This is a genomic window from Methylobacterium sp. Leaf85 (assembly GCF_001422125.1).
Taxonomy (GTDB): domain Bacteria; phylum Pseudomonadota; class Alphaproteobacteria; order Rhizobiales; family Beijerinckiaceae; genus Methylobacterium; species Methylobacterium bullatum.
The window spans coordinates 168560-222416 of sequence record NZ_LMME01000033.1; the positions used below are offsets into that span (position 1 = coordinate 168560).

The 53857-nt window shown below is 67.4% G+C and carries 66 protein-coding genes, 1 tRNA gene and 1 pseudogene (2 of these 68 cut by a window edge); 22 read left to right on the plus strand and 46 right to left on the minus strand.

The features are described 5' to 3' along the window. Positions 1–472: the 5' portion of a MauE/DoxX family redox-associated membrane protein gene (locus ASF08_RS20465; protein WP_055958985.1), read on the minus strand. Its footprint begins 278 nt before the window's first position; the window shows 472 of its 750 coding nt (coding positions 1–472); the start codon lies at positions 470–472; its stop codon lies off the left edge, out of view. Positions 473–609: 137 nt separating this feature from the next. Here ASF08_RS20465 and cueR point away from each other — a divergent pair, with 137 nt between their 5' ends. Beyond that, positions 610–1083, plus strand: coding sequence for a Cu(I)-responsive transcriptional regulator (gene cueR / locus ASF08_RS20470; RefSeq protein ID WP_055958989.1), 474 nt, complete (start codon positions 610–612; stop codon positions 1081–1083). Between the two features lie 28 nt (positions 1084–1111). Here the strand turns inward: cueR and ASF08_RS20475 are convergent, their stop codons facing one another. From ASF08_RS20475 to ASF08_RS20505, 7 genes are all read right to left on the minus strand, one after another. Next, entirely contained in the window at positions 1112–1444 is a 333-nt protein-coding gene (locus ASF08_RS20475; protein ID WP_055958992.1) for a four-helix bundle copper-binding protein, read from the minus strand. Positions 1445–1604: 160 nt separating this feature from the next. Next, entirely contained in the window at positions 1605–4781 is a 3177-nt protein-coding gene (locus ASF08_RS20480) for an efflux RND transporter permease subunit (RefSeq protein ID WP_055958995.1), read from the minus strand. Further along, positions 4778–6304, minus strand: a complete 1527-nt coding sequence (locus tag ASF08_RS20485; RefSeq protein WP_055958997.1) for an efflux RND transporter periplasmic adaptor subunit — start codon at positions 6302–6304, stop codon at positions 4778–4780. The genes ASF08_RS20480 and ASF08_RS20485 overlap by 4 nt, the downstream gene beginning before the upstream one ends. Then, positions 6301–6705 (minus strand): FixH family protein, encoded by a 405-nt coding sequence (locus ASF08_RS20490; protein ID WP_055959001.1) that lies wholly within the window; start codon positions 6703–6705, stop codon positions 6301–6303. The genes ASF08_RS20485 and ASF08_RS20490 overlap by 4 nt, the downstream gene beginning before the upstream one ends. An 81-nt stretch (positions 6706–6786) precedes the next feature. Then, positions 6787–7182: a hypothetical protein gene (locus ASF08_RS20495; RefSeq protein WP_055959004.1), complete on the minus strand. Its 396-nt coding sequence runs from the start codon at positions 7180–7182 to the stop codon at positions 6787–6789. A 286-nt stretch (positions 7183–7468) separates the two neighbouring features. Then, positions 7469–7699 (minus strand): GDCCVxC domain-containing (seleno)protein, encoded by a 231-nt coding sequence (locus ASF08_RS20500; protein WP_055959007.1) that lies wholly within the window; start codon positions 7697–7699, stop codon positions 7469–7471. 8 nt (positions 7700–7707) lie between these two features. Next, a complete protein-coding gene (locus ASF08_RS20505) occupies positions 7708–8145 on the minus strand; it encodes a mercury transporter MerT (RefSeq protein WP_162238978.1) in 438 nt (145 codons plus the stop codon). Between the two features lie 44 nt (positions 8146–8189). Here ASF08_RS20505 and ASF08_RS20510 point away from each other — a divergent pair, with 44 nt between their 5' ends. Next, positions 8190–8603: a MerR family transcriptional regulator gene (locus ASF08_RS20510; RefSeq protein ID WP_055959010.1), complete on the plus strand. Its 414-nt coding sequence runs from the start codon at positions 8190–8192 to the stop codon at positions 8601–8603. A gap of 127 nt (positions 8604–8730) precedes the next feature. On the opposite strand, the gene ASF08_RS20515 is transcribed toward ASF08_RS20510, so the two are convergent. From ASF08_RS20515 to ASF08_RS20540, 6 genes are all read right to left on the minus strand, one after another. Continuing rightward, on the minus strand, positions 8731–9708 hold the full coding sequence (locus ASF08_RS20515) for an arsenic resistance protein (RefSeq protein ID WP_055959013.1): 978 nt from the start codon (positions 9706–9708) through the stop codon (positions 8731–8733). After that, a complete protein-coding gene (locus tag ASF08_RS20520; RefSeq protein WP_055959016.1) occupies positions 9705–10091 on the minus strand; it encodes an ArsR/SmtB family transcription factor in 387 nt (128 codons plus the stop codon). Before ASF08_RS20520 ends, ASF08_RS20515 begins: the two co-directional genes overlap by 4 nt. A 113-nt stretch (positions 10092–10204) precedes the next feature. Then, positions 10205–11377, minus strand: coding sequence for an MFS transporter (locus ASF08_RS20525; RefSeq protein WP_055959019.1), 1173 nt, complete (start codon positions 11375–11377; stop codon positions 10205–10207). A gap of 7 nt (positions 11378–11384) precedes the next feature. Further along, complete coding sequence (locus ASF08_RS20530) at positions 11385–12680, minus strand: arsenic transporter (protein WP_055959020.1); 1296 nt, start codon at positions 12678–12680, stop codon at positions 11385–11387. A gap of 36 nt (positions 12681–12716) precedes the next feature. After that, positions 12717–13142: an arsenate reductase (glutaredoxin) gene (gene arsC, locus ASF08_RS20535; RefSeq protein WP_055959023.1), complete on the minus strand. Its 426-nt coding sequence runs from the start codon at positions 13140–13142 to the stop codon at positions 12717–12719. Continuing rightward, the gene (locus ASF08_RS20540; RefSeq protein WP_055959026.1) at positions 13142–13489 is read right to left on the minus strand and encodes an ArsR/SmtB family transcription factor; all 348 of its coding nucleotides are present in this window, start codon (positions 13487–13489) and stop codon (positions 13142–13144) included. Before ASF08_RS20540 ends, arsC begins: the two co-directional genes overlap by 1 nt. Positions 13490–13536: 47 nt before the next feature. On the opposite strand from ASF08_RS20540, the gene arsH reads away from it, so the two are divergent. Beyond that, positions 13537–14289 carry an arsenical resistance protein ArsH gene (gene arsH, locus ASF08_RS20545; RefSeq protein ID WP_055959029.1) on the plus strand — a complete coding sequence of 251 codons (753 nt, stop codon included), beginning with the start codon at positions 13537–13539 and terminating at the stop codon, positions 14287–14289. Between the two features lie 517 nt (positions 14290–14806). On the opposite strand, the gene ASF08_RS26250 is transcribed toward arsH, so the two are convergent. The 3 genes from ASF08_RS26250 to ASF08_RS20555 all read right to left on the minus strand — a co-directional run bounded on the left by ASF08_RS26250 (position 14807) and on the right by ASF08_RS20555 (position 18064). Beyond that, a complete protein-coding gene (locus ASF08_RS26250; protein WP_056251355.1) occupies positions 14807–15160 on the minus strand; it encodes a DUF4376 domain-containing protein in 354 nt (117 codons plus the stop codon). A 599-nt stretch (positions 15161–15759) separates the two neighbouring features. Continuing rightward, entirely contained in the window at positions 15760–16998 is a 1239-nt protein-coding gene (locus ASF08_RS20550; RefSeq protein WP_055959032.1) for a hypothetical protein, read from the minus strand. Between the two features lie 802 nt (positions 16999–17800). Then, on the minus strand, positions 17801–18064 hold the full coding sequence (locus ASF08_RS20555) for a helix-turn-helix transcriptional regulator (RefSeq protein ID WP_146180523.1): 264 nt from the start codon (positions 18062–18064) through the stop codon (positions 17801–17803). A gap of 205 nt (positions 18065–18269) precedes the next feature. Here ASF08_RS20555 and ASF08_RS25220 point away from each other — a divergent pair, with 205 nt between their 5' ends. Together ASF08_RS25220 and ASF08_RS20565 are read left to right on the plus strand one after the other, a co-directional pair. Continuing rightward, positions 18270–18902, plus strand: coding sequence for a hypothetical protein (locus tag ASF08_RS25220; RefSeq protein ID WP_162238979.1), 633 nt, complete (start codon positions 18270–18272; stop codon positions 18900–18902). Beyond that, positions 18899–19765: a phage antirepressor gene (locus ASF08_RS20565; RefSeq protein WP_055959042.1), complete on the plus strand. Its 867-nt coding sequence runs from the start codon at positions 18899–18901 to the stop codon at positions 19763–19765. The genes ASF08_RS25220 and ASF08_RS20565 overlap by 4 nt, the downstream gene beginning before the upstream one ends. Before the next feature lie 263 nt (positions 19766–20028). Here ASF08_RS20565 and ASF08_RS20570 read toward each other — a convergent pair whose 3' ends face one another. The 7 genes from ASF08_RS20570 to ASF08_RS20600 form a co-directional block, all read right to left on the minus strand. After that, a complete protein-coding gene (locus ASF08_RS20570) occupies positions 20029–20349 on the minus strand; it encodes a hypothetical protein (protein ID WP_055959045.1) in 321 nt (106 codons plus the stop codon). 2 nt (positions 20350–20351) lie between these two features. Then, positions 20352–21143, minus strand: coding sequence for a metallophosphoesterase (locus ASF08_RS20575; protein WP_055959048.1), 792 nt, complete (start codon positions 21141–21143; stop codon positions 20352–20354). Then, positions 21118–21555, minus strand: coding sequence for a hypothetical protein (locus tag ASF08_RS26255; protein WP_443136829.1), 438 nt, complete (start codon positions 21553–21555; stop codon positions 21118–21120). The genes ASF08_RS20575 and ASF08_RS26255 overlap by 26 nt, the downstream gene beginning before the upstream one ends. Further along, positions 21464–22063 carry a hypothetical protein gene (locus ASF08_RS20585; protein ID WP_055959056.1) on the minus strand — a complete coding sequence of 200 codons (600 nt, stop codon included), beginning with the start codon at positions 22061–22063 and terminating at the stop codon, positions 21464–21466. The genes ASF08_RS26255 and ASF08_RS20585 overlap by 92 nt, the downstream gene beginning before the upstream one ends. A gap of 52 nt (positions 22064–22115) precedes the next feature. Beyond that, the gene (locus tag ASF08_RS20590) at positions 22116–22382 is read right to left on the minus strand and encodes a hypothetical protein (protein ID WP_056149081.1); all 267 of its coding nucleotides are present in this window, start codon (positions 22380–22382) and stop codon (positions 22116–22118) included. 27 nt (positions 22383–22409) lie between these two features. After that, positions 22410–24098 carry an AAA family ATPase gene (locus ASF08_RS20595; protein WP_055959062.1) on the minus strand — a complete coding sequence of 563 codons (1689 nt, stop codon included), beginning with the start codon at positions 24096–24098 and terminating at the stop codon, positions 22410–22412. Positions 24099–24283: 185 nt separating this feature from the next. After that, a complete protein-coding gene (locus ASF08_RS20600) occupies positions 24284–24577 on the minus strand; it encodes a helix-turn-helix domain-containing protein (RefSeq protein ID WP_055959065.1) in 294 nt (97 codons plus the stop codon). A gap of 362 nt (positions 24578–24939) precedes the next feature. Here ASF08_RS20600 and ASF08_RS20605 point away from each other — a divergent pair, with 362 nt between their 5' ends. Then, positions 24940–25272: a hypothetical protein gene (locus ASF08_RS20605; protein ID WP_055959066.1), complete on the plus strand. Its 333-nt coding sequence runs from the start codon at positions 24940–24942 to the stop codon at positions 25270–25272. After that, complete coding sequence (locus tag ASF08_RS25035; protein ID WP_156375894.1) at positions 25272–25442, plus strand: hypothetical protein; 171 nt, start codon at positions 25272–25274, stop codon at positions 25440–25442. The genes ASF08_RS20605 and ASF08_RS25035 overlap by 1 nt, the downstream gene beginning before the upstream one ends. Positions 25443–25453: 11 nt before the next feature. Here ASF08_RS25035 and ASF08_RS25040 read toward each other — a convergent pair whose 3' ends face one another. Further along, positions 25454–25753 (minus strand): hypothetical protein, encoded by a 300-nt coding sequence (locus ASF08_RS25040; RefSeq protein WP_055959069.1) that lies wholly within the window; start codon positions 25751–25753, stop codon positions 25454–25456. A gap of 110 nt (positions 25754–25863) precedes the next feature. Here ASF08_RS25040 and ASF08_RS25045 point away from each other — a divergent pair, with 110 nt between their 5' ends. The 10 genes from ASF08_RS25045 (at position 25864) to ASF08_RS20660 (ending at position 29613) form a co-directional block, all read left to right on the plus strand. Further along, positions 25864–26058 carry a hypothetical protein gene (locus tag ASF08_RS25045; RefSeq protein WP_146180522.1) on the plus strand — a complete coding sequence of 65 codons (195 nt, stop codon included), beginning with the start codon at positions 25864–25866 and terminating at the stop codon, positions 26056–26058. Positions 26059–26067: 9 nt separating this feature from the next. Then, a complete protein-coding gene (locus tag ASF08_RS20620; RefSeq protein WP_146180521.1) occupies positions 26068–26346 on the plus strand; it encodes a hypothetical protein in 279 nt (92 codons plus the stop codon). Between the two features lie 2 nt (positions 26347–26348). Continuing rightward, positions 26349–26729, plus strand: a complete 381-nt coding sequence (locus ASF08_RS20625; RefSeq protein WP_055959078.1) for a hypothetical protein — start codon at positions 26349–26351, stop codon at positions 26727–26729. 2 nt (positions 26730–26731) lie between these two features. After that, positions 26732–27091, plus strand: a complete 360-nt coding sequence (locus ASF08_RS20630) for a hypothetical protein (protein ID WP_146180520.1) — start codon at positions 26732–26734, stop codon at positions 27089–27091. Further along, positions 27088–27318 (plus strand): hypothetical protein, encoded by a 231-nt coding sequence (locus ASF08_RS20635; RefSeq protein ID WP_055959084.1) that lies wholly within the window; start codon positions 27088–27090, stop codon positions 27316–27318. The genes ASF08_RS20630 and ASF08_RS20635 overlap by 4 nt, the downstream gene beginning before the upstream one ends. Then, positions 27315–27770: a hypothetical protein gene (locus ASF08_RS20640; RefSeq protein ID WP_055959087.1), complete on the plus strand. Its 456-nt coding sequence runs from the start codon at positions 27315–27317 to the stop codon at positions 27768–27770. The genes ASF08_RS20635 and ASF08_RS20640 overlap by 4 nt, the downstream gene beginning before the upstream one ends. After that, entirely contained in the window at positions 27767–27961 is a 195-nt protein-coding gene (locus tag ASF08_RS20645) for a hypothetical protein (RefSeq protein ID WP_055959090.1), read from the plus strand. The genes ASF08_RS20640 and ASF08_RS20645 overlap by 4 nt, the downstream gene beginning before the upstream one ends. Positions 27962–28022: 61 nt before the next feature. After that, positions 28023–28814, plus strand: a complete 792-nt coding sequence (locus tag ASF08_RS20650) for a hypothetical protein (RefSeq protein ID WP_055959093.1) — start codon at positions 28023–28025, stop codon at positions 28812–28814. A 75-nt stretch (positions 28815–28889) separates the two neighbouring features. Next, positions 28890–29111, plus strand: a complete 222-nt coding sequence (locus tag ASF08_RS20655) for a hypothetical protein (RefSeq protein WP_243214760.1) — start codon at positions 28890–28892, stop codon at positions 29109–29111. 34 nt (positions 29112–29145) lie between these two features. Further along, the gene (locus tag ASF08_RS20660; RefSeq protein ID WP_055959100.1) at positions 29146–29613 is read left to right on the plus strand and encodes a hypothetical protein; all 468 of its coding nucleotides are present in this window, start codon (positions 29146–29148) and stop codon (positions 29611–29613) included. Between the two features lie 199 nt (positions 29614–29812). On the opposite strand, the gene ASF08_RS20665 is transcribed toward ASF08_RS20660, so the two are convergent. From ASF08_RS20665 to xseA, 14 genes are all read right to left on the minus strand, one after another. Continuing rightward, positions 29813–30031 (minus strand): hypothetical protein, encoded by a 219-nt coding sequence (locus ASF08_RS20665; RefSeq protein WP_156375895.1) that lies wholly within the window; start codon positions 30029–30031, stop codon positions 29813–29815. Between the two features lie 245 nt (positions 30032–30276). Continuing rightward, a tRNA-Met gene (locus ASF08_RS20670) sits at positions 30277–30353 on the minus strand. Positions 30354–30469: 116 nt separating this feature from the next. Beyond that, positions 30470–31711: a tryptophan synthase subunit beta gene (gene trpB / locus ASF08_RS20675; protein WP_056149083.1), complete on the minus strand. Its 1242-nt coding sequence runs from the start codon at positions 31709–31711 to the stop codon at positions 30470–30472. A gap of 135 nt (positions 31712–31846) precedes the next feature. Next, a complete protein-coding gene (locus ASF08_RS20680) occupies positions 31847–32491 on the minus strand; it encodes a phosphoribosylanthranilate isomerase (protein WP_056149085.1) in 645 nt (214 codons plus the stop codon). A 7-nt stretch (positions 32492–32498) separates the two neighbouring features. Beyond that, entirely contained in the window at positions 32499–32870 is a 372-nt protein-coding gene (locus ASF08_RS20685) for a lipopolysaccharide assembly protein LapA domain-containing protein (protein WP_018043162.1), read from the minus strand. A 40-nt stretch (positions 32871–32910) separates the two neighbouring features. Then, positions 32911–33231 carry an integration host factor subunit beta gene (gene ihfB / locus ASF08_RS20690; protein ID WP_018043161.1) on the minus strand — a complete coding sequence of 107 codons (321 nt, stop codon included), beginning with the start codon at positions 33229–33231 and terminating at the stop codon, positions 32911–32913. Between the two features lie 78 nt (positions 33232–33309). Further along, positions 33310–34290, minus strand: a complete 981-nt coding sequence (sppA, locus tag ASF08_RS20695) for a signal peptide peptidase SppA (RefSeq protein WP_056149086.1) — start codon at positions 34288–34290, stop codon at positions 33310–33312. Between the two features lie 380 nt (positions 34291–34670). After that, positions 34671–36401 (minus strand): malate dehydrogenase (quinone), encoded by a 1731-nt coding sequence (mqo, locus tag ASF08_RS20700; RefSeq protein ID WP_238253942.1) that lies wholly within the window; start codon positions 36399–36401, stop codon positions 34671–34673. 730 nt (positions 36402–37131) lie between these two features. After that, positions 37132–38862 (minus strand): 30S ribosomal protein S1, encoded by a 1731-nt coding sequence (rpsA, locus tag ASF08_RS20705; RefSeq protein ID WP_018043158.1) that lies wholly within the window; start codon positions 38860–38862, stop codon positions 37132–37134. 284 nt (positions 38863–39146) lie between these two features. Beyond that, positions 39147–39725 carry a hypothetical protein gene (locus ASF08_RS20710; protein WP_056149091.1) on the minus strand — a complete coding sequence of 193 codons (579 nt, stop codon included), beginning with the start codon at positions 39723–39725 and terminating at the stop codon, positions 39147–39149. 155 nt (positions 39726–39880) lie between these two features. Then, a complete protein-coding gene (locus ASF08_RS20715; protein WP_018043156.1) occupies positions 39881–40591 on the minus strand; it encodes a DUF1013 domain-containing protein in 711 nt (236 codons plus the stop codon). A 225-nt stretch (positions 40592–40816) separates the two neighbouring features. Then, positions 40817–41761: a ribose-phosphate pyrophosphokinase gene (locus tag ASF08_RS20720; protein ID WP_018043155.1), complete on the minus strand. Its 945-nt coding sequence runs from the start codon at positions 41759–41761 to the stop codon at positions 40817–40819. A gap of 126 nt (positions 41762–41887) precedes the next feature. After that, positions 41888–42115, minus strand: coding sequence for a DUF4170 domain-containing protein (locus tag ASF08_RS20725; RefSeq protein WP_018043154.1), 228 nt, complete (start codon positions 42113–42115; stop codon positions 41888–41890). Between the two features lie 171 nt (positions 42116–42286). Then, positions 42287–43927 (minus strand): exodeoxyribonuclease VII large subunit, encoded by a 1641-nt coding sequence (gene xseA, locus ASF08_RS20730; RefSeq protein WP_056149094.1) that lies wholly within the window; start codon positions 43925–43927, stop codon positions 42287–42289. A 565-nt stretch (positions 43928–44492) separates the two neighbouring features. Between xseA and purD the strand changes: the two genes are divergently transcribed. Together purD and ASF08_RS25425 are read left to right on the plus strand one after the other, a co-directional pair. After that, the gene (gene purD / locus ASF08_RS20740; protein ID WP_056149096.1) at positions 44493–45776 is read left to right on the plus strand and encodes a phosphoribosylamine--glycine ligase; all 1284 of its coding nucleotides are present in this window, start codon (positions 44493–44495) and stop codon (positions 45774–45776) included. A gap of 84 nt (positions 45777–45860) precedes the next feature. Next, a complete protein-coding gene (locus ASF08_RS25425; protein WP_018043150.1) occupies positions 45861–46031 on the plus strand; it encodes a hypothetical protein in 171 nt (56 codons plus the stop codon). 9 nt (positions 46032–46040) lie between these two features. Here the strand turns inward: ASF08_RS25425 and ASF08_RS20745 are convergent, their stop codons facing one another. After that, complete coding sequence (locus ASF08_RS20745) at positions 46041–47051, minus strand: glucokinase (RefSeq protein ID WP_056149098.1); 1011 nt, start codon at positions 47049–47051, stop codon at positions 46041–46043. Positions 47052–47177: 126 nt separating this feature from the next. After that, positions 47178–47924 (minus strand): trehalose-phosphatase, encoded by a 747-nt coding sequence (gene otsB / locus ASF08_RS20750; RefSeq protein ID WP_056149100.1) that lies wholly within the window; start codon positions 47922–47924, stop codon positions 47178–47180. Positions 47925–48165: 241 nt separating this feature from the next. On the opposite strand from otsB, the gene ASF08_RS20755 reads away from it, so the two are divergent. The 3 genes from ASF08_RS20755 to ASF08_RS24340 all read left to right on the plus strand — a co-directional run bounded on the left by ASF08_RS20755 (position 48166) and on the right by ASF08_RS24340 (position 50789). Continuing rightward, complete coding sequence (locus tag ASF08_RS20755) at positions 48166–48660, plus strand: DUF427 domain-containing protein (protein ID WP_056149243.1); 495 nt, start codon at positions 48166–48168, stop codon at positions 48658–48660. 183 nt (positions 48661–48843) lie between these two features. Further along, positions 48844–50085 (plus strand): serine hydrolase domain-containing protein, encoded by a 1242-nt coding sequence (locus ASF08_RS20760; protein ID WP_244474593.1) that lies wholly within the window; start codon positions 48844–48846, stop codon positions 50083–50085. A 164-nt stretch (positions 50086–50249) separates the two neighbouring features. Next, positions 50250–50789 carry a hypothetical protein gene (locus tag ASF08_RS24340; protein ID WP_082473299.1) on the plus strand — a complete coding sequence of 180 codons (540 nt, stop codon included), beginning with the start codon at positions 50250–50252 and terminating at the stop codon, positions 50787–50789. 19 nt (positions 50790–50808) lie between these two features. Here ASF08_RS24340 and ASF08_RS25050 read toward each other — a convergent pair. From ASF08_RS25050 to ASF08_RS20775, 5 genes and pseudogenes are all read right to left on the minus strand, one after another. Further along, positions 50809–51117 (minus strand): annotated as a pseudogene (locus ASF08_RS25050) (IS1 family transposase); the annotation flags it as partial. A 65-nt stretch (positions 51118–51182) separates the two neighbouring features. After that, complete coding sequence (locus tag ASF08_RS25055) at positions 51183–51368, minus strand: hypothetical protein (RefSeq protein WP_156629668.1); 186 nt, start codon at positions 51366–51368, stop codon at positions 51183–51185. 1 nt (position 51369) lies between these two features. Beyond that, positions 51370–52617, minus strand: coding sequence for a hypothetical protein (locus ASF08_RS25060; protein WP_156629669.1), 1248 nt, complete (start codon positions 52615–52617; stop codon positions 51370–51372). A gap of 245 nt (positions 52618–52862) precedes the next feature. After that, positions 52863–53117 carry a hypothetical protein gene (locus ASF08_RS25065; RefSeq protein WP_156629670.1) on the minus strand — a complete coding sequence of 85 codons (255 nt, stop codon included), beginning with the start codon at positions 53115–53117 and terminating at the stop codon, positions 52863–52865. Between the two features lie 137 nt (positions 53118–53254). Next, positions 53255–53857: the end of a hypothetical protein gene (locus ASF08_RS20775; RefSeq protein ID WP_244474594.1), read on the minus strand. The gene runs 1467 nt beyond the window's last position; 603 of the gene's 2070 nt are visible here — the last part of the coding sequence; its start codon lies beyond the right edge, outside the window — the gene reads right to left on this strand; it ends in the stop codon at positions 53255–53257.

Genomic DNA, 53857 nt, shown 5'->3' on the forward strand with positions numbered 1-53857 from the left:
TGGCCAGCAGGTCGTAGCCGAGGAACATCGACGAGAAGGTCTCGACGTCCTGCAGCTTGAGGAGGGCGAGGACGCACATGCTGAAGGCGATGTACCACTCGCCCGCCCGGACCGTCAGGGGCGTGCCGTACACGGCGTAGCTCGCCGCGAGCGCCATCAGCGCGGTCATCGAGAACACCGCCACCACCGGCGTGTAGGTCGTCGCGTTCGGGTCGTTGGCGGCCTGGCCGAAATGCCGCCTGAGGTCGTCGAAACCCCCGACGCGCTCGCCGTTGATGAAGGTCTGGGGCGTCGACTTGACCGCATGCTCGGCCTTGAAGCGGTCGGTCTCCTCGCGGGTGGTCAGCCAATGGTCCTCCACCTGGAAGCCCTGGCGTTCGAGGAGGTCCTTCGCCTTGAGGCCGTAGGGGCACGTGTGCTGCGGCATCATCATGCGGTACAGGACGGCCTTGCGGGACGCGGTGGCTTGCATCGGAAACTCCGTGGGTTGTCGGGGCGCGATGCCGTCCGGGCCTCGAAGTGGAAGCAGGGTGCGGGCAGCGGCCGATTGGGCTTGCGGACCTTCCTGCACCTTCCCATCATAGGAAGGTCAACGGAGGGACTCTCACGATGAACATTGGCGAGGCGAGCCGGGCCTCCGGGGTCTCGGCCAAGATGATCCGGCACTACGAGAGCATCGGGCTCGTGCCCCCGGCGGACCGGCGCGACAGCGGCTATCGCGATTATGGCACCGCCGACCTGCACCGGCTCGGCTTCATCCGGCACGCCCGGGACCTGGGCTTCTCGCTGGACCGCATCCGGGTGCTGCTCGGGCTCTGGAGCGACCCTGCCCGCAGCAACGCCGAGGTGAAGGCCATCGCGAGGGCCCACGTGAAGGAGCTCGAACAGCGGGCCCGCCAACTCAACGAGATGGCGAACGCCCTCCGGTCCCTGGCCGACGCCTGCGATGGCGACGGCCGGCCGGACTGCCCGATCATCGCCAGCCTGGAGACCGGGGCGAACGTCCCGCCCTGCCATCCGGGCGCCTCCCCGGGGGCGATGCCGCCCCCCGCACCGCGCCGGAAGGCCGTGGCCGGTCGCTGAGTCCGAACCGGCCCCGGCGGCGCTTCGGTCAGGCAGCCATCTTCCGGCAGCTCTCGGCGCAGCGGCGGCACTGCTCGACGCAATGCTGCATGTCGCCGACCTGCTCGCAGCTTCGGGCACAATCCTCGCAGACGTCGGCGCACTCGGCGCAGGTGTGCTTGTGATGCCTCGTCCCGATCAGCATGAAGTGCGCCGACGTCCGGCACATCTCGGCGCAGGCCAGCATCAGGCGGAAGTGCTCGGGCTCGACGTGCTTGCCGCCGGCCGGCAGGCAGCGGTTCGAGGCCATGCCGAGGCAGGTCTGGTAGCAGCGAAGACATTCGTCGATGCAGGACTGCATCTCGCTCGACATATTGCTCATGTGAAGCTCCTTGATGTTAGACAAAAAGAAACGAGCGTCAGCACTGGATGACAGTACCCCTCCAGTATTGCCTTGCTCATTCTGTCAACTCAGACGGCTATAGTTCGTTCTAATAAATTCCTTCTCTCATGCCCGGGATACTCAATCCGTCCGCAAGCGCCTACTCCGCCGCCTCGCGGTAAGCGGGTCGTTCGGCCGGGGCGACGCTCGCCGGCGTCTCGGCGGCCGCGGACAGACCCCATCCCTTCACGAGGGCGTAGACCGCCGGGATGACGACCAGCGTCAGCACGGTCGAGGACACCATCCCGCCGATCATCGGCACGGCGATGCGCTGCATCACTTCGGAGCCGGCGCCCGTGCTCCACAGGATCGGGATCAGGCCGGCCATGATGGCGGTCACGGTCATCATCTTCGGGCGAACCCGCTCGACCGCACCGACCATGATCGCCCGCCGCAGGTCCTCGCGGTTCAGGGGCCGCCCCTCGCGTGCGCAGGCGGCCCGGACCTCGTCGAGCGCGTGGTCGAGGTAGACCAGCATGATCACCCCTGTCTCGGCGGCGACGCCGGCGAGCGCGATGAAGCCCACCGCCACGGCCACCGACATGTTGAAGCCCATCCACCACATCAGCCAGATGCCGCCGACCAGGGCGAACGGCAGCGACAGCATGACGATGAGCGTCTCGGTCAGGCGCCGGAAGTTGATGAACAGCAGCAGGAACACGACGAGCAGCGTCAGCGGCACCACGACCTTCAGGCGCGCCTCGGCCCGCTCCAGGTATTCGTACTGCCCGCTCCACTGCAGGGTCGTGCCCTGTGGGAGCTTGACCTCGTCCACCACGGCCTTGCGCGCCTCGGCCACGTAGCCGCCGAGGTCGCGCCCATTGATGTCGACGAAGATGTAGACCGCAAGCTGTCCGTTCTCCGTGCGGATCGAGGTCGGGCCCCGGGTGAGTTCGACCTTGGCGACCTCGCGCAACGGCACCGTGCCCCCAGCCGGGAGTGGCACCTGCACCTCGTCGGCGATGGCCCGCGGATCGGACCGGAAGGCCCGGGGGTAGCGGACGTTGACGGTGTAGCGTTCGCGTCCCTCGACGGTGTTCGTCACGCTCTGGCCGCCAAGCGCCGTCGCGATGACGTCCTGCACGTCCCCGACCATCAGCCCGTAGCGCCCGAGCGCCTCCCGGTCCGGCGTGATGTCGAGGAAGTAGCCGCCGATGACCCGCTCGGCGTAGGCGCTCGACGTGCCCGGCACGTTGCGCACCACCGCCTCGACCTGGCGAGCGACCCCTTCCATCTCCTTAAGGTCGGTGCCCAGCACCTTGATGCCGACGGGCGTGCGAATGCCGGTCGAGAGCATGTCGATGCGGGCGCGGATCGGCTGCGTCCATGCATTCGACACGCCCGGGAACTGCAGGGCCTTGTCCATCTCGGCCTTGAGGCTCGCCAGCGTCACGCCGGGGCGCCACTCGGACGGCGGCTTCAGCGCGATGACCGTCTCGAACATCTCCATCGGCGCCGGGTCGGTCGCGGTGTTGGCGCGGCCCGCCTTGCCGTAGACCGAGGCTACCTCCGGGAAGGATTTTATGATGCGGTCCTGGGTCGCGAGGAGCTCGCCGGCCTTGGTCACCGACAGGCCCGGCAGGGTCGTCGGCATGTACATCAGCGTGCCCTCGTTGAGGTCGGGCATGAACTCCGAGCCGAGCTGACGGGCCGGCCACACGGTCGCCGCCAGCACCCCGAGGGCGAGCAGGACAGTCAGCACCCGCGCCCGCAGGACGCCCGCGATGAGCGGCCGGTAGAGCCAGATCAGGAGCCGGTTCAGCGGGTTCCTGTGCTCCGGGATGATCCGGCCCCGCACGAACAGCACCATCAGCGCGGGGACCAAGGTCACCGACAGGATCGCGGCTGCCGCCATGGCGAAGGTCTTGGTGAAGGCCAGCGGCCCGAACAGCCGGCCTTCCTGGCTCTCCAGTGTGAAGATCGGCAGGAAGCTGACCGTGATGATGAGGAGCGAGAAGAACAGGGATGGGCCGACCTCGGACGCCGCCTCCACCAGGATCTCCGTCCGCGGCTTGCCTGGCGGCGCCCGTTCCAGGTGCTTGTGGGCGTTCTCGATCATCACGATGGCGGCGTCGATCATGGCGCCGACCGCGATGGCGATGCCGCCCAGGCTCATGATGTTGGCGCCGAGACCCAGGGCTCGCATGCCGACGAACGCCATCAGGATCCCGACCGGCAGCATCAGGATGGCGACGAGCGCGCTCCTCACATGCAGCAGGAACACGACGCACACGAGCGAGACGACGACGCTCTCCTCGACCAGCGTGTGCCGCAGGGTGTCGATGGCCGCGTCGATGAGCTGGGAGCGGTCGTAGACCGGCAGGATCTCGGTGCCCGCGGGCAGGCTTTTCGCCACCTCCGCAAGCTTCGCCTTCACGCCCTCGATGACGTTCAGCGCGTTCGCGCCGAAGCGCTGCAGGACGATGCCGCCGGCGACCTCGCCCTCGCCGTTCATCTCGGTGATGCCCCGACGCTCGTCCGGTCCGAGCTCGACCCGGGCGACGTCCCGGACCCGCAGCGGCGTGCCGCCGGAAGTCTTGAGGACGATGTTCTCGATGTCGGCGACGCCCCTCAGGTAGCCGCGACCGCGGACCATGAACTCGAACTCGGAGAGCTCGACCGTGCGGCCGCCGACGTCGGCGTTGCTCGACCGGATTGCGTCCCGGAGCTTGTTGAGGGAGATGCCCTGGGCACGAAGCCGGTTCGGGTCGACCACGACGTTGTACTGCTTGACGAAGCCGCCGACGCCGGCGACCTCGGCGACGCCCTCTGCCCGCGAGGCCCCGAACCGGACCACCCAGTCCTGCAGGGAGCGAAGCTCGGCGAGCGTCCGTTCCTTTGCGACGACGACGTACTGGTAGACCCAACCCACGCCCGTGGCGTCGGGGCCGAGTGTCGGGGTTACCCCGGCCGGCAGGCGGCTCGCCGCGGCGTTGAGGTATTCGAGCACCCGCGAGCGGCCCCAGTACGGGTCGGTGCCGTCCTCGAAGATGACGTAGACGAACGACACGCCGAAGAACGAGAAGCCGCGCACCACCTTCGCCTTCGGCACCGTCAACATGGCGGTGGTCAGCGGGTAGGTGACCTGATCCTCCACGACCTGTGGCGCCTGGCCCGGGTACTCCGTGTAGACGATGGCCTGCACGTCCGAGAGGTCGGGGATGGCGTCGAGCGGCAGGGTGCGCAGCGACATCACCCCGACCGCGACGGCGAACACGGTCCCAACCAGCACCAGGACGAGGTTACGTGCCGACCAGCCAATGAGGCGCGCGATCATGGCGTGCCTCCCGCGTCGGCGGCCAGCCGGTCGTCCTTGGGCGGCGCCATGCCCTGGAGGGCCGCCTTCAGGTTGCTCTCGGCGTCGATGAGGAAGTTCGCGGAGGTCACGACGCGGTCGCCGGCCGAGATGCCGTCGCGGATCTCGGTGTAGCCGGTGCCGCGCACGCCGACCTTGACCTCCTTCGGCTCGAAACGGCCTTCCCCGCGGTCGAGGAGCACCACCTGCCGCTCGCCGGTGTCGATGACGGCGTCGTCCGGCACCGCGACCACGGGCTTGGTGTCGCCGGTCGCGACCTCGACGTCGGCATACATGTCGGGCAGCAAGGTGCCGTCGGGGTTCGGGAGCTCGATGCGCACCCGCGTGGCCCGGGTCTCCGGGTTCACCTGCGGATAGATCGTCCCGACCTTGCCGGAGTAGATGCGCCCCGGGGCCGAGCGCAGGCGGATCGTGGCGGCTTGCCCGACGCGGACGTTGGAAAGGTCGCGCTCGGGCACGTCGGCGAGCACCCACATCGTCGCGATGTCGCCGATGCGGAACAGGGTATCGCCGGCCGCGGCCTTCATGCCCTCGATGGCGGTCCGTTGCAGGACGATGCCGTCCCGGGGCGACGACCAGGTGATGGCCATCGGCACGTTCCGGGTCCGCTCCATCTCGTCGATCACCGCCTCGGAGACGTTCAGGTTCCGCAGGCGCCGCCTCGCGCCGTCGAAGCCCGGGTTGGCGATGAGCTGGGCCGCCGCCGCGTTGATCTCGGGCGAGTAGACGTGGACCAGCGCCTGGCCCTTGCGGACGCGGTCGCCGGTGGTGACGTTCTCGACATGGTCGACGTAGGCGTCCGACCGGGTCGCGATGACCGTCACCCGCCGCTCGTCGAGGGCGACCGTGCCGGGCACCCGGACGGGCTGCGCCACCACCCGGCGCTCGATGACCTCGGTCCGCACGCCGGTGCGCTGCACCTTGCCGGGCGAGACGGTGACGACGTTGCCGTCGCTGTCCTCACCCTCGTAGACGGGGATGTAGTCCATCCCCATCGAATCCTTCTTGGGCGTGGCCGAGGTGTCCGGCAGCCCCATCGGGTTGCGGTAGTAGCGGATGCGGCGGGCGCCCGCGGCGGGCTTCGCGTCCCCGGCCTTCCCCATGTCCTGGGCGGCCAAGTCATGCCCGGCCATCCCCTGGCCGGCCATGTCGGCAGGCATGGCCTCGCCGTCGTCCGAAGCGTCGAAGCGCACGTCCTCGCTGGCGTGGACCGCGCGGAACTCCCGGCCATCCGCGGTCGCCATCGGCGACAGCGAGTAGACCGGCTTCCCGTCCGGGTCCTGGTAGTAGACCACCGGTCCGGCCGCCTTCGTGGGGGCCGTAGCCTGCGCGGCCGGCATGGGGGCCGGAGACCACCGGGCGAGCTCCGTCCGGGCGCGCTCGGCGAGCGCCGGCACGGGGTTCTCCCCATGCCCCGCGACATAGCCGGCGCCCCCCGCCGCGAGTGCGGCGAGGGTCCCGGCGAACCAGGCCGCGCGGCTCACTTGACGGCCTTGAAGACCAGCTTGTCCTCGACCGTGCCGGTCTCGCCCTGGACCTTGGCCCCGAGCGACAGGCGCCAGCCGCCGGCCATCGTGAGCTTCGCCTTGAAGCGATAGACGCCCGGCTCGGTCGTGGGGAGCTGCTCGATCTTCGAGGTCATCTCGTCCATGCTGTCGGGCGCCATGTCGATGCGCTTGGCGAAGATCACGGCGTCGGGAACCGGCTTGCCGCTGCGCTTATCGAGAAGGCGCACCGACAGGACAGCCTCGCCGACCTTGGCCTCCTGCTGCAAGAGCTCGAAGCGGTAGTCCTTGATGTCGGCAAGCGCCGGGAACGCGGTCGCCGACAGGGCGGCACCGAGCAGCGCCGCCGAGACGGCGCGCGGAAAAGGCTTCTGGGTCACGGGTGTTGTCTCCTGAACGCGATGGCGGGCCGCGCGTGGACGCGCGGCGTCATGCCGGCGCTCACGCCGGCGGCATCGGGTTCAGGCTCGGGGAGGCTCGGTGGGCGGCCCTTGCGAGAGGCTGTCGAAGGACGCGATGACGGCCCAGGTGGGTCCCTCGAAGCGGGCGACGCGACCCGGAAGTCCGAGGGCGACCGGAAGTCCGGTGGCGACCTTAGCCAGGCAAAGCGCCATCAGGGGGCAGCCCTTCGAGCAGTCGGGCATGTCCGGCCGCTCCTTGGGGCAGCACGGCATCTCGTCCATGGCCATCCCGGCCATGCCGTCCATGGCCTCGTCGGACATCGCCATGGCGTGACCGTGAACGCCCGTCGGCGCGCGCATGCCTGCGGCAGCCGCGGATGCGGTCACCGGCGCAAGGGCGAGGCTGAGGACCGCCAGGAGCGGGAGCAGCCTGCGAAGGGCGAGCCAGAAGGTCACCGTCCGACGATGCCACATCACAGACCGGCAAGGAAGGGACGGGACTACCGGACGCGCCAAGGGGATACGACGAGCGCGAGTTTCGCGATGACGGGCACGGGACGGAAGACGTAGGTGTCGCGCGACGACCGGACGCCCCGCGCCCGGGGACCCGGAGCCATGCACCCGAGGCTACCGGACGCGCTCCATCGAGCGTCGGATCGTGACCGGGAGAGGACGGATCGTCCAGCACGGCACCATGCCCGGACCGGGACCAAGCGGGTATGCCTCCTGTCCGGTCCGCAGCTCAGGAGGACCCCGAGCAGCAGGATGCGGACCCGCCGTTCTCGCGGGCTTCCTGGATGGGCGGACAGGGGACCTCGCCGAAGGAGCAGAAGACGCAGCAGTCGCCCGCCTTCGGGCGCAGGAGCGTGCCGCAGCCGGTGCACTCGTAGAAGAACTGGCAGGCGTCGGTCGGCATCGTCTCCGTCGCTCGATGACCGCAGTGCGGGCAGGTCAGGGTGGACCGAAGCTGCATCGTCCGCCTCACCGCATCGCCTTGAGCACGACAGGCTCAAGGTATGGTTCCCACGCGAGCGCCAAACCGACCAGCACCGTCCCAAGTCCCAGAAGGCCAGGGGTACGCCATGACGGCCCCATGCGAGCACATGGTTCGGCCATGTCGCATGCCGTCGCCCGGTAACGGAAGAACAGCGCCCAACCCATGAGGAGGGCCAGGGCGGCCCCGCCAAGCAGGATCGGCCGGATGCTAGCCAACATGGCCAATCCTCCGAAAACCGCCCCTGTCGCGCCGAGACCGGCAAGCGCCACCGGGAGGGCGCAGCAGGACGAGGCCGCCAGGGCACCCAGCCCGGCGACCGTGCCCAGCCCGGCGAACCAGCTTCCCGAGGGAATCGGCAGGCCGTCCCGCGGACGTGAGGCGGGTCTTGCGGGAGGCGCCATGGATGGTGTGTCGATCATCATCGTGCCACCCTGCATCCCGTAGCCACTACGGGATCAAGCGAAAAATGGCGAAGGGTGCGCGAGGTCTCTCCATAGGGCAGATCGCGGCGGCGGCCGGGATCAACCTGGAGACCGTCCGCTACTACGAGCGCATCGGGCTCATGCCGCCGCCGGCTCGCACGGAGGGCGGTCACAGGGCCTACGATCCTGCCCATGTCCGGCGCCTGGCGTTCATCCGTCAGGCTCGCGCATTGGGCTTCGGGATCGAGGACATCCGGACCCTGCTGGCGTTGGCCGCGCCCGGGCACCGGTCCTGTGGCGAGGTCCGGGACGTCGCAGCCGCCCACCTTGCCGAGGTCCGCGCCAAGCTCGCCCGTCTCGCGCGGCTTGAGCGCATCCTGAGCGACACCGTGGAGCGGTGCAGCGGCGCCCCGACGCCGGCCTGCCCGGTTCTCGATATGCTCGATGCACCGATGTGAAAGCCGGCCCATCCGACACCCAGCAGTGGAACGGGACCGCCGGTCGTCCTTGTCTTGGTCCCAAGAGGCCGGAAGCGGGTGGCGATGCGGGGTCACGCAGCCGCTCGTCCGTGGAACGACCGTCGACCTAGGCGTCGACCGGCGAGGATGCCGGGGCGCCGAACCTTGGCATGAGGCGGACGTAGATGAGTTCGCTGAGGAGCTCGACCAGCGTCTGCGTGACGATGACGGCGGGCAGGAGTGGCACGGCACCCGGAACCGCAAACGCCAGCGGCAGGACCACCAGGGAGTTTCGCGTGGCGGCGCTGAAGGCCAGCGTGCGGACGGTGGGGGCATCCAGGCGGAACGCGCGCCCGACCGCCCAACCCAGCAGCGGAGCCGCCACGGCGAAGACGACGTAGACGGGGACCACCCGCGGGGCGTCGTCCAGGGCGGGCCCGAGCTGGGGCAGGACGGACGCGATCACCACGAACAGGACGAGGGCCGTTGCCGGCACCGGCAGAAGCCCGAGCCCGGCGGCGATCCGCTGGCCGGTGCGGCTGCGTGCGGCCCAGATCTGCACGGCCGCAGCAAGTCCGAGGGGAACCGCGATGAGCCAGACGAAGGCGTGCACGAACGGACCGACCTGGACGAACCTGGCGGCGTCCTCGCCGAGGAAGACGTTGAGGTAGACCGGCAGCAGCAGCATCTGCGCGATCAGCAGCGCCGGGGTGGAGGCCAGCAGCACCTTGGCGTCCGCGCGGCCGAGGTGGGCGAAGGTGACAACGTAGTCGATGCACGGCGTGAGCAGGACCATGAGCACGCCCAGCCGCAGCATCGGATTGGCGGGCAGGAACTGGATCAGGCAGGCCACCAGGATCGGCAGCGCGACGAAGTTCGTGGCGAGGAGCGCCGCCAGGAAACGGACCCGCGTAAAGGCTTTCCCCAACTCGGGCAGGGGTACCTGGAGGAAGGTGACGAACAGCATCAACGCCAGGGCCGGGTTGATCCCGACGTCCAGGGCCGTGGTTCCGGGGACCAACAGCGCAACGACGACGGCCAGGCCGATGGCGGCGAAGTAGATCGGGATCTGGCGGCCTTCGAGGATGTCGCGCAAGGTGGTCATGCTTCCTCGCAGGCGATCCTGGGGGCTTGCTCGACCCGCTGGGGCCGTCCGGTGCATTTGGCGAACAGGTCGATGGCGCGGTCGCAGACCTCGCAGTGACCCTCGCAGCAATCGCGCATGAGGAAGGCGACGAGGTCGGACAGGGCCGGGAAGATCGCGCTGTAGATGATCGAGCGACCTTCGCGGCGGCTCTCGACGAGGCCGGCGTTCTCCAGGTGGTTGAGGTGGAACGAGATGCGCGGCGCCGAGGCACCTGCGATGGCCTCGGTGATGGCACCGGCGGCCATGCCCTTCGCCCCGGCGGTCACCAGCATGCGGATGATGCGTAGGCGGGTTTCCTGCGCGATGGCCGCGAAGCCGTCGAGCGCTTGCTTTTCCTGCACGACACTTAAACCGTTATGGAATCGTTTAAGCGTCAGTAGGCTCACGACGGGTCGGAGGCAAGGACCGGATCTGGACCGGATCACGGCGGACGTCCCAGGCAGCCTCCGCTTTCCTAGCTTCGCGGCCGGACACGCCAGAGCGATAGGGCAAGCGCAACGTTCGCCACGGCGAGCACGCTGAGCAGTGCATAGGTCGCGTCCGCGCCCGCGTGGGTCAGGACCAAGGCTCCGACGGAGGGTGCAAGCGCTTGGGCCACCAGCCCCGGGCGGGCGAGGCGGCCGACGAGCGCGGCGTAGCGTTCGGGACCGAACAGGGCCAGGGGCACCGTACCCCGTGCAATCGAGTAGATCCCGTTGCCGGCCCCGTAGAGGACCAGCGCCAGCCCGACCAAGGGTAGGCCGGCCGTCAGCATCGCGATCCCGAGGACCACCAGGACCATGGCGGCGGTCAGGGTCCAGAGGGGATGGTGCCGACCCTTGCCGGCCATCTCGACGATGCGCGCACCCACCTGTGCCGGTCCGATCAGGGCACCATAGGCGACGGCCGAGGTGAGAGCCACGCCACGGGCCTGGAGCAGGGTGATGAGGTGCACCGAGACCATGGCCATCACCGTGCCGCCGAGGGTCAGCACCCCTGCCATGAGGAGGAAGGCACGACGCTCCCGGCCATCGAGCCGGACGCCGGGGATCGCGCCTTCGGATCGCGTGACCGGATGCGCGGGGGGCCGGGGGATCGCGAGCAGGACGAGCGGCAGCGTGACCGAGAGGTGCAGCCCGGCATAGGCGAGGCAGGTCCCGCGCCAGCCGACCCGCTCGATCAGGAAGGCCGAGAGCGGCCAGCACACCGTGCTGGCGAAGCCGCCCCACAGGGTCAGGGTCGTGATGGCGGGCCTTGCCTCGGCGCCGTAGAGGCGCCCGAGCGTGGCGAAGGCGGGGTCGTACAGGCCGGTGCCCATGCCGAGGCCGACGAGGAGCCAGGCCGCGAGGTAAGCCGTGAGGTTCGGGGCAAGGGCAAGGCCCATGAGGCCCAGCGCCAGCGCGATGGCGGCGAAGGCCAGCACCGGCCGCCCGCCATGCTCCCCGATGAAGGCTCCCACCCGCGGCGAGACGAGGCCTGCGACGAGGAGGCCAAGGGACAGCCCTCCGATAACCCAGCCGAGGGGCCATCCCGTATCCTTCGACATCGGCGCGGCCAGCACCGACAGGAGGTAGAACGAGGAGCCCCAGGTCAGGATCTGGATCACGCCCAGGGCCGAGATCACGGGCCATCGGCGCGCCGGGGCCATCGGATCGCTACCGGGCCCCGAGAACGGGTAGCCAGACCGCCAAGGCCGCCAGGGTGACCAAGAGGACCGGTGGCGTGATGACCAGGCCCACCCGCATGTACTGGCCCCAGGTGATACGCTGGCCCTTGGTGTCGAGGACGTGGAGCCAGAGCAGGGTCGCCAGGCTGCCGATGGGCGTGAACTTCGGGCCGAGGTCGCAACCGATGACGTTGGCGTACACCATCAGCTCGCGCATCAGGGGCGACAGGTCCGGGGCCTGCTGGATGGAGAGCGCGCCGACGAGCACGCTCGGCATGTTGTTCATCACCGACGACAGGATCGCGGCGGCGACCCCCGTGCCGAGGGTGGCGACGAACGGACCGAAGCCCGAGAGCCGCACGAGGCCTTGCGCCAGGTAATCGGTCAGGCCGGCGTTCTTCAGGCCGTAGACTACGAGGTACATGCCGAGGCTGAACAGGACGATCTGCCAGGGGGCACCCGCGAGCACCTTGCGGATCGGGATGACGCGGCTTCGGTTCGCCAGCGCCAGCAGGACCAGTGCGCCGGCGCAGGTGACCACCGAGACCGGCACGCCGAACGGGGCCGTCATGAAGTAGGCCACCAGCAGCAGGGCGAGGAGCGGGAAGGCCGCCTTGAAGACAAGCGGATCCTTGATCGCGTGGCGCGGCGGTTCGAGCTCGGTCACCGGGTACGTGGTTGGCAGGTCGCTCCGGTAGAACAACCACAGCACCACCAGGGTCGCGGCCAGCGAGACGAGGTTCACCGGGACCATCACGGCGGCGTAGCGGCTGAAGGTGATGTCGAAGAAGTTCGCCGAGACGATGTTGACGAGGTTGGAGATCACCAGCGGCAGGCTGGTCGAATCCGCCACGAACCCGCAGGCGACGATGAAGGCCAGGGCCGCCGCCGGCTTGAAGTCGAGGCGCAGCAGGATGGCGAGCACGATGGGGGTGAGCAGCAGGGCCGCCCCGTCGTTGGCGAACACCGCCGCGATGGCGGCACCGAGGAGGATCACCAGCGGGAACAGCAGGTGCCCCCGGCCGCCGCCCCACCGGGCGATGTGGAGCGCCGCCCAGTGGAAGAAGCCGGCCTCGTCGAGCAGGAGCGAGATGATGATGAGGGCCACGAAGGTGAAGGTGGCGTCCCAGACGATGTGCCAGACCACCGGGATGTCCCCGGGATGGATGACCCCGGTGCCCAGTGCCACGGCGGCCCCGATCAGGGCGCTCCACCCGATGCCGAAATCCCGCGGCTGCCAGATGACGAAGACGAGGGTGACCACGAAGATGGCGAGCGCGAGCATCGGGACTGTTTCTTGTTCTTGGGGGTGTGGGTGGGGTCAGGCGGTAGCGACGCGGCGCCCGTGCTCGTCGACGACGCGCTCGCCATCCTCCTTGACGAACTCGCCCTGTTGGGCGGGAAGGAGGTCGAGGACCGCCTCGGAGGGCCTGCATAGGGCAACACCCAGTGGGGTGACGACCAAGGGGCGGTTCAGCAGGATCGGATGCTCGCCGATGGCATCCAGAAGCTGATCGTCCGTCAGGCTCGGGTCCGAGAGGCCGAGCTCGCCGAAGGGCGTTCCCTTCTCACGGAGCAGATCACGGACCTTCACGCCCGCCCGCTCGGCAAGCTGGCGCACCAGGGTCCGGTTTGGGGGCGTCTTCAGGTACTCGACCACGTGCGGCTCGATGCCGGCGTTGCGGATGAGGGCTAGGGTATTGCGGGACGTGCCGCAATCCGGGTTGTGGTAGATCACGACGTCCATCAGGTGGTCTCCGTGCAACAGGCGGCAAGGGCAGCGACAGCCGGGGCGCAGACCTCAGGGCGTCCCTGGCAGCAGTCGCGCATCAGGAACTGGATGAGCTCGGACAGGTCCGGGTAGGCGGCGCTGTAGATGATCGAGCGCCCCTCGCGCCGGGACGTGACCAGCCCGGAATGCGAGAGCTCCTTCAGGTGGAACGACAGGTTAGTGCCCGACACGCCGACCGCCTCGGCGAGCGTCCCGGCCGCCGTGCCGTCAGGGCCGGCGGTGACGAGCTGGCGCACGATACGCAGGCGATGCTCCTGGCCGAGGGCCGCGAAGGCCGCCACGGCTTGCCGTTCGTCCATCATGATGTCAATATCTCAACCATCGTTGAAACGTAGAGGAATGAAACGTCTTGGACAAGCCCCTGCAGCCCTTCGCCGATGGAATGCCGAACCTAAGCGAGGGGCATTTCGTGGTCCCGACGACCGACGCCCTGCACGTGAAGACACCGTTCACCCACGCCCCGCGCTTCCTGATCCTGTACGGATCGCTCCGTGAGCGCTCGTTCAGCCGCCTCCTCGCCTACGAGGCCGCGCGCCTGTTGGAGGCGATGGGCGGCGAGGTGCGGATCTACGACGCGCACGGCCTGCCGCTGCCCGACGACGCCACTGCCGATCACCCGAAGGTCCGGGAACTCCGAAACCTCTCGATCTGGTCGGAGGGCCACGTCTGGGTCAGCCCCGAGCGACACGGCGCCATGACCGGGGTCATCAAGAGCCAGATCGACTGGCTGCCGCTCTCGGAGGGTTCGGTGCGCCCGACGCAGGGGCGGACGCTCGCCGTGATGCAGGTCTCCGGCGGCTCGCAGTCGTTCAACGCGGTCAACAGCCTCCGCGTGCTCGGTCGCTGGATGCGGATGATCACCATCCCGAACCAGTCCTCGGTCCCGATGGCGTACAAGGAGTTCGACGAGGCCGGCCGGATGAAGCCGGGTCCGCTCTACGACCGGGTGGTCGATGTCTGCGAGGAGCTGATGAAGTTCACGCTCCTCACCCGCGAGCGATCCGACTACCTCGTCGACCGGTATTCGGAACGCAAGGAGCGCGAGCCCGAAAGGCTCAAGGCCGTCGCCGTCGACATCGGGTTCGTGAAGCGACCCTCCTGATCTGCACGTCCACGCCGACCTCTTCTACGCCATCGCCTCGCCCGGTAGGATAGCGATCCCTATTTCAAGGGCTCCACGACCGTAAGCACAAGAGTCTGAGCGCTGGGGCATGTCGGCCGCCACGATGGCGACCACGGGGGCCGTCTCGTCGGGGCGCCGACGATCGCGACGTGGACGGATCCTTCGCCAACGTCGACGGCGGTCAGCTTCACTAGGCTCAGCTGGAGCTTCCGCATGCCGCCTCGGTCAGCGAGGGGGACCGGACGGAGTGGAGCGTCCCCGAGACGTAGACGAGGTCGCCGACGTCCGTGCCCGGCGCGTCGGCCTCGGCGATGGAGGCGATCGGCTCCGCAGTCAGGAGCAGAAATTTCGCTAGGCATCACGTCCTCCTTGGCCTTGCGCCGAACGAACCCCGCCCAGGTCCGGACGGTCCCGTGCGTCGCTGTCTCCAGCACCGCCACTTCGGAGAGGGTCGACGCGGTCAGGGGGCGAGCGAGGATGGCCAGGAGTGGGATGGTCACGACGCCGCCTTCAAGACGATCGCGTCGACGTCGGCGAAGGCGCCGTCGACCTCCGCGGTGGTGATGGCGCCGGCGCCGATGCCGGCAGCGACCTGGTTGTAGACCGCCAGACAGACGCCAATATGCCTCCGGATCTGCAGGCTCAGCACCTTCAAGCGGTCGTTCGTGAGGGGCCGATCTACCCCGTCGGCGAACGTCCACGGGTCGCTGTCCTTCCGGGCGTCGAGCAGCGTCGCGGTGACCTCGCTTAGCGTGCGCGTCAGGGCCCGCTCGTTGACGGCGACCGCCCAGCCGTCCCACGTTGTGCCGCCCGCCTCGGCCGCTAGGTGCGCCTCGTATGCGTAGGCCAGGACAGCGGCCGCGTCGGGCGGAGCCGGAGCGTTCGGATCGAGCCAGGAGCCATCGGCCTGTTGGGCCTACCTGAGCCACAGCCAGGCGCCGACCGCGTCGCAGATGACGTCGAGGGAGAGACTAACCATGTAAGATAGCGTGGACCGGGGGCGTTAAGGGGGTGAACGTCACGTGGGGCCCTGAAACATAACACCCCCCGACCCCGGGGGCCGGAGGGTGCGCTCAGGATGTGGTGCATCGCGAGGACGACGGATACGTCGACAGTCTAGAATATACCCCACCGAACAGCATCGGACAAGCAAAAGAGGGCGAATAACGACGGTCTAGCAAGGGGTAAGCGGCGGTTCTAGACTTGGAACGACGGCGGTCCAGTAGGGGGTAGAGCCATTCCTACGACCCCCCCCGAGCGTCGACGGCCAGCCACATCCAGGGAGGGCGGCGCAGAGCGTCACGGTAGTGAGCTACACCGGGGAACGGGGCAGGCGGCAGCGACGGGGAAGGTAGCAGGGGGACGACGGCGGGATGACGACCTGCGGGGAACCAGGAGGCCCGGGCCCAAGGGTACAACGGGGGCCCAGGGGCCCATATGTGGAACCAATTACCCGATTATCGTTGAGGGAGAACGGGTTACAGCGCCGAGAACGCCCGTCAGGATTTCGTCCATCTTGGCCTCCATCCACGGGCCCTTGGAGGCCGGTACGATGAAGCTATCGTGGACGGGCAGGCAGGGGATGGACGCCTTCTCGCAGGCCTTGAGGACATCCACCGCCATGGCGCTGTCTACGGCCATGCAGCGGATCCCACGGTCTGCAGCGATGTCTGCGGCGATGGGGGTGTTCCGCGCCACGACGGCCTTGAGCAGGCCGCGGGTGTAGTCCCAGCCGTGCTCCCAGTCGTCCTTGTCCATAATGGCCGCCGCTGCCGCGTTCATGGTCTTCGCGTTCAAGGCGACGTTGAGGGCGAGCTTGCCCTCGTCACGGGGGAATGTCCCCGTGACGTAGGGATCGTGGCGCAAGACGTGACCACGGGCTGCGTAGAGGATCCGCGGATGGAGGGTGGCGAAGTCCGGCTCGAAGGCCGCCTCGCCGTTGATGAGGAGCTCCCGGCGGCGTCCCTTGGGGAGGTTCTGCCACCATCCGTAGAGCCGGCCATGGCGGTCCCAACGGCCACGGCCGAACACGCGGTAAACCTCGGGGCTCGGGGTCGGGACGACGCTGGCCCACGTCCCCTTCTCCTTGCGGTCGTTGCGGGCTCGGACAACGCGCGTGGCGTGCTCCCACCCGTTGCCCGTCGGCATCGTGACCGAGACCTTGCCGAGGTAGGCATTGATGCGGTCGAGCTCGGCCTCCAGGCGTCGCGTCTGACGTGTCGGGTCGTAGCCGATGACGTCGCCGGCCTCGTCCTTGAGGATGAGGCGGCAGCGACGCGTCTCGTACTCGAAGGGCGCGTCGCGGAAGGCGTGGACGAGGTCGGGGGTCGCACGCAGGCGGCTCTGCATCCCGGTGGAGAGGTGGTCGCCAGGGCGGGCCCGGACCTCCTCGATCAGCCCGAGCTCGACGAGTTCAGCCACGGCGGCGAGCACGCGGTCGTAGGTGTAGGGCAGGCCCATGTACCGCGATTGACCGGCGTAGAACGCCTTGCGGCGCGAGTAGCTGACCCAGCGATCCTCGCCGGGCGCCATGTCGGCCGCGATGCACGCGGCCGCGAGGACGCTGCGCCTGGCGACGTCCTGCCTGCGATCGGGGATGTCGGGGATGCCGGCGGCCGAGAGGATGTTCTCCGGGATGCGCCAGTGGAAATCGAGGGCGCGGTCGCGCGCCTGTGCCGTGTTGAGCATGTCGTATCCATCGACACGTCAGGCACCACACCGCCGTGTCGGGACCGATGATCCGCTCGACATTAGCCTTAGTCTATGGGTATGTGCTTTGGAGATCCGCTGATATACTTCGCGAGACCAGTAGTTCAACCGCCCCGACGGGGTGCATGATCTCACGGGGGTAAAGCATCGATTTCAGCCTCGCCCACGGCCTAACTTCGAGGCACCGGAGGATTCAGCCAACGAGCCCCGTGGACGGCTCCACGGGGCTCTAATGCGGTCGAAAATTTATTTGTGCTCGCATGCGGCCGTCGCCTGATGCCGTGAGGACATATCGAATCCGCGAACAGCTTGGTGAGCTGGTGGCTCGAACTCCTAACCCGATCGGGGTCTACCCGACGACCTCGCGGCGGCCCTGGAGCGGGCCCTGTCGGCCGTGAAGCACATCGACGCCGGTAGGATCGGAGCCGAGGCGTGATGCCCAGTGACCAGGCGTTCCTACTCACCTTCGCAGGCCTGCTGCGAGTCGGCATCCTCGCCGACCCTGTCCCGACCTACCGGGCATGCCGATCGGCTTGCGCCGCCCTTGGGGACGCATTCGTGCCCGTTGACTACACCTGACCGATTCGCGCGGTCCGCTTAGTCCACGAGGAGGATTGGGAGAGTCGGCTGAGGGTCACCCCAACCGCGGCCGCCGTGCGGGCAACGCTGGCGAGCGAGGGCGTGGAGAGCGTCCTGGCACGGTGGGGCGGGCGCTACCGAGGCAAACTCATCGCGGCAGCGAACCGCGCCGCGCGCAGGTCACCGCCCGCCAGACATCCCCTTACGTGGCCGGGATCGGGGGCACGTCCGGAGGCGTCGCCTGCGTGTAGGTGACGGTCTGCACCGTGTAGTCGGGCGTGCCTGAGAAGCTGATGCCCAAGCCGGCGTAAAACCCCATCACGGAGTGGAGCGCGCTCAGGGACGACTTCCTCATCTCGACGGCGACCATGGTCCTCTGGGACAGGCCGACGCGTCGGGAAATTTCGTCCTGCGTCAGGCCGACGAGGGTCCGCGCGGCGCGCAGCTGCATTGGGGAGGGATACACGACGAGGCACTCCGAGCCGGATTCGATGGAAGGCCATTATCACCAAAGCGCCCGAAACGTGCAATGACGGCACATCGACTCGCGTTCTCAGAAGAAGGTGATATCCTCCGATTCGTGCCGACATCGCCGGATCCACTGGCGAAAAAAAATGGCCCCGGAGGCGCGCGAACGCCGCCGAGGCCTGGTCAGCCACAGGAGCATCCCCGTGACCGAACCGTGCACCCACCTTACCACCACGACCGCCCCGAACGGTAGCCTCGCCGCGTCCCTCGCCCAGGGAATTTCGCAGTACGCCGAGCGCTTCGAGGAGGCCTCGGTCCTTGAGATCGCGGCGGCCATGAGCGTCGAGGATCCCCACGCGGCGCGGTCGTTCCTCCTGGAGCGCACTGCCGAGCCGGCGTTCCCGATGCTGCGCAGGAGCGTCCTCGGTACGATCGAGCTCCGGATCGAGGCCGCCAAAGCCGCTGCGCGTGACCGCCTCCTCCTGGTGACCGGCGACGACGCGCCGGGCGGGAAGAGCGACAAGGCGCGCGAGGCGATCTTCCGCCGGGACCCGGGCGCATTTCTGCCAGGCGCCGAGGTCAGCAAAGTCCGCCCGTTCGCCCGGGCCTTCTGGCACGTCCTGATCGACGGGAAGGACGTGCCCTGCGTCTACGTCTGCCGGGCCGCCGTCGTGAGCGACCTGCACGACATGGTCGAATGCCTGGCCGAGAACAGACAGTACGAGCGGGGCATCGTCATCGGTGCGCCCGAGACCGCGCGGGACATCGCCGGCCTACTGCCCCCGAACATCGCCTTCGTGGCCGTACCCCTCGCCACCGACGGGAGGCGCGCGTGAACGCCATCGTCCGCATCCCGGCCGCGCCGGCGATCTCGATCTTCCGCTTCGACAACCACGACATCCGCGTCGTGGAGATCGACGGGCTGCCCTGGTTCGTCGGCGCCGACGTCTGCAAGGCCGCCCGCCTCTCGAACCCGTCCGTCTCGCTCAAGGCGCTCGACGAGGACGAGAGGGCTAAGATCTTCTTAGGGCATCCCCAGGGCGAGGTCCTGGTCATCACCGAGGGCGGTCTCTACACCCTGCTGATGCGCAGCCAGCGTGCCCTCGTGAAGGGCGCGACGGCATGGCGGTTCCGTCGGTGGGCGATGAACGAGGTCCTCCCCGAGATCCGGCGGACCGATTCCTACGCCGTGGCACCCGCCCCGACGCCGGTCGCGATCCCCGAGGACCTCGACGATAACAGGGTGCTGAGGAGGATGCTCCTGGCCCGGATGGATCGGGAGGACGCCCTCGTCGAGCGCCTTGTCATCACAGACCAGGAGCTCATCGACACCTCTCGCCAGCTCACCGCCTCGCAGCGGCAGGTACAGCGGGCCCGGCCGGCGGTGGAGTGCGTCGAGCGGTTCGCCGAGAGCGAGGGGCTCTACAGCCTCCAGGCCGGTGGCAAGGCCCTCGGGCAAAAGCCGAACAAGTTCATCGCTTGGCTGAAGGAGCGCGGCGACCTGTTGGATCTGAACAGGTCGAACCTCCCCCGGCAGGACCTCATCGACCGTGCCCCGTTCCGCGTCCGGATCGAGGAGTACGGCGGCAAGCCCCGTGCGACGCCGAAGATGACGTCGAAGGGCATCCTCCACTACGGACGCGAGCTCTGCGTCTCCGTCGACTGGCGGGCCGCACGGGAGCCCGACCTGTTCGACTGACACCACTCAGACTCTGAGTGGTGACGAGGGGCCCGGGTGACCGGGCCCCTTTTTCGTGCCTGAAATCTTGTGCAGCGAAATGGGAGCGAAGGCCGGTTCGCTATCATTGGCAACCCGGCCCGGGCACGCCTGCGCACGGTTTCGGCACGCTCTCAGCATATTTTCGCGCGTTTCAGTCCGCGCGATCGGCGTTACACCGAGAGCGGAATCCGGCCTCGCTCGTGGGGCGCGCTGCAGCACCCCCGATCCAGGCGCTCGGCGGCCTACGGGCACGGCTCCCCTTCGAGCCGCCGCCGGTACCGGACGCCGTCGTGCAGTAGGACGCTGCTGGGCAGGAGGACGAGCTCCGCGTCGTAGGGGACGACGCTGCCCCCGTTGCCGTAGCACTGGCGGGACGTCACCCGGCCGCCGGCTATCCGGGCGCCGTGGCACTCCATCAGGTCGATGCCGACGACCCCAGCCTCGGGACCGACGACGATCGCGGGGACGTCGGCCCCCTCGGGGCAGTAGAGGCCCGGGGCGGGCTGGAAGGCATCCGCCTCGACGGGGCCGGCGAGCAGGGCGAAGATGGCGAGCGCACGCACGGTCAGATCTCCACGATGAGGGCGGGGTCGAACGCCGGGTTTTCGCCATGCCGGCCGCGTGGGTTCGCCAGCACGCGCGTCCCGCCGACGACGTAGTCAGCGGACCGATGGATGTGGCCGTGGATCCACAGGGCGGGTGCGTCCGGACCTTCGAGGACGCGCGTAAGGTCGGTCGCGTACGCCGCGTCGATCGCCTGCAGGGGGCCCTGCCTCCCGAGCGACGCGGGGTGGGGGGCGTGATGCGTGACGACGACCGTCGGGCCGTCCCACGTCTCCGCAAGCGCGCGCTCGATCCGCCCAAGCTGGGCGACGTGCTCGGCGGCGGCGGCGCTCGGCCTGAAGGCGTTCGTCTCGCCCGAGGCCGTACGGACCTTGACCTTCCGATGGTCTCGCATCCCCCCGTTGCGGTCACCACAGGAGGCCATCGTCGGAGCCCGCCATGCCTCGCCAAGCAAGGCGTAGTCCGTCCAGACCGTGGCGCCGATGATCCGTACGCCCTCGATGGCCAGGACCTCCCCGACGGCGAGCAGGTGGATGCCCGCGGCCGCAGCGGCCTCGCGCCCGCGTTCGAGCTCGCTCTGCCAGCGGCTCCCGTAAAAATCATGATTCCCGGGCACGTAGACGACATGCCGGACGTACGGCGCGACGCACGCCGCGAGCCAGGGCAGGCTGCGCTTCGTCAAGCCATCGGCGACGTCGCCGGCCACGATCGCCACGTCGCACACCGGCACGGCCGGGGCCTCCCAGCAGTCGGCATCGTCGTGCACGTCAGAGAAAATCCATGCCCTTGTCATCCCAACCTCCCTCAATCCACGCGGACCCGTCCGCCTCGAACCACGCCATCGACGCCCGGGTAACCAGGAGGCCGTTCGTCCTAAATCCGGGACACCAGAGGCCGTACCGGAGCCTCACCGCCGAGGGCGGCCGCGCCCCCTCGGCCACCGTGCCCGTGGCCCATGCGTGGACGTCCCGGGCCCCCGTCCGCAGGCACCGCTGGCGCCCCGCCTCCGACGCTCGGAGGACGACGTCGGCAAGCACGATCGCCGGCACGTGGCCGACGACCCTGCCCCGCTCGCGCACGCTCCAGGCGCGGCGGGTCAGGTTCCGGTAGACGTCATGCCTTGCCATTGGCGTGGAGATCGCAGCACGTCTTCGCCCACCCGCCCTTGCGGATACGGCCGGGGGCCCCGCAGGTCTCACAGACATAGGCCGACAGGTGCTCCACGCAGTCAACTATAGTCGAGACTTCATTGCGCGTTGCCTTCCTAGTCTTGCCTTCGATTGAGTAATGCCAGCGGGCCTGCGCGAACTTCTCCTTCGTTTGTTCGGTCCGGAATCCCGTCGCCCCAGCCTCGGAGACCAGGCTCGCGCCCGCCTCCCACAGCCAGCGCCAGCCGCCGCCCGAGTACGGCCCCCCGGGTTCGAACGTTGTCGGGTAGCGCCCGCGCAGCGTGGCGTCCCAATCGTCCGGGACGACCGCGCGGCCGGTCTGCCAGCGCAGGGCGAGGACGCGCGCCAGGACGCGGAGGACGTCCTGCGCGGGGGGCGGCGGGACGAAGCGGCCGTCGTCCTGACGGGGCAGCGGGGAGCCACCCGTCCACGTGACGAGGGGACCGTGGGCGCTCGGGCTGACGCCCGTGGGGACGACGTCGACGTGGCCTACGTGCCGGCACACGGCGTCGTCAGCGATCGTGCGGAATTCGTCGATGAGCATGGGGGTCTCCTGGGGGCTGAGGGGTGAGCAGAGGGGGGACCGCGCGCCGATTTCACGCGCGGACCTCGCGGGGTTCACGGCGGTCGTCCGGGTTCGCAGGCAGCGCGTCGGCGAGGGCGAGCAGGCCCTGGCAGAGGTAGCGGGCCTCCGATGGCGGGAAGGCCCCGCGGGCGTAGGCACAGCTCGCCAGGTGGAGGACGGACAGGCCGGTGACGGCGAGCTCGTCGCGTAGTTCGTCCTGCTCGTGGCGGGCTCGCATTTGGGTGATCGCCGCCTCCAGGACGATGATCGAGGCGCGGCTCGGGTGTGCGTCGGTCATGGGATCTCTCCTTCAGGGGGTGGGGTGTCAGTGGCGACGGGCGAGGGTCTCGCGGCCGTCGAGAAGCGTCGTCACGGCGCGGCGGAGCGGGCGGAGCGAGCCCCCCTTCCACACGCGGCCAAGGAGGTGGAGCTCGTCGCCGTCGAGATCGGGGAGCCAGCCGGAGTCGAGGCCTCGCTCGTCGCGGATTTCGCTGACGAGGTTGGCCGCCGCGACCGGCAGGTCCTCGGCCCTGGGAAGGCCGACGTGCACGACGCGGAAGCGGTCCAGGAGGGGGCCGGGGACGCCTCCCGTCCCGTTGGCCGTCGCCAGGAACTGGGTGCCGCTCAGATCGGCGTTCGTTTCCAGATAGACCTCGTGGAAGGCGCGGCTCCCTGCCGGCTCCAGCAGGGCGATCAGGGAGTCCGTGAGGCGCCCGTTCTCCGACCTCGTGCCCGCCTTCTCGATCTCGTCGATGATGATGACGGGGTTGGCGACGCGGAGCCGCTGGATCGTCTGCAACGGGACGCTTGCGCGCCCCGTGCTCCACTGGCGCGACGTCCCGCCGAACGCAGCGTCGGCGACGCCGGCGGCGTTGTAGAGGACGCACGGGATCCCGGCCGCCTGGCAGAACGCCTGCAGGTAGCTCGTCTTCCCGCTGCCGGGCGGGCTCACCGCGAGAGTGTTCCGCAGCCGGGCTACACCTCCGTTGGCGAGGTCCCGCAGCAGCAGCGCGGTGAGATCCCTGAACCACGGGAACCGCGCATCGAGCAGCTTGCCGACGGCCACGACGTCGACGCCGTGGACGAGCGGGAGGGCCTCGCCGGCGAGCGCGTTGAACTCCGCGCGCGGCGTCGATCCCCGCGTCGACCGGGACGACCCCGAGGTCTCGGACCCGGGCAGGTGGTCCAATGCCCCCTTGGCCAGGACGACGAGCGTCGGGGCGGGGCGCGCCGCCCGGTCCCGCCACCCGCCGTCGCCGAGGGGCCAGTCCAGCTGAGCCAGCGCCGCCAGGTCGTCGGCCTGCTCGTCGACCCACGCCCTCGCGCTGCCGCCGGCGCCGCCGGCGCCGCCGCGCAGCAGATCTTCCTCGACCCCGATCTGCCTGTGCGCAGCCGCGACGATCGCGGCCGTCTCGCCGAGCTTGAGCGCCAGCCCATCGTAGGGAGCGAGCAGCGACGCTTGCTGATCGGAGACGTACTCGGACTCCTGCAGGTCCACCGTCGCGTCGGTGGAGTACCGGATACCGTTCCGCAGGGCGAGCCAGGCAGCCGCATGGTTGCCGTTCGCCAACGAGGCGTGGAACAGGCGCAGGCAGATGCTGGCGCAGTAGGCCGCGGCCTTGGCGTTCCCCAGGGCCGCCTGGGCGAACAAGAGGTCGTCCGCCAGATGCGCCGCGGCGTCCTGCCCAGCGTCCGAAACGCCATCGGCGTTGGCGTGCTCGCGGAGCGCGTCGTCTGCCTTCTGCAGGGACGCGATCGTCACGTCCCGCCGCGTCCGCCCGAGGGTCCTGACGAGCGCCGCCGGGAGCTGAGGCTCCTCGGCTAGGAACGCGGCGATCGCCAGGCCCGCGTCGCGGCGGGCGTCGTACCCGACGAACTCGGCGCCGTAGCCCTTCTTTCGCGGTCCGAGGGAAGCCTCGGGCTGACGGGGCCCCGTCAGCGCGGTGGAGTCGAGGAGCGTGGCACGGGCGGCCTGGACGGCAGCGGCGCGCGCCCGGGAGGCGTCGTCGGTCATGGGAGGTCTCGCTGGAAAGGAGTGCACGCGGGGCGCGCCGAGCAGGGCTCAGGCGGCGGGGCGGTGCATCCGTTTCGAGCGAGGGAAGGTCATGGCGAGAACTCCGGTGTGACCCCTATGTGCACCAGGCCGGTCCAATGTGCAAGGGATGTGCATTCGTTGCGGACTGGGTCGCGTTCCTAGGGTTAACCAAGCCCTAGCGCGGCCTTCAGGGCCGGGCTGCGGTCGGCCTCCTCGTCCTGCGCCAGGAGGTCGTCCAGCGACGGCCGGCCCTGGTTGTACGTCGACAGCCGCAGGTCGAGCCCGAGGGCGTGCAGGCACCTCATCACCCGGTGCATGCTCGGCTCGTAGCTGTCTCCCCGTTCGAAGGCCGAGAGCCACGACACGCTCACGTCCGCCTTCGCGGCGAGCTGGCGCTGCGAGAGCCGGCGGTGGCGGCGGGCGAGGGCAAGCTCCTCGCCGAGGTTGAAGATGCTCATGACCCGGAGCCTACCGCATCAGCATGCAAGGCACCTACCCGCGACTCAGTCGGCTGCGCGATTTTTTGGACACCGTCCAGTGGAAATCGGCGATCCATGGCAGACTCTCATCTGCACGGATTCGATGGGGGAAATGGAATGGCGCACCAGGCACAGGCTACCGAGGAACTGAGGGTCCGCCTCCAGCGGCGGTTCCCCAACGAGCCCCGGTGGGCCCCGGCCCCGCCGCCGTCCCCCGCCCCGTGGGAGCTCATCCGCGCCGTCCTCACGTAGGGACGCAAGGATGGGCTCGACGACCTGCAGCTCGCCGGGGGCGTCTACGCGGTGCTGGTGGCCAAGGGCCTCATCTCGGAGGGCCGGACGTGAGCGTTCAAGAGCGCCAGCTTGCTATCGCGCAGGCCTTGTTCGTGCGCTGGGTTCGGCGGTCGAACGCTCGCAGGACGGCCTTTCAGGGGCCCTTCTCCTACACTGAGGGCGAGCAGGTTCAGAACCTGCCGCACTCCTACCGCCAGGGTTTCCTCGACGACGCTGCGGCCGTGATGGCGGTTGAGGACGCCCGGACCGCGGCCGCGATCGAGGCCGAGGTCGGCGGTGCCTACCGGATGGAGGACGGGCGCACGTTCTGGATCGACGCCTCGGTCGCACGCGAGATCGCACGCCGTGCCGTCTCCGGGTCCGCGGGGGCCTCGTCCTGATGGACCTCACGCTCATCGTCGCGATGGTCTCGATCGCCCTGGTTTTCGCGCTCATCCTCGGCGTGGGCGTCCTCTCGCGCCTGGATGGCCCGCGGCCGCCGACGGAGGTCACCCGCATCGTCGCGGCCGTCCAGCGCCGTCAGGCCGCCCGCGGGGAGGACTGCCCGTGAGCCTCGGATCTCTACAGGCAAGCGTTGGCCTTCTTCAGCGCAGCGTAGACGGCCGCGGCCGCCGCGCCGGCCTCGCCCCCGTGCGGGACGACGTCTTGGGCTAGGGCCCGCCCGGTGGCCGGGTCGGCCACGATGACGGTGGACCGTGCCGTTCCGCGGAGCACCCGCACGACCAGCTCGACGCGCTCCCCGGAGCCCGGGCCGTCCTCAACGGGGTAGCGGTCCTCGACATGCCCGGCCGGCCGGGCCCGGGGCAGCGGCATGCCCTCAAGGTGGCGGGCGTCGGCGGCGTCGTAGGCGTCCTCGGGCATGCCCGGGAGTCTGGGCGCGCCCCGCCGGGGAGGCAAGCCCGGGACGATGCGGAGAAGGCCCCGGCGGGCGGTCTGCCGGCGGTGTGGTCGGCGTGGTGATGGAGAGGACGATGGACATCAGGGACACGAACACCGAGGCGCCAAAGCGCCACGTCGCGATCGAGGACGACATCGCCGCGGTGCGGGCCGCCCTGCGCGAGGCCGAGGCCTGCACGGACCCCGACGACCTCGACGGGACGACGCACGTCCGGGCGCTCCGGGACAGCCTCGACGGGTTGCTCGCCGAGCAGCGCAGGGGGGCCTGAGCGATGGCGGTGAGCAGCTACAAGACCGTGACCCGCAAGGTCCAAGTGGAGATCCGCACGGCCGAGGACGGCACGGTCTTTGAGGGCGATGACGCTCAGTACCGGGCCGGCCGGCACGAGAGCAAGCTCGCAACCCTTCGGGATCTCGACGCCCTGTTCGCCCGGGACCCCGCCGTGGTGAAGGCGGCCATCATCGCGCACTTCAATGACGAGGACGACGTTGGCGCCGCAGGCCTGTGGTGCTTCCTCAACGATATCTCGAAGCACCTGCCGAAGGTGGAGGCCTGAGCATGCACCGCTCCCCGATCGAGGCGGCCGCCGTCTCCTGGAACGAGGTCCGCGTGAAGGCCTGCGCGGCCCCCTGGGGCGACAAGACCGTATGGACCGACCTCGGCGCGGCCGAGACGGCCCTGAGCAAGGCGGTGTCGGCCTTTCTGAAGCGGGAGGCCGAGTTGGCGGCCCGGGTCGTCACTCACGTGGTGCACGGGATGCGCTTCCACTCCCCGATGACGGTGGAGGTCTACTCCCTCGACGAGGCCATCAGCACGGCGTTCTGGGGTCGAGACAACGGGGACTGGTGGCCTGCCGACGTCCGCACGCCTGCCGGGGAGATCGTCCTCTCCGAGGAGAAGCTCAACGACGAGGTCAATCGGTACGAGTGGAGGGCCTGACCATGCGCATCTACACCGAGACGCCCTTCCGCATGACGCCGCCCCGGATGGCCGTGGTCATGCCGGGAGAGATGTCGTCCCTATGGGTTGCCCCCATCAACGGGCCGATCGCGAGGGAAGCCCTCGAAGCGATCGGCCTCCCCTCGGACGGCGAAGAGATCCGGATCGGGACCCAAGGCGACGTCGTCACCGTCAACGGCGCGAGGGTGACGCAGGGCGACGCCGTGATCGTCTACTGCGCCTGGCACTGCACCCCGAACGATTTCCGCGAGGACCCCTCCGAGGAATTCGTCCGCCAGGTTCGCCACGCCATCGCCGTCCGCCTCGGCATCGAGAGGCAGCTGCAGGGGCTACGGGCATGAGCGAGAGCATCCACATCGCCGGTCGCCGGATCCCCTTGAGGCGCATGGGCGTGCGCGAGGTGGTCGAGCGCATGGCACGATCCACCGAGCTCGCGGCCGAGTTCGAGGTGACCTGCCGGGAGATGAGCCCGTTCGTCGCGTCTCTGGCCTTCCGCCGGCCCGACGACGCCGGCCCAAACCGGAAGGCGCGCCGGGCCGCCGAGGCCAAGGCGCGGAGGCGAGCATGATCAGATCCTGCCCGATCCACGACGGCTACACCGACGACGCCCTCCGTCCGTTCGGGTGGTCGTCGGGGCTGTACTCGTTCCGATGCCGGGACTGCCGGGAACGCGCGGTCGGCGAGAAGCGCTCGCAGCGCTGCCGCACCTGCGCGGTCGCCGCCCTGCGAAAGGCGGAGGCTTACCCGCCGAGCGCCGAGCAGGCCTCCGCGCCGGTGACCAGGTTCGCTGTCCGGGACACCGTGACGGGGCTCCTGTTCTGCAACCGGTCCATGCACCCGAACCGGAAGGAGTGGGACGGGCTGGCGACCGCGCAGGTCTACCTCAAGCGCGAGGCGGCCGAGGCGACGGCGCGGCAGGTCCGCGAGCAGTGGGAGGACCTCCGCCTGCACCACCCCACGCTCTTCCCCGAGCGGCTGGAGGCGGAGGTCGTCGAGGTCCAGCTGATGGTGGTGGCATGAGGCAGTCCACGATCGACGAGATCGCCGGCGGGGCCGCTTGGACCGTCGAGAAGGTCATCTCCGAGAACCCGGCGGACACCCCGGTGGAGCGACCGGCCCGCCTCCGGAGGGAGCTCGCCCTGTGGATCTCGCACGCCGTGAAGCGGGAGGTCATCAACGACCGGCGCCGCGTGGGACGCAGGCAGGCTTAAGCACGGGAACCCTGGACGGGGCCTTGCCAGCCCGCGAGAGTGCCTCAACCTCGGGGGGCACATGGTGAGACAGGACAAGCGCGCGCGGCTGAAATCGATCGTCACGGACGGGACGATGGCGATCCCGGAGGTCGAGGGAGAGTGGCACCACGACCCCTATCGGACCCTCTGGGTCGAGGTCTCGAACCTCAAGATGGGCCAGGCCGTCTCCACGGACTACGGGACCATCAGCCGGACACCCCAGCTGTCCGGGATGGCCGCGATCCGGAGGGACACTGTCCGGCTCGCTGGATGGGGCGACACCTGCCGGGTCCTGCCCGTGACGATCCGGCCCGCCATCCCTCAGGAGGACGGCAACGGCTACACCCCGTTCACCGGCGTGCTCGGCTTCATCGCCGGAGACCGGGAGTTCAGGAGCGAGGACGCCTGGTTCCTGGAGTGTTGGATCCCCGAGATGGACATGGCCGCGATGCTCGCGGCCTACCGCGCTGGCGAGATGCCGTCGTTCCACCTCGGCGTGAAGCTCGATCTCTGGATCACGAAGGGCGACGAGCACACGCCGCCCGGCTACGGGGTCACCTGGTATCTGGCTCCCCACGCGGACCACGCGAGCGAGAGCCCAGAGGTGGCACGGGGCACGGTCCGGCATCTCAGCTGGAGCGACGCGCCGCAGCCAAAGGTCGACGAGGATGATGGGGTGCCGGAACAGGGGCCGCCGCTTCAGGCTCCCGCGGATCCCGCCCCCAACCTGGATACCGCCAACCTCGCCGCAGCGATCGACCGCCTGCGCTCCACCGTTCTGCAGGTCGGCCTCTGCATCGCGGTCGCACTGGTGGTCAGCTGGTTCGTCTGACCAAGGGCCGAAACGTCGCGTCCAGGGATCGACTCCCGAGCGGATTTGTTCTCCATTCGTTCTATGACAGAATCGATGGAGCGGATCGTGGACGAGATGGAGCGGGCCTACATGGAAGCCGCCGACGGCGACGCGCGGGACGCCCTGAGGCGGGCGCTCGGCGACGCCCTGATCGAGATGGCTGAGATCTCGGGGAAGGTCAGCCGCGGGTTCGTGAGGGCGTCCCGGCCGGCGGACCTGGCGCGGAAGCTGGGGCCGGAGCGCCGGGCCCGAGAGGCTGCCCGCTCCGCCGGCTGACGGCCGGTTAACGGCTCGCCCGCATCATGCGGGCATGCGAGATCCGGTCACCGAAAAATTCACGCGCGCCTGGGCCCCCGACGGCGAGGTCGTCTTCACGCCGATTCCTGTCGACGCGATCGAGGCGCATCCCCTGTGGGCGGCCTCCACGCTGTCGGGCGTCAACCGGAAGCGCGTGCTCCAGGAGGCGGAGGAGGCCTGGGTCGCGACGACGGAGTGGCTCCCGAAACCGCAGGAGGACGGCCCGGCGACGACCGTCGCATTGACGGTTTGGTTCAAGCCGTGGCGCGGCGAGTACGCCGGGATCTTCCTGACGTCGGTACCAGGCGCCAAGAAGCAGGAGCGCTGCCTCGGCGTGACGCTGCTCCGGAACGGCACCTACCGGCTCCTGACCGAGCGCCGGCTAGGCCAGAGCGTGACGCACGTTGTCGAGAGCGAGCGGCACCTGTCGGCCCCGATCGATCCCGAGGATCGCGGGGACCTCGGCGGCCTCGCACCCTGAGATCCGGGTTTAGCCGCTCGCGGGAATCCAAGCGGCCGGCGCCGAAATCACCCGCTCGGCTGAAACCCGCCCGCCTCTAGACGTGCTCGGCTTGGTAGACGTAGGGCCCGGGGTCCTCGGCCATGCACCGGTAGGGCCGGGTGAAGTCGGTCAGCCCGTCGTAGATGACGCCGCGACTGATGCGGTGGTCCTCCAGCACCTAGGCCCGGTCGGCCTCCAGCCGTTCGATGGTGGCGTCGATCCCCCGCCCGTCGAGGGGCAGCCGATCGCTCATCCGGCTGTCGATCTCCTGCAGACGGGCGCGCCGCTCAGGACGCGTCAGGTCCTTCCGCAGGGCGAGGTAGCAGAGGTCGTGAACCTCGCGCTGCAGGTTCCGCATGCGGGCATAGGACGGGGGGAGTGAAGGTGCGCGGCTCACGCGGTCACCGTGGCAGGCCCGCGTTGAGGGCTGGCTAAGCCGATCACTCAAATCCAACCGGTTGGGCTTGGGACTGTCCACGGCGCGTGCCAGCGTCGGATTTCGACCCGCCCGGGAATGGATTTCGGGCGGGCCTCCCGGCAGCCGTGCAGAAAAGTCCGCCCGAACTCCGCCCGAGAAGCAAAAAGCCCCGGACACGGTGTCCAGGGCTTGTCGTCTAAGTCGCTGTGATGACTTGGAATTGTTGGTAGCGAGGGACGGATTTGAACCGCCGACACAAGGATTATGATTCCTCTGCTCTAACCAACTGAGCTACCCCGCCATAACAAAGGAGCCCGCGCAGCGCGGGCGCCCCTGAAGAGATCGGCGGTATAAAGAAATCCGCCTTCGGGTGTCAACGGGGAGTTTGCGACTTGGCCACTCCCCGGCGCGGTTTTGTCAGAGGCGGGTGCCCAGGATCTCGGCCACCTGCGGGATGTCCTTGTCGCCACGGCCCGAGAGATTGAGCACCATCAGATGCTCGGCGGGCTTCGTCGGCGCGATCTCGAACACCTTGGCGAGGGCGTGGGCCGGCTCGAGGGCCGGGATGATCCCCTCCAGCATCGAGCACAGCTTGAACGCCTCCAGCGTCTCGGAATCCGTCGCCGAGAGGTAGGTGACGCGCTTGGCCTCGTGCAGCCAGGCGTGTTCGGGGCCGATGCCGGGATAGTCGAGGCCGGCCGAGATCGAGTGGGCGTCGGCGATCTGACCGTCTTCGTTCTGCAGCAGGTAGGTCCGGTTGCCGTGGAGCACGCCCGGCTTTCCGCCGGACAGGGAGGCGGCGTGCAGGCCCGAGGCAATGCCATGGCCGGCGGCCTCGACCCCGTAGATCTCCACCTCGCGGTCGTCGAGGAACGGGTGGAACAGGCCCATGGCGTTGGAGCCGCCGCCGATGCAGGCGATGAGCGAGTCGGGTAGGCGCCCTTCCATCTCCAGCATCTGCTCCCTGGTCTCGCGACCGATGATCGATTGGAAATCGCGCACCATGGCCGGATACGGGTGCGGTCCGGCCACCGTGCCGATGCAGTAGAACGTGTCGGCGACGTTGGTGACCCAGTCGCGCAGCGCCTCGTTCATGGCGTCCTTGAGGGTCTTGGTGCCGGATTCCACCGGGATCACCTCGGCGCCGAGCATCTTCATGCGGAAGACGTTGGGCGCCTGGCGCGCCACGTCGACGGCGCCCATGTAGACGACGCATTTCAGGCCGAATCGGGCGCAGAGGGTGGCGGTGGCGACCCCGTGCTGACCGGCGCCGGTCTCGGCGATGATCCGCGGCTTGCCCATGCGGCGGGCCAGCATGATCTGGCCCAGCACGTTGTTCACCTTGTGCGAGCCGGTGTGGTTCAGTTCCTCGCGCTTGAAGAAGACCTTGGCGCCATGGCCCGGAGCCGACTTCGTCCGTAAGTGCTCGGTGATTCGCTCGGCGTAGTAGAGCGGGCTCGGGCGGCCGACGTAATGGGTCAGGTGGCCGTTCATCTCCTCCTGATAGGACGGATCGGCCTTGGCCTCCGTGTAGGCCATCTCGAGATCGAGGATGAGCGGCATCAGCGTCTCGGCGACGAAGCGACCGCCGAAGATGCCGAAGCGGCCGCGCTCGTCCGGTCCATTGCGGAACGAGTTCGGAGAGGGGGCGATGGTCACGGTTGTCGTCCTTCGCGTCTTCGGCCGGCGAGTCTCCGCCGGGCCTGTGCGTTCGGTATTGGGTTGCGCCAATGCCTAGACCCGCGTGGGGGGCGTCTACAATGCGGCGAACGCGTCGATTTGTGAAATCGGACCCTATTCGTAGGCCCGAACCGCCGCGATGAAGGCGGCGATGCGTTCTGGGCTCTTCTCTCCCGGCCGCGTCTCGACGCCCGAGGAGACGTCGACGGCGCGCAGGCCCGTGCGGGCGAGGGCTTCGGCGAGGTTCTCGGGGGTGAGACCGCCCGAGAGCATCGTCCCCGCCGGCAGGGTTTTTCCTGCGAGAAGATCCCAATCGAAGGCGAGGCCGTTGCCGCCGGGAAGTGCCGCATCCGGCGGCGGCTTGGCGTCGAGGAGGATGCGGTCGGCTGCCTCGTACGCGGCGATGGCGGCGAGGTCCGAGGGCGTCGAGACGCCGAGCGCCTTCATCACAGGGCGGCCGCTGCGGTCGCGGATCGCCGCGACCCGCTCGGGCGTCTCGTGTCCGTGGAGCTGGATCCAGTCCGGATCGACGGTGCCAACGGCCGCATCGATCAGGGCATCGTCGGGGTCCACGAGGAGGACGACCCGCTCCGCCCTGCCCTTCGCCCGGTCCGACAGCAAACGCGCAGTCTCCAGCGGGACATGGCGCGGGCTCTTGGGGAAATGCACGAAGCCGACGAGGTCGGCCCCGGCCGAGAGCGCCGCGTCGAGAGTGTCGGGCGTGCTCAGCCCGCAGATCTTGACGCGGATCGACGGCATGACGGCTCTAACGCGGCGCGGGGAGCGCGACGCGGCTGTCGAGGCCGGGATAACGCTCGGCCGGAGCGGGCTCGCTCGCCGCGACACGCGACTTCAGACGCTCGGTCTCGCCCTCCAGGCGCCGGATCTCGCGGCGGCGGGCCGCGCTCGTCCGCCGTGTGCTCGACTGACCCAGCCACGTGCCGATGCCGCCGCAGAGGATGCCGATGGCGACGGAGGCGAAGATGAGGACGTAGAGCGGCAGCGGCAAGCTGAAGGCCGGCGTGTCCGTCGTGAACGGATCGAAGGACAGGCGGACGACCTCCCGATTGGCGACGGCCAGGGCGACGACCACGATCGCCACGGGAAGCAGGATCAAACCCTTGAGGAAGCGGATCATCGAGACACTCCGGTCGATGGGACGAGGCTGTGCATGGCGTTCAGGATTCCTCGCTTTCGGAGGGCTCCTCGGCGCCGATCCCGGCCTCATTGAGTCGCTGGCGCATCTCCTTGCCCGTCTTGAACACGGGGATGGCCTTCTCGGAGACGGCAACGGGCTCACCGGTGCGCGGGTTGCGCCCCCGTCGCGCATCGCGGCGCTTGACCGAGAAGGCGCCGAAGCCGCGCAGTTCGACACGGTCACCGCGCGCCAACGCCTCGGCGATCGTGTCGAGGATTGCCTTCACCAGGGTTTCCACGTCGCGCTGGTAGAGATGCGGGTTCTGCTCTGCGATCCTGAGCACGAGCTCCGACTTGATCATGCGGCGGTCTTCCCTGACTTCATGCGGTTCCGGCACCCCTGCGGACGTGATCCGGGCAGGCGTGATTCGGCGTCGCCCTCAAGGCGCATCGGCGGAACCCGGACGCCAGAGGGCGAGCATGCCCCCTTGCGCGAGACCTGCCGTCTCGTCGCCGGCCTGACGCAGGCGCGTGGCGAGGCCGCCCAGCCCCAGCAGGTCGGCCCCCATGCCGAGAGCCGACCAGAGCTTGAAATCGCTCTCGGATTTCGGCTTCCAGTCGCGCACGGGCAGACCCTTGGCGACGTTGCGCTCGGTCTCGAGCCAGGCGATTGCCTGACGCTCCCCGCCGACACCGTCCACCAGCTTCAGCGGAACGCTCTGGCGGCCGCTGAACACGCGCCCGTCCGAGACGGTCGCGAGTTCCTTCTCGGAGAGCTTGCGCCGCTCGGAGACGAGGCCCTTGAACCAGGCGTAGGTATCGCCGACCACGGAGGCCAGGGCGGCGCGGGCCTCCGGCGAGGTCGGGGTGAAGCCCGACGGCTCTGCCTTCAGCGGCGACGACTTCACCGACTCGACCTTGACCCCGACCTTGTCGAGGAGGCCGGACAGGTCGGGATACTGGAACAGCACACCGATGGACCCGACGAGGGCGGTTTCCCGCGCGACGATATGATCGGCCGCGATGGCGGCAATATAGGCGCCCGACGCCGCCGTGCCGTCGACGAAGGCCACCATGGGCTTCTTCTCGGCCAGCGCGCGCAGGTTGCGGTAGAGTTCCTCTGAGCCGGTGGTGGTGCCGCCAGGCGACGAGATCGAGACGATCACGCCCTGCACCGCGCCGGCATCGCGGACCCGCTCGATGAGTTTCGTCGTCGATTCGCTGCCGGCGATGAAGCCGCCGATGGAGATGCGGGCGATCTGCGGTTTCACGGCCGGGAAACCGAAGCCGTCATTGCCCCGGACCCGGTAGCCCAATGTCCCGACGGCGACGATCAGCCCGCCGATCCCCACGACGCGCCACAGGGAGAGCTTGCGGCGCAGGCGCCGGCGATCGATCAGAAGTTCGGCGTCTGCGGCCATGCGATCGTCCCGCTCCCTTGACTCGTCCGACCGCTGCGGCCGGCTGTTCGCTCACGACACGTAAGGATGTACCGGTAAAGGTGCCTCCAAACGTCCCCTCGAGATGTGTTCCACACCCGCCGCCGGATTGCACCAAGCCGTTGGCAGCTCTCGCGTCCTTCCGCCGGACGACCGATGGAGTCCGGGGTACGCGAAAGCAGGGCCGTGTTCTAGCGCCCCCTCCGGTGGACCGGCAAGAGGACTCGTCGACGGGAAGCGAAGCTTCGGCGCGAAGCCGTGGGGATGGGGGCTCGGCGGGTGGTTCGGTCGCTCGGCCGAAACAGAATCCTCCGATGTCGAACCGGTGACATCGGAGGCTTTTGGCGGCCAAATTCACTCGCTCAGGGAGCGAGGTCGTGGACCGGCTTCGTCGTGGTGGTGCGGTTGCTGTTGAGGACGGTGTTGCTGACCTGTGTCTGCTTCAGTGCCTCCAGGTCGATCTGCGGGGGAGCCGGCAGCTGCAATTGCTCGCTCGTATAGGCCCAGGCCTGCGCGACCCGCTCCGGATCGTCGTTCAGCTTCAATCCGTAGCTGGGGACGATCTGCCGGAGCTTCGCCTGCCATTCAGGGGACGACACCTTGGAAGCGAAGACCTTCTCCAGCACCTTCAGCATGATCGGAGCCGCGGTGGACGCGCCCGGCGAGGCGCCGAGCAGCGCCGCGATGCTGCCGTCCTTCGCGCTGACGATCTCCGTGCCGAGCTTCAGAACGCCGCCCTTGTCCTTGTCGCGCTTGATGATCTGCACGCGCTGGCCCGCCTGCCACAGGCGCCAGTCCTCCTTCTTCGCCTTGGGGAAATACTCACGCAGGGCGGCGATGCGGTCATCGTCCGAGAGCATCAGCTGACCGGCCAGATATTCCACCAGGGGATATTCATCCACACCCACGCGAACCATCGGCCAGACGTTGCTGGTGGTCGTCGAGGACAGGAGGTCGAAATAGGAGCCCTCCTTCAGGAACTTGGTGGAGAAGGTCGCGAAGGGACCGAACAGCAGGACGCGCTTGCCGTCGAGGACGCGCGTGTCCAGATGCGGAACGGACATCGGCGGCGAGCCGACCGAGGCCTTGCCGTAGGCCTTCGCCAGATGCTGCGTCGTCACATCGGGATTCTCGTTGACGAGGAATGAGCCGCCGACGGGAAAGCCGGCGTAGTCCTCGCCTTCGGGGATGCCGGATTTCTGCAGGAGATGCAGGGATCCGCCGCCCGCGCCGATGAACACGAACTTGGCGTCGAAACTCTGCTCGGATCCGTCCTTGAGGTTCCGGGAGACCACGCGCCAGGAGCCGTCGGGATTCTTGTCGATGGTCCGGACCTCGGACGAGGCCTTCAGGTCGAAGTTCGGCTGGCTCTGCAGATGCCCGACGAACTGGCGGGTGATCTCGCCGAACTCCACGTCGGTGCCCAGAGAGGTCCAGGTGGCTGCGATCTTCTGCTTGGGATCGCGGCCCTCCATCATGAGGGGGACCCATTTCCGGATCTGCTCGGGATCGGTCGAATAGTCCATGCCGGCGAAGAGCGGGCTCGCCTTGAGCGCGGCATGGCGCTTCTTGAGAAAGGCAATGTTCTCGTCGCCCCACACGAAGCTCATGTGAGGGGTGTAGTTGATGAACGAGCGGGGGTTCTTGAGGACGCCGTTGCGAACCTGCCACGCCAGGAACTGGCGCGTGACCTGGAAGGCCTCGTTAATCTCGACGGCCTTGGCGATCTCGATCTGGCCGTCCTTCTTCTCGGGCGTGTAGTTCAGCTCCGCGAGGGCGGAATGGCCCGTGCCGGCATTGTTCCAGCCGTTGGAGCTCTCCTTCGCCACGCCGTCCAGCCGCTCGATCATCTGGATCGACCAGTTGGGTTCGAGCTCGCGCAGCCAGACACCGAGCGTGGCGCTCATGATGCCGCCGCCGATCAGAAGGACATCGACCTTCTTCGCCGGAGGGGCCGCGAGAACCAGGGTGCCGGGCACGGCCACGGCCGCCATCCCGGTCAAGGCCGTGCCGAGGATCTGCCTGCGGTTCAGGGCAGGCGCCGTGGAGGAAACGCCCTTGGACGGGCACATATCGTTGTCGTCGGCGCTCATCGCCATACCTCGTTCTGCGGAACACGTCAGAAGGACCCTCATCGGACGGCTGTCCGCCCAGGGCATCGGATCGAGAGGATCGGAGGAGCGCTTCTTCCCAGAGGGCATTCTTGCCCGGTGTGCTGGATTGACCAGTCTGCCGGATCGATGCCTCGCCGATCCCGGTCGGTAAAGGGGTCGGCAGTAGTCTTCCAGCTATTATTTGTCAGTCCGGTGGTGCGATTGGACGTTCTGACTTTCTCTCTGGAACATTTACAGATTAGAGGTCGATACGACGCCTCGGGACTTCGGCTATGTTTCCATGTTCGAGAGGATTCCGCATGGGCAACTCAGCCCTGAACGAGGCGAGCCGGTGCGAAGGGCATCGGCGGCTGCCATCCGCGAAGTGCCAGGGCTGTTTCAGCTGATCGTCGTGCGGCCCGAATGTCCCATCCGGGCTGCCGCTCCGGAATCCCGTCCCGTACCGGCGATGTCTCGAACCGTGGCGTTTTCAGTTCGAGCCGATCCCTCGGTGCCCGCCTCCTAAACGATGGCCCGGAGGGCAACAATCTGTGGCTCGCCGCAATCCGTTCAAATGCCGGGTTTTGAAACCGGCATGTCAGGGCGAGTCCGCTCTAGAGAGAGCGTGTCGAGACGAAGAAACGCCCGCGCGGGAGGCGATCCCACGCGGGCGTTCAGGATGCGATCACCGACTCAAGGGAGTCGGCGACCGTTGATGTCGGCGCCGGATTTAGTCCTGTGCGTCGTCCTTGTCGTCGCTGGTGCGGGCCTTCTTGAAGGCGGCACCGAGGATCTCGCCGAGGGAGGCGCCGGAATCGGCGGAGCCGAACTGGGCCATCGCCTCCTTCTCCTCGGCCATTTCCAGGGCCTTGATCGAGAGCTGGACCCGACGCGCCTTGCGATCGAACTGGATCACGCGGGCATCGAACTTCTCGCCGGCGGCGAAGCGCTCGGGGCGCTGATCGCCACGGTCACGAGCCAGCTCGGCCCGGCGGATGAAGGTGGAGAGGTCGGTGTCGACGATCTTCACCTCGACGCCCGAATCCTTCACTTCCAGCACTTCGCAGGTCACGATCTGACCCTTCTTGAACTCGCCGGCCTCCGTGAAGGGGTCGCCGCCGAGCTGCTTCACGCCGAGCGAGATGCGCTCCTTCTCGACGTCGACGTCGAGAACCTGGGCGCGCAGCATGTCGCCCTTCTTGAACTCCTCGATGACCTGCTCGCCGGGACGGTTCCAGTCGAGATCCGACAGGTGGACCATGCCGTCGACGTCGCCGTCGAGACCGATGAACAGACCGAACTCGGTCTTGTTCTTGACCTCACCCTCGACCTCGGAGCCGACCGGATGCTGCTCGGCGAAGGCCTCCCAGGGGTTCTGGAGGGTCTGCTTGAGGCCGAGCGAGATGCGGCGCTTGACGGGATCGACTTCGAGGATCTGCACTTCCACTTCCTGCGAGGTGGAGACGATCTTGCCCGGATGAACGTTCTTCTTCGTCCAGGACATCTCGGAGACGTGGATCAGGCCTTCGATGCCCGGCTCCAGCTCCACGAAGGCGCCGTAATCGGTGATGTTGGTGACACGGCCCTTGAGCTTGGCGTCGACCGGGTAGCGCTGGGCGATGCCCTCCCACGGATCGGCGAGCAGCTGCTTGATGCCGAGCGAGATGCGGTGGGTCTCGTGGTTGATCTTGATGATCTTGACCTTGACCGTCTGGCCGATGGTCACGACCTCGGACGGATGGTTCACGCGGCGCCACGCCATGTCGGTGACGTGGAGCAGGCCGTCGATGCCGCCGAGATCGACGAAGGCGCCGTACTCGGTGATGTTCTTGACGACGCCGTCGATGACCTGACCCTCTTCGAGGTTGGCCACGAGCTCGGAGCGCTGCTCGGCGCGGCTCTCTTCGAGGACGGTGCGGCGCGACACGACGATGTTGCCGCGGCGGCGATCCATCTTGAGGATCTGGAACGGCTGCGGGGTGCCCAGCAGCGGGGTGACGTCGCGGACGGGACGGATGTCCACCTGCGAGCGCGGCAGGAACGCCACGGCGCCGTCGAGATCGACGGTGTAGCCGCCCTTGACCTGGTTGAAGATCGCGCCGGTGACGCGCTCGTTGGCCTCGAAGGCCTTCTCGAGCTTGACCCAGCTCTCCTCGCGGCGCGCCTTGTCGCGCGAGATGACGGCTTCGCCGAGCGCGTTCTCGATGCGGTCGACATAGACCTCGACCTCGTCGCCGACGGCGAGTTCGCCTTCGCGGCCGGGGCCGTTGAATTCCTTGAGGGCGACACGGCCTTCCGTCTTGGCGCCGATGTCGATGACGGCCACGTCCTTCTCGATCGCGACGACGCGACCCTTGACGACGGAACCTTCGGTGATCTCGTGCTCGAGGAAGCTCTCCTCGAGGAGAGCCGCGAAGTCGTCGCGGCTCGGGTTACGCTGCAGGGCGCTACCAGCGGTCATTCTGTCTCCTGACAGGCCTCATGATCGAGGCCGGCGTCGGCGGTTCGTGTGACGGGGCACCCTCGGCGATCGCCGCCCGCGCGCCCCCTGGAGGACTCGACAGGCTCACCCCCCGCAGGAGGGCCGACGCAATCTGGAACAATGGTCGAGGGCCATTCCCCAACGGGTCGATGGCGGGACGAAAAGCCCGCGCACAGTCGAATCCGAAGGGAGGACGGCGCTGCCATAACCGATCGCGTCCGTTTCGGCAACAGAACGCTTGCGATCCGCGCGGGAGGATGCGTTCACGTAAGCATCCAGCGCGGCGTATCGGCGTGGCGCAGCCAGATCGCGGAGGCGACCGAGAGCGCCTCGATCGGCATCTCCACGTCGCCGCGGCCCTTGTCCCAGAGTTCGATGCCGGAAAAGCCGACCTTGCGGATCGTCAGCCACGCGCCGAAGGGGAATGTCGCGTCGGTACCCTGGCCGGGGCCGAAACATTCCTCGAAGGCCAGGGGATCGATCATCATCTGATCGTATTTCCGGAGGTGCTCAACCATCGAGACCTTGGATCGGAACAGGATGCGGTCGCGGATATGGGACGAGAAACACGGCTCGTATTCCGTCAGCGTCATCCGGAGCTTGCCTCCGATGCGCAGATAAGGCGGATTCGGCCCGGCCTCGCTGAAGTTGAGCAGGCTCCAGCCTTCCTCATTCATCAGTGATTCGGCCAGCGTCACCGGTTCCGATGCCCCCAGTCGCGGATCGGCGTCGCGAGCCGCCGTATCGGGGCCGGTTCCCGTGGCCAGCATGTCGGACCCGATCGTGTGGCCGCCCGGCTCGTATTCCGCCACGTCGTGTGCCGTCTCGTGAGAGGCCATCATTCGCCCCGTAAAAGTGTCCCCGGCAATCGAGGGCGATCAATATTGCGCATTTTCTCATGCTTGGCGATCATGCAGCGCACCAACATGACAAAAGCGCCGCAACAGCGGCGCCTCCGGTAGTATGTCTGTCGGTTGGCGGACGCCAGACGCGACGATTATTCCTCGTCTTCGTCCTCGGTGCTGCGCATGCCCTTGAGCTTGGCGAAGACCGAATCCGCGTTGAGCTTCTCGTCGCGCTCGTTGCGGTGATGCTCGTCGGCTTCCTCGAAATTGCCGGCCGTGGAGACTTCGGTGGGCAGCAGGGTCGCGCCGGCATCGGTCGGCAAGACCGCCGGGCGGTCCTTGGCGGCGCGCTGGACTTCGAAATCGAGGTCGATCTGCGTGCAGAGGCCGAGGGTCACCGGGTCCATCGGCTGCAGCGAGCCGGAATTCCAGTGGGTCCGCTCACGAATCTGCTGGATCGTCGACTTGGTGGTGCCGACGAGGCGGATGACCTGCGCGTCCTTGAGTTCGGGATGATTGCGCAGCAGCCAGAGGATGGCGTTCGGCCGATCCTGACGGCGCGACAGCGGGGTGTAGCGCGGACCCTTGGTGGTGCGCTTGACCTCGGGCAGCTTCACCTTCGAAACAGCCACCTTGAGCTTGTAGTTGGGGGCCTTCTGCGCCTTCTCGATCTCGTCGCGGGTGAGCTGCCCGGTGGTGATCGGGTCGAGGCCCTTGATCCCCGCCGCGACTTCGCCATCGGCGATGCCCTTCACTTCGAGGGGGTGCAGCTTGCAGAAATCGGCGATCTGCTCGAAGGCGAGGGACGTGTTCTCGACCAGCCAGACGGCGGTCGCCTTCGGCATCAGCGGACCTTGGGACATGCTCTGTGGCTCCGACGTTAGCGGGGGAACGGGCGGCGCCGGGCATCGGTCCGCAGGCTCCGGATCAGTCGATCCGGAAGTCCCGTCTCACGCTCTCAAAAGGGGATCAGCGTATATAGGCGGCTGCCGGAGGGCGCGCAATTGCCTTCACGTCCGGTCGTCGACGATGGACAGCCGGATACGCCCGCTCTCCCCCGTCGATTGGCAGCCGTGCGGCGTCGACCGTCAGACGAACAGGCTCGAGACGCTCGATTCCGTCGCGGTCCGGCCGATGGCCTCGCCGAGGAGCGGAGCGATGGTGGCGACGCGGATATTGCGGGCGAGCTTGACCGCCTGCGTCGGCTGGATCGAATCGGTGATCACCAATTCCTTCATCCGCGAGGCGGCGATGCGGGAGACCGCCCCGCCCGAGAGCACGCCATGGGTGATGTAGGCCGACACGTCCTTGGCGCCGGCGTTGAGCAGGGCCTCGGCCGCGTTCACCAGGGTGCCGCCGGAATCGACGATGTCGTCGACGAGGATGCAGGACCGACCCTCGACCTCGCCGATGATGTTCATGACCTCCGATTCACCCGGGCGCTCGCGACGCTTGTCGACGATGGCCAACGTCGCGTCGATGCGCTTGGCGATGGCGCGGGCGCGGACCACGCCGCCCACATCGGGGGAGACCACCATCCATTCCTTCGGGTCTAGTCGTTCCTTGATGTCGCGCACGATCACCGGGGCAGCGAAGAGGTTGTCGGTGGGAATGTCGAAGAAGCCCTGGATCTGCCCCGCATGGAGATCGAGGGTCATCACCCGGTCGGCGCCGGCCTCGGTGATGAGGTTGGCCACGAGCTTGGCCGAGATCGGGGTGCGGCCGGAGGTGCGCCGGTCCTGCCGGGCATAGCCGAAATAGGGGATCACCGCCGTGATGCGCCGCGCCGAGGAGCGCCGCGCCGCGTCGATCATGATGAGCAGTTCCATCAGGTGATCGTTGGCGGGGAAGGAGGTCGACTGCACGATGAAGACGTCCTCGCCGCGGACGTTCTCCTGGAGTTCGACGAAGATCTCCATGTCCGCGAAGCGGCGGACCATGCACTTGGCCAGGGGAAGCTCGAGATAGGCGGAGATCGCCTCCGCCAGCGGACGGCTGGAATTTCCAGCGATGATCTTGATCGAGGACTTCATGCCGCCGTCTTCATCTCTCGATTCCTGCGCCGCGCCGGATACCGGCCCCTCGGCGCGGCACCCCTTACAGCCCCCGACCCGGTGTCACAATGCCTTCACCGATCATTGAGGGCTGCCCTGCACAGATCACGGCTCCAACAGGCGATGGAGGTGGACGATGAAATAGCGCGTCTGAGCGCTGTCGACGGTGGCCTGCGCCTTGGATTTCCAGGCGCTCTGCGCGGAGGCATAGTCTGGAAAGATTCCGACGATGTCGAGCCCCTTCACATCGCGGAAGTTGATGCCTTCGAGGTTCTCGAGCTCGCCGCCGAAGACGAGATGCAGCTTCTGTCCGCTATCGATCGTGGTGGTCATCGTCTCTCCTTGGCAGGCCGTGGGGCCGCTGGCACGGGGTGGGATCGAGGGTGCGGGCCGACATTCGGCGCCGCGCTTTAGCGGTGTTCGCGACGCGAAGCGAGATGCCGCATGTCGGCAAGCATCCGCCGGGCCAAGAGTCACGGCCCCGCCATGCGCCGGCCACGGGACTCACAGTTCGAACAGGGATTGCTGAGGCGGGGCCTCCGCCGGCTTTCGCGGCTGCCGCTTGCGCTTCGACGGCCCCTCCCCGCCGGGCGCCGTATCGTCCGCGGCCTCGGACCGGGCGAACCGCGTCCCGTCCGCGAATTCGAGCCCGAGCCGCTGGCCCGGCGTCACCGAGGCGGCGGCGCGGATCGGGGCTCCGTCCTCGTCGCGGACCAGGGCGAAGCCGCGCGCCAGGACGGCGCGGTAGCTCAGCGTGCCGAGGAGTGCCGCGAAATTGCCGAGCCTGTCGCTCCGCCGCTCTAGCAGGCGGCGGATTGCCTGGTCGAGCCGGGTATCGAGGGCGCCCAGGCGCTCGAAGCGGCGGGCGGTCTCCGTGCGGGCACGGATGAGGGTCTGTTCGCGGGCGACGACGAGGCGCCGTCCGAGATAGCCCAGCGCCTCGCTTTTACGTGTCGCATAGTTCTGCAAGGCGGAACGAGGGCGGTCCGCGACGAGGGCGAGGCGGCCGCGCGCCTGGGCCAGCCGCAATCCCGGCGGGTGCCGCCCGAGCCGATCGATCAGGCGGCCGAACCGCGCCCGGTGATCGCGCGCATTGCCGGCCAGCGCGGGCATGAGCCGGGCCTCGGCGAGGTCGAGGCGTTGGCGTTTTCCCGCGAGGAAGGCATCCGCTCCCGGCATGGCACGCAGGAGCGCGCGCAGGTCGGAGCCTTCGCGGTCGAGCTTGCGCCGGACGGCTTCGCCCTGGCGGTGGCCGAGGTCGCGGATCTCGGCGACGAGATCGGCGCGGACCGGCACGGCCATCTCGGCGGCGCCCGTCGGCGTCGGTGCGCGGCGATCCGAGACGAAATCGATGAGGGTGGTGTCGGTCTCGTGGCCCACCGCCGAGATCAGGGGGATGGTGCTCTCCGAGGCGGCGCGGACCACGATCTCCTCGTTGAACGCCCATAGATCCTCGATCGAGCCGCCGCCCCGCGCGACGATGAGCACGTCCGGCCTTGGGATCGCGCCGTCCGGCGGGAGCGCGTTGAAGCCGCGGATGGCGGCGGCGATCTCTTCGGCCGCCCCCTCCCCCTGGACGCGCACGGGCCAGACCAGGACCGGCCGGGGGAAACGGTCTTCCAGCCGGTGAAGGATGTCCCGGATGACGGCGCCGGTGGGCGAGGTCACCACTCCGACGACCCGCGGGAGATAGGGAATGGCGCGCTTGCGATCCGCGGCAAACAGGCCTTCCGCCGAGAGGACGCGCTTGCGCTCCTCCAGCAAGGCCATCCAGGCACCGATCCCGGCCGGTTCGAGGCTCTCGACGACGATCTGGTAGGACGACTTGCCGGCAAAAGTCGTGATGCGCCCGGTGGCGACGACCTCCAGCCCCTCCTGGGGGCGCTGGCGCAGGCGGTTGAAGGTTCCCTTCCACACCACAGCGTCGATGCGGGCGGTGCCGTCTTTGAGCGAGAAATACGCGTGTCCGGAACCGTGCTGGCCGCGATAGCCGGAGATTTCGCCGCGCAGCCGGACATGGCCGAACGCGTCTTCCAGCGTCCGTTTCAGGGCCGAGGCGAGGTCCCCCACCGACCATTCCGGCGCGTTGGAGACGGCCGGTGTCGGGGCGGCAGGATTTGAAACAGGGGGAGGAACGAGGGCCATGGCGCGGGGACGCTAGGCCGGGTCGGCACGCGGGTAAACCCCGTCGTGGTCGGTCAGAACATCAGAGCCAGCAGGAGGATGCCCGACAGCACGGGAGCGATGCCGATGGCGAGCGCCCAGGGCCAGAAGCCCGGGATGTGCGGGGGACGGTTGTCGTTGACGGGTCTCACCGAGGGTCGGCCACTCACGAGGAACTGCGACAAACGCAGGCCCGACCCGGTTTGCGGGACGATCGGGAGAGCAGTGGAGTGGCGACATCCTGGCATGACGATGTTCAACCCGCAGACGGCCCGTATCGTTCCTGCGACGGCCATCGATTGCGTGAGGTCGGAAGCGGTAATTAGAGCATCGATGCGAACGGCGCGCCAGGGCCTCCGTGAGCGCCTGCCTCGCGGGAAGACTGTCCATCTCTCGCTTTTCGGGGGAAACCCTGTGCGGGAAGGCCCGCCGCCCTGCGCTGCGGGCCTTCGAGGATGCTATGTTTCGGACCGACCGTTCGCTACCTGGCCACTCGCGCCGGCTCCGGCATCCCGGCATGCCTTCTGCGTCTTTCGAAGCGTGACTTATGAACATCCTCCTCATCGGCTCCGGCGGACGCGAACATGCCCTGGCTTACGCCATCGCCAAGAGCCCGCTCTGCTCCCGCCTGTTCACGGCCCCGGGCAATCCGGGTACGGCCGAATACGGCGAGAACCGTCCCGATCTCGCGGTCACCGACCATGAGGCGGTGAGGCGGTTCTGTGAGACCGCCGAGATCGGCCTCGTGGTGGTCGGGCCCGAGGCGCCCCTCGTGGCGGGCCTCGTGGACGATCTCCAGGCGGCGGGCATCCGCGCCTTCGGGCCGACGAGGGCGGCGGCGCAGCTCGAAGGCTCGAAGGGCTTCACCAAGGATCTCTGCGCCGAGCGCGGCATCCCGACCGCCGCCTTCGCCCGCTTCACCGAGCGGGACGCCGCCCTCGCCTACCTGGCGCAATCCGGTGCGCCCATCGTGGTGAAGGCCGATGGGCTCGCCGCCGGCAAGGGCGTCGTGGTGGCGGAGACCCTGGAGCAGGCCGAGAGCGCGGTCCGCTCCATGCTCGGCGAGCCGGGCGCCGAGATCGTCATCGAGGAATGCCTGTTCGGGGAGGAGGCGAGCTTCTTCGCCCTCTGCGACGGCACGAACGCGGTGCCGATCGGGACGGCGCAGGACCATAAGCGCGTGTTCGACGGGGATCGCGGCCCGAATACCGGTGGCATGGGCGCCTATTCCCCGGCCACCATCCTGACGCCCGCCCTCGAACGGGAGGTGATGGACACGATCATCGCCCCGACGCTCGCCGGGATGCGGGAGCGCGGGACGCCCTTCACCGGCATCCTCTATGCCGGCCTGATGCTGACGGCCGATGGCCCGAAGCTCATCGAGTACAACACCCGCTTCGGCGACCCCGAGGCGCAGGTGCTGATGCCCCGTCTCGCCTCCGATCTGGTGCCGGCCCTGCTCGCCGCCTGCGAGGGCGACGTCACCGGCATCGCGCTGCAATTCGACGCGCATCGCGCGGCCCTGACCGTGGTGATGGCGGCGGCCGGTTACCCCGGCGCGGTGATGCGCGGTTCGACGATCCGGGGGATCGCCGAAGCCGGCGCCAGCAACGCGGTCATCGTGTTCCAGGCCGGCACGCGGGCGGAGAATGGCCGCATCGTCGCCGATGGCGGCCGGGTGCTGGCGGTGACGGCCATTGGCGACAGCATGATGGAGGCCCAGGCCCGCGCCTATGCGGCGGTGTCGCGGATCGACTGGCCCGAGGGCTTCTGCCGCCGGGACATCGGTCGGCGGGCCGTGGCCCGCGAAGTGGCGGGGGACGGCATCTGACGACGCCGCGCCCTTGAAATTGCGGGCGCCCGCTCATCTTGCTCGGTGGCGGCCGGTATTGCGCCGGCGCGGAGGAATCGACCGATGGGCTACGTCTCGAAGACCGTAATGGAAGAGGGCAAGGCCGCCAAGATCGCGGGCCAGCCGGATGGGTCCAACCCCTACCCCGCCGGATCGCAGAACAGCGCCGACTGGCTCGAAGGCTACACCTACGACGAGGCGGAGCAGAACGTCGACAACGACTCGGACGAGTAGCCGCCCGGTTCAGTCCTTGGTCCAGACTTGCCCGTGATAGACGAACACCCCTGGCCGGTTGGCCAGGGCGGCGAGACCGGAAAAGGCCGGGTCCTGAACCGAGATCACGCTGGTGGGGATCGCCTCCATCTGCGTGACGAAGGGCGGCTTGTGCTCGAAGGACCGCCGGAAATCGCCCTTCTTCAGGATGGGCAGGATCCGCGGGGCGATGCCGCCGCCGATATAGACGCCGCCCGTGGCGAGGAAGGTCAGGGCGAGGTCGCCGCAGACCCGTCCGAGCAGTTTGGCGAACAGGGTGACGGCCTCGGCCGCAACCGGGTCGCTGCCGTCGATACCCGTATCGGTCACCTTGGCGGGCTCGGCATCCGCCGCCTCCCGCCCGGTTCGCGCGAGATGGATCGCCTTGTAGAGCCGTGCGAGGCCGGGTCCCGAGAGTAGCGCCTCCACCGTCACCCGCCCCTCGATACGCTCAACATGCCGCCAGATCTCCTCCTCGGCCGCATCGGCGGGGCCGAAATCCACATGGCCGGCCTCCGTGGAGACGATGGCGAGATGATCCGCGTAAGCGATCACGGCCGCTGCGCCGAACCCGGTTCCGGGGCCGAGGACGAGCCTCGTCCCCTGGTCGCCCTTCAGCCCGCCATCGCGATAAGGGCCGATCGGCGTCAGGTCGGTGGGGGCGATATCCACGGCGCCGGCGGCGACGGGGACGTAATCGTTGACGACCACCGCCCGCGAGAGGCCGAAATCCCCGCCGATCCGCGCGCCTTCGATGATCCAGTTCGCATTGGTGAGACGGACGGCGGGGCCATCGATCCGGGCGGCGACCGCCAGGATCGTCGAGCGCGGGGCCGGTCCGTCATACTTTTCGAGAACGGAGCGGATCGCGGCGCTCGGGTCGGGGAAGGCGTTGGTCGGGACATGGCCGACGATCTCCGCCCCGGCGCCCGCCTCCGGCACGAGTGCGAAGCGGGCATTGGTGCCGCCGATATCGCCGACGAGGACCGGGAACTCGAACATGCGTGCGGTTGTCCTTCGCGCTGGAATCCGGGGTTTCACATCTCTCCCGCCCTCGAGGCGGGTGCGGGGCGTCACAGTCAGGTCTGCGGCACCGGCCCCGATGCGGGATCGCGGCCGGTCGCGCCCTCAGGCGGGCGGCAGGGCGTCGGGGTCGATCGGCGCGCCGTCGGCCCAGGCATAGATCAGCGCGCGCACCGCATCGGGATCGGTGAGGCGCCGCGTGGCGATGGTGTCGCTGCCGCCGATGCGGACGCTGACCCCGCCCTCCTCGTTGACCACGGCGAAGGCCTTCTCGTCGGTGAGGTCGTCGCCCAGGAACATCGCGCGGCGGCCGGCATAGGGCGGCGCCTCGGACAGGGCGCGGATGGCATGGCCCTTGGTGGCCGAGGCCGGGACGATCTCGCCGACCGCCTTGCCCAGCTGCAGCCGGTAATCGGCGCCGAGATCGGAAGCGGCCGCCTTCACGGCCTCCTCGGCCTTCGCGGCGTCGGTGGGCGTGGCGAGGCGCCAATGCACCGCGACGGAAGCGCCTTTGTCCTCGATCAGCACGGATTCGAGGTCGCGCACGGCGTCCTTCAACCCCGCGATGCGGGCGCGCAGGGCGGGATGATCCTCGGCGCTGCCTCCCGACACCACCCCGTCGACCCGCCGCTCGACCCCGTGAAGCCCGGCGACATCGAACCTGGCGGGCGAGAGGAAGTCGTCGATCACCGCGATGGGGCGGCCGGTGACGATGGCGAGCGCCCCGCCGAGCCGGTCCCGCAAGCGCAGGAGCGCGGGCGCGAGCTCTTGGGGCACCACCACCTGGTCGGGTCGCGGAGCGATCTCCACCAGGGTGCCGTCGAAATCGAGAAAGAGGGCGAAATCCGTCACAGGCAGTGTCCCAGGGCATCTGGTTCGGGATGGCCGGCTCACCGAGACGGCCGATCCATCGGAGCGGCCGAATGTCTATCGTCCGCGTCGCGAGCCGGGCTAGCATGGCCCGCGCCACGCGCAAACGCCGCGTCTCGAATATCGCCTCCGTGCCGGCCCCCGCCGCGAAAACGGTCTCCCGTTTCCGGGAGGGTGTTCTCCCGGCAAACCCTTGATAAAAATTAGAAATTGGATGATTCCGATGCACCCGACCCCCCTGCCCTTCGGTCCCGGCCAGGAAAGCGTGTGGGATTATCCCCGGCCGCCTCGGTTGGAGCGCGTGGCCCGGCGCCTGCGCGTGGTCTTCGCCGGTGCCACCGTCGCCGACACGGTGGCCGGGTACCGCGTGCTGGAGACCAGCCACCCGCCGACCTATTACCTGCCCCCCGGCGATGTGGCCGACGGCGTGCTCGGGCCGCCCACCATGGCGGGGATCTGCGAATGGAAGGGCCGCGCCGTCCTCTTCGATGTCGTGGCCGGCGGCCATCGGGCACCGGGCGCGGCCTGGGCCTACCCGGCACCCACACCGGATTTTATGGCCATTGCCGGCTTCGTCGCCTTTTATGCCGGGGCGATGGAGGCCTGTTTCGTCGATGACGTGAGAGTCGAGCCGCAGCCCGGCGGCTTTTATGGCGGCTGGATCACGCCGGAGATCGTCGGCCCGTTCAAGGGCGGGCCGGGCAGCATGGGCTGGTGAGCGCCATGGACCGCGCTTTCGATGCGTTACGCGACGGCCCTTCGATGCGCCATGCGACGGCTCTTCGGCGTTCGACCGACAGCCGGCAAATACCGGTACCCATGGCGCCGAACGATGCTCTAAAGGCCGGGCTCAGGTTCGACGAGACGGCCGCCCGAGGGCGGTGAAGACGGAGAGGCGCGCATGCAGGACACCCCGGTTCAGGACTTGCCCGTCACCGACCCCAAAACCCTCGGCCTCTGCCCCGAGCGGCTCGAGCGGGTCGATGGCTGGATGCGCAGGCTGGTGGCCGAGGGCAAGCTCGCCGGCCTCTCGGTGATGCTGTCGCGGCGCGGGCAGACCGCCTTCTTCCGCGCCCATGGTCTCGCCGACATCGCCCGCGCGACGCCCTTTGCCGCCGATACGATCACCCGCATCTACTCGATGACGAAGCCGCTGACCTCGGTGGCGGTGATGATGCTCTACGAGGAGGGGCGCTTCCAGCTCGACGACCCGATCACCCGCTTCCTGCCCGAATTTACCGACATGCGGGTTTTCACCGGCGGCAACCGGGTGAAGGCCGAGACCGTGCCGGCCGAGCGCCCGATCACCATCCGCGACTGCCTCACCCATACGGCGGGCTTCACCTACGGCTTCATGGAGGCGACCCTCGTCGATGCGCTCTACCGGCAGAACGGCGTCGATTTCGGCGAAAACCAGGATGCGAGCCTCGCCGAGGTGGTCGCCCGGCTGGCGCGCCAGCCCCTCCTCGCCCAGCCCGGAGCGGAGTGGAACTACAGCGTCGCCACCGACCTCCTCGGCCACCTCGTCGCGGTGGTCTCGGGCCAGGAGTTCGGCGATTTCCTGAAGACGAGGGTGATCGACCCGCTCGGCATGGTCGACACGGATTTCCACGTGCCCGCCGACAAGGTCTCCCGGCTGGCGGCCAATTACAGCCTGTTCCGCGACCGCAGCCTCAAGCTCTACGACGATGCGGTGGGAAGCCGCTTCGCCTCAAAACCCGCGATCGCCTCCGGCGGGGGCGGCCTCGTCTCGACCGCGTCGGACTACATGCGCTTCTGCCGCTTCATCCTCGGGCGCGGCACCCTCGACGGCGTGCGGCTCCTGGGCCGCAAGACGGTGGAGCTGATGCTGATGAACCATCTGGGCGGCGACCTCGCCTCGATGGGCCAGCCGCGCTTCTCCGAATCCTCCTATACCGGAATCGGCTTCGGGCTCGGATTCTCGGTCATGCTCGACCCGGCGCGGGCCCAGATCGTCGGCACCCCCGGCGAGGTCGCCTGGGGCGGCTTGGCCAGCACCTCGTTCTGGATCGACCCGGCCGAAGACCTCGCCGTGGTGATGCTGGCCCAGCTCATCCCTTCCTCGGCCCTGCCGATCAGACGGGAATTGCGGGTGCTGACCTACGCCGCGCTGGTGGAGTGAGGCGGCGTCAAGAGGTCTGTCTACTTAGTAGTGAGTCAGTTTGAAAATAATGACACACGGGCTGGCTGTTACTAAACGGGCAACGTAAGAACGCCGAAGTATCAAAATGACCGTATCGTGGGACGACGTGTCTTTGAAGGAGCTTCCTTAAGATGATATGATTTATGGAAAAATCAAATTTTAATGATTGGCTAAAAGGCAATATGCACAAACAAAAGGTATTGATACCCGAGTTGGTGGCTCGAACCGGCATATCATGCGCGGGCATATGGAACATCGTAAATTTTAAAAACCAGTCTCCTAGGAATGAGACAAGAGCTAAGCTCGCGCAGGCTCTAAATGAGTTTATTCCTGCTGAAGTAGAAATACAAATCGAGAGGAAGGCTGTAGCAGTCTTTGGGTTGTCATGGTTGGATTTTACGCCTAGCGATCTTCAGGTCATCCCTCAAGCTGGCGGGTTATACATTATTTACGACACTACAGATCGGCTGGTCTATGTCGGAATGTCGAAAGCTAACATTCGGGCTCGTGTAAAATATCCCCAAACGCGTTTCTTGTTCAAACAACCGCTCATTATGAGAGGCGCGTTTTTAAGAATACACGATCCGGAACTGTGCTTAAAAATTGAAACGATATTGATTAAATTTCTTGGAGAGCATGCCCTTCTCGATGTAAAAGGCGCTATTAGCAATTTTGAAAACTAGACAGCTGCACACTCATCCTGTCACGACCGCCGATCAAGTAAGACAGGACGAGCTTGCTGTCGGCGTCTATGGCTGGCCACGTCCATGTGTCGCCAGTACCGCCCAGTGCCACCACAGCGGCCACTACGTTCTTTTTCTTGGCGTAGGTGAAGCTCCAGCTTTTATTGATCAGGGCCTGCCTTGCCTGAACGTTGCGGACGTGCTCGTCGTGGTAGGCGGCGCAGGCTTTGCCGGCGTCCACCAGCAGTTTGGAGATTGTGTTCTTGCTGACTCATGTCAGTCGTGTAACAGCGAAGATCGAATTACCCTCACACAGAAGGTGCAGTATGCGCGCGGTCGGAAGCGAAGAACTCGTTCATCGCCCCCATCGATATGCCCCTTAACGCTTAACGTTCAAGCATTCTGCGATTTTTTCAATTCGGCCTTTCGGCGTGACTGACCGGCCGCAATCATTCGCTCCACTGTAATAAGCGAGGCTTGCAAAGGAGTGAGCATATCATCGCTCTTATCCTCAATCGGTAGCGACGCTTTAGTTCTGCCGACAACCACCGGCTCTGTAGCTTTCCGATGATAGCGCATTTCAGTCTCCTCTCAGGATTTGCCGTCTTTGCATAAAATCGGGGTTAGAGTCAATATCGAAATAGTGCTTCCTGTGTATCCAAATAAATCCATCACTTTTAGATATTACAGCGACGTCGATGTCCCCGCCCACTGTTTCCACCGTCGACGCAAAGCGTCGCCTTAGAGCCGTAATTTCAACCATAGCCCTTGCCATGTATGCCATTTCTTCCTTTGGCAGCGCCTGAATCGTGTCTAAGATCGGCTTTGTAAAATATTCAGATCTATACATAGAGAATTCTGCCTGAAATGCGGCCAGCATCGATTCGATCTGCTTTTCCTGCAGGTGCTTTTCGACAGTTTGCGTGCCTTTGTCAGGGATGAAGTTCTCAATGATTTCGTGCGCTTTTGCCTGTAGTGCAGAGCCCATTGTTTCGATTATGAATTGAACATATTTATTTGATATGCCCTCCATAAACAATCTTGCCATATCGACTTGCGCAAAGGGTATAATTGCTGCATTTTGGCTTCTGCTTTTGTTGAGATCTACCTGCGGCTCGCCCATCCATATTCTTGTAAATCCCAAAGATCGACCGTCTATGTAAATATTTTTGACACTTGGGAAGAGTTCTTTTTTACCATAACCAGCAATGACTATTCCTGTTGAGTACTCCGAGGAAGACTCCCGTCTTATATGTTCAAAGCAAAGTCTAATAAGTTTATCATTGAAATATTTGTGAAAACCAAATGGAAGCGTCTTTTTGGCCAAATCAACAATTACGCGGCCATAGTGAGATTTAAAAGCCGCATAATCGAATGGGCAAGATAGTTCGAAAATCTCATCAAGCTCGGATGTTTGCAAATTGATCGTTGCAAGTAGGTCTATCTGATATTCTACTCGATTCGAGTATTCTAAGGATTTGCTAATAGATTCAATGATATCATTAAATATTAATCCAAAACTCAGCTCCTCAAAGTGATCGTCTCCAAATTCGTCTTTTTTGATGTACTCAATAAATGCCGTGGCAAAATCGTCAATCTTGTCGAAATTCTGCGACGATACTTCCTTACGGAATTCTTTAATAATTATTTCCCAGGGAATACTTAAAAAATCCCCACTATTGAAAATCATAATGCCGACATCGTGCTGCGGGCCAGCCGAAAACAGTTTGTTGGCGTGTTTCCAAACCCTCTGCTTACCGATCGTCAGCGCGCTGTCAGCTGCCATGGCAACAGCTTGCTGATTGATAATAACAATTTCAGCCGTCATTTTTCCGCCATCGACTGGCGGCGGCTTTGCGGGCAATTGCCGAGCGCGCCTCTGCCGACAGCTTGTCAGCGTGCGCTCGCCCTCCCCTCAACCCGCCGCTTCTTGCGAACTCAGTTGCAGGATAAACTGGGGCAGCACCCTGAGGTTGTCGAGTCTCGTTTTCATCTCCAGTTAGCAAATCCACGATGAATTTGGCGAGCTGGTTGAGATCGCGGGGGCGCTTGGGAGCCCCCTATCAGCCGTTACTAGTTTAAGTCCCCGCTCCTCTGGGAGGATGCCCACAGGTCTGAGCGGGCCATCATTTCATTGAACACAGCGCTCTGGATGTTGCCCCCGAGCGCATCAGACAGTTCACTTTGAGAAATGCCGCTACCTGCGGCATCGGCAATCAGTGCGCTCGCTTTCTCCGGCGGCGTCCCTCCGGCCGCAGCTGGGTTGTCAGCGTAATCAAGGTGCTTGTGGCACCAGACCTCAAAAAAACGTCGTGCGGCTTCGCTCACTGTCGCCTCCAATGTTTGCGGTAACCCTACTACAAAAGCAGGCGCGTCCGTCTCCTCGTCAACTGGCTCGAATTTCAAACTGACCCGCCACCGTCCCTCCGAATCCGAGACCCCCGCCAGCGCAGGCCGGCTCGATGTCAGCGGCAGAGGCTTTGCCGCGCGAGGCAGGGCAGCAGGCTGTCTTCGGGGAACGGCAGCGCCACCTCCCCTGTCTTGGATTCGAGCCTGGAGATCGCCCATTCGCCCTTCGCTTCGGCCACCGGCTCGATGAGCCAGCGCAGGGCGCGGACCTGGTCGCGGCCTCTCTCGGCCGGGAGCCGCGCCTCGACATATTGCTTGGACCACCACAGCATGCCGGAGGTGGGGAAGGTGACCGTGACCTTCTGCCTGGCCGCCTCGCAGACGAGCTGACGGACCCGGAAGCTGTTGCCCGCTGCGGCCTTCGGCCTGAGCGCGGCCTCCAGCAGGCCGGAGCCGCCGCCGGACGCCTTGAGGGCTTCCTGGCACCGTAGCTCGTCGCGCCGGGCAGCCAAGGCGCGGCTTCCCTCCTGGCAGGCCTGGACGAGGGGCCTCAGACTCTCATGCGACGGAATCATGCCGCGCCCGCATTGCAGGATGCCCGACGCCGGGGCGTCCGATAGAGGATCGGCGGCCGCGAAGGCCTTGTCGACTTCGCCCGTCGCCATGCGGACGGCCTCGGCTCGGACTTCGGCGACCTTGCCGTTGAACTCCGTCACGAG

Bases quoted from the DNA above. Each gene is read 5' to 3' on its own strand.
- ASF08_RS20755 (WP_056149243.1), top strand. From the start codon at position 48,166: ATGCACCCGACCCCCCTGCCCTTCGGTCCCGGCCAGGAAAGCGTGTGG.
- ASF08_RS20510 (WP_055959010.1), top strand. From the start codon at position 8,190: ATGGCGAAGGGTGCGCGAGGTCTCTCCATAGGGCAGATCGCGGCGGCG.
- mqo (WP_238253942.1), bottom strand. From the start codon at position 36,401: ATGAGCGCCGACGACAACGATATGTGCCCGTCCAAGGGCGTTTCCTCC.
- ASF08_RS20595 (WP_055959062.1), bottom strand. From the start codon at position 24,098: ATGACCGACGACGCCTCCCGGGCGCGCGCCGCTGCCGTCCAGGCCGCC.
- ASF08_RS20625 (WP_055959078.1), top strand. From the start codon at position 26,349: ATGCACCGCTCCCCGATCGAGGCGGCCGCCGTCTCCTGGAACGAGGTC.
- ASF08_RS20600 (WP_055959065.1), bottom strand. From the start codon at position 24,577: ATGAGCATCTTCAACCTCGGCGAGGAGCTTGCCCTCGCCCGCCGCCAC.
- ASF08_RS25045 (WP_146180522.1), top strand. From the start codon at position 25,864: ATGGACATCAGGGACACGAACACCGAGGCGCCAAAGCGCCACGTCGCG.
- ASF08_RS20635 (WP_055959084.1), top strand. From the start codon at position 27,088: ATGAGCGAGAGCATCCACATCGCCGGTCGCCGGATCCCCTTGAGGCGC.
- ASF08_RS20725 (WP_018043154.1), bottom strand. From the start codon at position 42,115: ATGACCACCACGATCGATAGCGGACAGAAGCTGCATCTCGTCTTCGGC.
- ASF08_RS20760 (WP_244474593.1), top strand. From the start codon at position 48,844: ATGCAGGACACCCCGGTTCAGGACTTGCCCGTCACCGACCCCAAAACC.
- ASF08_RS20645 (WP_055959090.1), top strand. From the start codon at position 27,767: ATGAGGCAGTCCACGATCGACGAGATCGCCGGCGGGGCCGCTTGGACC.
- ASF08_RS20480 (WP_055958995.1), bottom strand. From the start codon at position 4,781: ATGATCGCGCGCCTCATTGGCTGGTCGGCACGTAACCTCGTCCTGGTG.
- sppA (WP_056149086.1), bottom strand. From the start codon at position 34,290: ATGGCCGCAGACGCCGAACTTCTGATCGATCGCCGGCGCCTGCGCCGC.
- ASF08_RS25035 (WP_156375894.1), top strand. From the start codon at position 25,272: ATGGACCTCACGCTCATCGTCGCGATGGTCTCGATCGCCCTGGTTTTC.
- xseA (WP_056149094.1), bottom strand. From the start codon at position 43,927: ATGGCCCTCGTTCCTCCCCCTGTTTCAAATCCTGCCGCCCCGACACCG.
- ASF08_RS20655 (WP_243214760.1), top strand. From the start codon at position 28,890: ATGGAGCGGATCGTGGACGAGATGGAGCGGGCCTACATGGAAGCCGCC.
- ASF08_RS24340 (WP_082473299.1), top strand. From the start codon at position 50,250: ATGGAAAAATCAAATTTTAATGATTGGCTAAAAGGCAATATGCACAAA.
- ASF08_RS20715 (WP_018043156.1), bottom strand. From the start codon at position 40,591: ATGTCCCAAGGTCCGCTGATGCCGAAGGCGACCGCCGTCTGGCTGGTC.
- ASF08_RS20745 (WP_056149098.1), bottom strand. From the start codon at position 47,051: ATGTTCGAGTTCCCGGTCCTCGTCGGCGATATCGGCGGCACCAATGCC.
- ASF08_RS20630 (WP_146180520.1), top strand. From the start codon at position 26,732: ATGCGCATCTACACCGAGACGCCCTTCCGCATGACGCCGCCCCGGATG.
- cueR (WP_055958989.1), top strand. From the start codon at position 610: ATGAACATTGGCGAGGCGAGCCGGGCCTCCGGGGTCTCGGCCAAGATG.
- ASF08_RS20585 (WP_055959056.1), bottom strand. From the start codon at position 22,063: ATGCTCATCGACGAATTCCGCACGATCGCTGACGACGCCGTGTGCCGG.
- ASF08_RS20710 (WP_056149091.1), bottom strand. From the start codon at position 39,725: ATGATGGCCTCTCACGAGACGGCACACGACGTGGCGGAATACGAGCCG.
- ASF08_RS25425 (WP_018043150.1), top strand. From the start codon at position 45,861: ATGGGCTACGTCTCGAAGACCGTAATGGAAGAGGGCAAGGCCGCCAAG.
- ASF08_RS20525 (WP_055959019.1), bottom strand. From the start codon at position 11,377: ATGGCCCCGGCGCGCCGATGGCCCGTGATCTCGGCCCTGGGCGTGATC.
- ASF08_RS20720 (WP_018043155.1), bottom strand. From the start codon at position 41,761: ATGAAGTCCTCGATCAAGATCATCGCTGGAAATTCCAGCCGTCCGCTG.
- ASF08_RS20650 (WP_055959093.1), top strand. From the start codon at position 28,023: ATGGTGAGACAGGACAAGCGCGCGCGGCTGAAATCGATCGTCACGGAC.
- ASF08_RS20530 (WP_055959020.1), bottom strand. From the start codon at position 12,680: ATGCTCGCGCTCGCCATCTTCGTGGTCACCCTCGTCTTCGTCATCTGG.
- ASF08_RS20505 (WP_162238978.1), bottom strand. From the start codon at position 8,145: ATGATGATCGACACACCATCCATGGCGCCTCCCGCAAGACCCGCCTCA.
- ASF08_RS20475 (WP_055958992.1), bottom strand. From the start codon at position 1,444: ATGAGCAATATGTCGAGCGAGATGCAGTCCTGCATCGACGAATGTCTT.
- ASF08_RS25040 (WP_055959069.1), bottom strand. From the start codon at position 25,753: ATGCCCGAGGACGCCTACGACGCCGCCGACGCCCGCCACCTTGAGGGC.
- rpsA (WP_018043158.1), bottom strand. From the start codon at position 38,862: ATGACCGCTGGTAGCGCCCTGCAGCGTAACCCGAGCCGCGACGACTTC.
- ASF08_RS20575 (WP_055959048.1), bottom strand. From the start codon at position 21,143: ATGACAAGGGCATGGATTTTCTCTGACGTGCACGACGATGCCGACTGC.
- ASF08_RS20515 (WP_055959013.1), bottom strand. From the start codon at position 9,708: ATGACCACCTTGCGCGACATCCTCGAAGGCCGCCAGATCCCGATCTAC.
- ASF08_RS20680 (WP_056149085.1), bottom strand. From the start codon at position 32,491: ATGCCGTCGATCCGCGTCAAGATCTGCGGGCTGAGCACGCCCGACACT.
- ASF08_RS20685 (WP_018043162.1), bottom strand. From the start codon at position 32,870: ATGATCCGCTTCCTCAAGGGTTTGATCCTGCTTCCCGTGGCGATCGTG.
- ASF08_RS25055 (WP_156629668.1), bottom strand. From the start codon at position 51,368: ATGCGCTATCATCGGAAAGCTACAGAGCCGGTGGTTGTCGGCAGAACT.
- ASF08_RS20640 (WP_055959087.1), top strand. From the start codon at position 27,315: ATGATCAGATCCTGCCCGATCCACGACGGCTACACCGACGACGCCCTC.
- ASF08_RS26255 (WP_443136829.1), bottom strand. From the start codon at position 21,555: ATGTCTGTGAGACCTGCGGGGCCCCCGGCCGTATCCGCAAGGGCGGGT.
- ASF08_RS20660 (WP_055959100.1), top strand. From the start codon at position 29,146: ATGCGAGATCCGGTCACCGAAAAATTCACGCGCGCCTGGGCCCCCGAC.
- ASF08_RS20550 (WP_055959032.1), bottom strand. From the start codon at position 16,998: ATGCTCAACACGGCACAGGCGCGCGACCGCGCCCTCGATTTCCACTGG.
- ASF08_RS20590 (WP_056149081.1), bottom strand. From the start codon at position 22,382: ATGACCGACGCACACCCGAGCCGCGCCTCGATCATCGTCCTGGAGGCG.
- purD (WP_056149096.1), top strand. From the start codon at position 44,493: ATGAACATCCTCCTCATCGGCTCCGGCGGACGCGAACATGCCCTGGCT.
- ASF08_RS20500 (WP_055959007.1), bottom strand. From the start codon at position 7,699: ATGCAGCTTCGGTCCACCCTGACCTGCCCGCACTGCGGTCATCGAGCG.
- arsC (WP_055959023.1), bottom strand. From the start codon at position 13,142: ATGGACGTCGTGATCTACCACAACCCGGATTGCGGCACGTCCCGCAAT.
- ihfB (WP_018043161.1), bottom strand. From the start codon at position 33,231: ATGATCAAGTCGGAGCTCGTGCTCAGGATCGCAGAGCAGAACCCGCAT.
- ASF08_RS25060 (WP_156629669.1), bottom strand. From the start codon at position 52,617: ATGACGGCTGAAATTGTTATTATCAATCAGCAAGCTGTTGCCATGGCA.
- ASF08_RS20540 (WP_055959026.1), bottom strand. From the start codon at position 13,489: ATGATGGACGAACGGCAAGCCGTGGCGGCCTTCGCGGCCCTCGGCCAG.